Origin of the sequence: Pseudalkalibacillus sp. NRS-1564, from assembly GCF_050467905.1 — a bacterium.
GTDB lineage: Bacteria > Bacillota > Bacilli > Bacillales > Guptibacillaceae > Guptibacillus > Guptibacillus hwajinpoensis_B.
Map to the genome: position 1 here is coordinate 57,672 of NZ_JBITPM010000044.1, position 55,472 is coordinate 113,143.

General features: G+C 39.1%; 66 protein-coding genes, 2 pseudogenes and 1 other annotated feature (1 of these 69 only partly in view). Of the genes and pseudogenes, 28 read left to right on the forward strand and 40 right to left on the reverse strand.

Annotated elements, in window-relative coordinates:
• Positions 1-21 carry the 5' end (the start) of a hypothetical protein gene (locus tag ACIFPW_RS19820; protein ID WP_276511829.1) on the reverse strand. 102 nt of this gene lie to the left of the window's left edge, so 21 of the gene's 123 nt are visible here — the first part of the coding sequence; its start codon is at positions 19-21; its stop codon lies off the left edge, out of view.
• A 114-nt stretch (positions 22-135) separates the two neighbouring features.
• Positions 136-462: an ArsR/SmtB family transcription factor gene (locus ACIFPW_RS19825; RefSeq protein WP_303532963.1), complete on the reverse strand. Its 327-nt coding sequence runs from the start codon at positions 460-462 to the stop codon at positions 136-138.
• A gap of 289 nt (positions 463-751) precedes the next feature.
• Between ACIFPW_RS19825 and ctaG the strand changes: the two genes are divergently transcribed.
• The gene (gene ctaG / locus ACIFPW_RS19830) at positions 752-1,657 is read left to right on the forward strand and encodes a cytochrome c oxidase assembly factor CtaG (protein ID WP_430246754.1); all 906 of its coding nucleotides are present in this window, start codon (positions 752-754) and stop codon (positions 1,655-1,657) included.
• Positions 1,658-2,194: 537 nt separating this feature from the next.
• On the opposite strand, the gene ACIFPW_RS19835 is transcribed toward ctaG, so the two are convergent.
• Positions 2,195-2,671, reverse strand: coding sequence for a hypothetical protein (locus ACIFPW_RS19835; protein WP_283152968.1), 477 nt, complete (start codon positions 2,669-2,671; stop codon positions 2,195-2,197).
• Between the two features lie 150 nt (positions 2,672-2,821).
• Between ACIFPW_RS19835 and ACIFPW_RS19840 the strand changes: the two genes are divergently transcribed.
• A complete protein-coding gene (locus tag ACIFPW_RS19840; RefSeq protein WP_430246757.1) occupies positions 2,822-3,553 on the forward strand; it encodes a TraR/DksA C4-type zinc finger protein in 732 nt (243 codons plus the stop codon).
• Positions 3,554-3,583: 30 nt separating this feature from the next.
• Here ACIFPW_RS19840 and argS read toward each other — a convergent pair whose 3' ends face one another.
• Positions 3,584-5,269, reverse strand: a complete 1,686-nt coding sequence (argS, locus tag ACIFPW_RS19845; RefSeq protein ID WP_430246759.1) for an arginine--tRNA ligase — start codon at positions 5,267-5,269, stop codon at positions 3,584-3,586.
• Between the two features lie 54 nt (positions 5,270-5,323).
• Positions 5,324-5,538, reverse strand: a binding site (T-box leader).
• Positions 5,539-5,582: 44 nt separating this feature from the next.
• The gene (locus ACIFPW_RS19850; RefSeq protein WP_430246761.1) at positions 5,583-5,783 is read right to left on the reverse strand and encodes a hypothetical protein; all 201 of its coding nucleotides are present in this window, start codon (positions 5,781-5,783) and stop codon (positions 5,583-5,585) included.
• A gap of 278 nt (positions 5,784-6,061) precedes the next feature.
• On the opposite strand from ACIFPW_RS19850, the gene ACIFPW_RS19855 reads away from it, so the two are divergent.
• The 3 genes from ACIFPW_RS19855 to ACIFPW_RS19865 all read left to right on the forward strand — a co-directional run bounded on the left by ACIFPW_RS19855 (position 6,062) and on the right by ACIFPW_RS19865 (position 9,789).
• Positions 6,062-7,585, forward strand: coding sequence for a spore germination protein (locus tag ACIFPW_RS19855; protein ID WP_430246763.1), 1,524 nt, complete (start codon positions 6,062-6,064; stop codon positions 7,583-7,585).
• A complete protein-coding gene (locus tag ACIFPW_RS19860; protein WP_430246765.1) occupies positions 7,572-8,492 on the forward strand; it encodes a GerAB/ArcD/ProY family transporter in 921 nt (306 codons plus the stop codon). The genes ACIFPW_RS19855 and ACIFPW_RS19860 overlap by 14 nt, the downstream gene beginning before the upstream one ends.
• 163 nt (positions 8,493-8,655) lie before the next feature.
• A complete protein-coding gene (locus tag ACIFPW_RS19865) occupies positions 8,656-9,789 on the forward strand; it encodes a Ger(x)C family spore germination protein (RefSeq protein WP_430246767.1) in 1,134 nt (377 codons plus the stop codon).
• Positions 9,790-9,811: 22 nt separating this feature from the next.
• On the opposite strand, the gene ACIFPW_RS19870 is transcribed toward ACIFPW_RS19865, so the two are convergent.
• On the reverse strand, positions 9,812-10,126 hold the full coding sequence (locus tag ACIFPW_RS19870) for a hypothetical protein (protein WP_283152975.1): 315 nt from the start codon (positions 10,124-10,126) through the stop codon (positions 9,812-9,814).
• 137 nt (positions 10,127-10,263) lie between these two features.
• Between ACIFPW_RS19870 and ACIFPW_RS19875 the strand changes: the two genes are divergently transcribed.
• A complete protein-coding gene (locus ACIFPW_RS19875; RefSeq protein WP_084006653.1) occupies positions 10,264-10,431 on the forward strand; it encodes a YfhE family protein in 168 nt (55 codons plus the stop codon).
• A gap of 59 nt (positions 10,432-10,490) precedes the next feature.
• On the opposite strand, the gene ACIFPW_RS19880 is transcribed toward ACIFPW_RS19875, so the two are convergent.
• Complete coding sequence (locus ACIFPW_RS19880; protein WP_430246770.1) at positions 10,491-11,141, reverse strand: N-acetylmuramoyl-L-alanine amidase; 651 nt, start codon at positions 11,139-11,141, stop codon at positions 10,491-10,493.
• Between the two features lie 219 nt (positions 11,142-11,360).
• Here ACIFPW_RS19880 and ACIFPW_RS19885 point away from each other — a divergent pair, with 219 nt between their 5' ends.
• Both ACIFPW_RS19885 and ACIFPW_RS19890 read left to right on the forward strand, forming a co-directional pair.
• Positions 11,361-11,924: a sigma-70 family RNA polymerase sigma factor gene (locus ACIFPW_RS19885; RefSeq protein WP_430246772.1), complete on the forward strand. Its 564-nt coding sequence runs from the start codon at positions 11,361-11,363 to the stop codon at positions 11,922-11,924.
• Between the two features lie 7 nt (positions 11,925-11,931).
• Positions 11,932-12,561 carry a hypothetical protein gene (locus ACIFPW_RS19890; protein WP_430246774.1) on the forward strand — a complete coding sequence of 210 codons (630 nt, stop codon included), beginning with the start codon at positions 11,932-11,934 and terminating at the stop codon, positions 12,559-12,561.
• Positions 12,562-12,656: 95 nt separating this feature from the next.
• Here ACIFPW_RS19890 and ACIFPW_RS19895 read toward each other — a convergent pair whose 3' ends face one another.
• Both ACIFPW_RS19895 and ACIFPW_RS19900 read right to left on the reverse strand, forming a co-directional pair.
• Positions 12,657-13,703, reverse strand: coding sequence for an ABC transporter permease (locus tag ACIFPW_RS19895; protein WP_430246776.1), 1,047 nt, complete (start codon positions 13,701-13,703; stop codon positions 12,657-12,659).
• A gap of 21 nt (positions 13,704-13,724) precedes the next feature.
• Complete coding sequence (locus ACIFPW_RS19900; protein WP_430246778.1) at positions 13,725-14,582, reverse strand: ABC transporter permease subunit; 858 nt, start codon at positions 14,580-14,582, stop codon at positions 13,725-13,727.
• Between the two features lie 205 nt (positions 14,583-14,787).
• On the opposite strand from ACIFPW_RS19900, the gene ACIFPW_RS19905 reads away from it, so the two are divergent.
• From ACIFPW_RS19905 to ACIFPW_RS19915, 3 genes are all read left to right on the forward strand, one after another.
• On the forward strand, positions 14,788-15,729 hold the full coding sequence (locus tag ACIFPW_RS19905) for a hypothetical protein (protein WP_430246780.1): 942 nt from the start codon (positions 14,788-14,790) through the stop codon (positions 15,727-15,729).
• Positions 15,710-16,591 carry a protein-glutamine gamma-glutamyltransferase gene (locus tag ACIFPW_RS19910; protein WP_430246782.1) on the forward strand — a complete coding sequence of 294 codons (882 nt, stop codon included), beginning with the start codon at positions 15,710-15,712 and terminating at the stop codon, positions 16,589-16,591. The genes ACIFPW_RS19905 and ACIFPW_RS19910 overlap by 20 nt, the downstream gene beginning before the upstream one ends.
• Before the next feature lie 84 nt (positions 16,592-16,675).
• On the forward strand, positions 16,676-17,212 hold the full coding sequence (locus ACIFPW_RS19915) for a GNAT family N-acetyltransferase (protein WP_430246784.1): 537 nt from the start codon (positions 16,676-16,678) through the stop codon (positions 17,210-17,212).
• Between the two features lie 91 nt (positions 17,213-17,303).
• On the opposite strand, the gene ACIFPW_RS19920 is transcribed toward ACIFPW_RS19915, so the two are convergent.
• A complete protein-coding gene (locus ACIFPW_RS19920) occupies positions 17,304-18,584 on the reverse strand; it encodes an MFS transporter (RefSeq protein WP_430246786.1) in 1,281 nt (426 codons plus the stop codon).
• A 206-nt stretch (positions 18,585-18,790) separates the two neighbouring features.
• Between ACIFPW_RS19920 and ACIFPW_RS19925 the strand changes: the two genes are divergently transcribed.
• Entirely contained in the window at positions 18,791-19,324 is a 534-nt protein-coding gene (locus ACIFPW_RS19925) for an RNA polymerase sigma factor SigX (RefSeq protein ID WP_430246788.1), read from the forward strand.
• Positions 19,324-20,544, forward strand: coding sequence for a hypothetical protein (locus ACIFPW_RS19930; RefSeq protein ID WP_430246790.1), 1,221 nt, complete (start codon positions 19,324-19,326; stop codon positions 20,542-20,544). The genes ACIFPW_RS19925 and ACIFPW_RS19930 overlap by 1 nt, the downstream gene beginning before the upstream one ends.
• A 41-nt stretch (positions 20,545-20,585) precedes the next feature.
• Here ACIFPW_RS19930 and ACIFPW_RS19935 read toward each other — a convergent pair whose 3' ends face one another.
• The 3 genes from ACIFPW_RS19935 to ACIFPW_RS19945 all read right to left on the reverse strand — a co-directional run bounded on the left by ACIFPW_RS19935 (position 20,586) and on the right by ACIFPW_RS19945 (position 22,191).
• On the reverse strand, positions 20,586-21,068 hold the full coding sequence (locus ACIFPW_RS19935; RefSeq protein WP_430246792.1) for an endolytic transglycosylase MltG: 483 nt from the start codon (positions 21,066-21,068) through the stop codon (positions 20,586-20,588).
• Positions 21,061-21,264, reverse strand: a complete 204-nt coding sequence (locus ACIFPW_RS19940; RefSeq protein ID WP_194220200.1) for a hypothetical protein — start codon at positions 21,262-21,264, stop codon at positions 21,061-21,063. The genes ACIFPW_RS19935 and ACIFPW_RS19940 overlap by 8 nt, the downstream gene beginning before the upstream one ends.
• 300 nt (positions 21,265-21,564) lie before the next feature.
• On the reverse strand, positions 21,565-22,191 hold the full coding sequence (locus ACIFPW_RS19945; protein WP_430246794.1) for an NUDIX hydrolase: 627 nt from the start codon (positions 22,189-22,191) through the stop codon (positions 21,565-21,567).
• 237 nt (positions 22,192-22,428) lie between these two features.
• Here ACIFPW_RS19945 and ACIFPW_RS19950 point away from each other — a divergent pair, with 237 nt between their 5' ends.
• On the forward strand, positions 22,429-22,830 hold the full coding sequence (locus ACIFPW_RS19950; RefSeq protein ID WP_430246796.1) for a BsuPI-related putative proteinase inhibitor: 402 nt from the start codon (positions 22,429-22,431) through the stop codon (positions 22,828-22,830).
• A 64-nt stretch (positions 22,831-22,894) separates the two neighbouring features.
• On the opposite strand, the gene ACIFPW_RS19955 is transcribed toward ACIFPW_RS19950, so the two are convergent.
• On the reverse strand, positions 22,895-23,563 hold the full coding sequence (locus ACIFPW_RS19955) for a DUF1836 domain-containing protein (protein ID WP_430246798.1): 669 nt from the start codon (positions 23,561-23,563) through the stop codon (positions 22,895-22,897).
• A 167-nt stretch (positions 23,564-23,730) separates the two neighbouring features.
• On the opposite strand from ACIFPW_RS19955, the gene ACIFPW_RS19960 reads away from it, so the two are divergent.
• The gene (locus ACIFPW_RS19960; protein WP_198427146.1) at positions 23,731-24,219 is read left to right on the forward strand and encodes a hypothetical protein; all 489 of its coding nucleotides are present in this window, start codon (positions 23,731-23,733) and stop codon (positions 24,217-24,219) included.
• Between the two features lie 51 nt (positions 24,220-24,270).
• On the opposite strand, the gene ACIFPW_RS19965 is transcribed toward ACIFPW_RS19960, so the two are convergent.
• The 5 genes from ACIFPW_RS19965 to ACIFPW_RS19985 form a co-directional block, all read right to left on the reverse strand.
• Entirely contained in the window at positions 24,271-25,266 is a 996-nt protein-coding gene (locus ACIFPW_RS19965) for a zinc-binding dehydrogenase (RefSeq protein ID WP_430246800.1), read from the reverse strand.
• 22 nt (positions 25,267-25,288) lie between these two features.
• Entirely contained in the window at positions 25,289-25,585 is a 297-nt protein-coding gene (locus ACIFPW_RS19970; protein WP_303533015.1) for a Dabb family protein, read from the reverse strand.
• A gap of 137 nt (positions 25,586-25,722) precedes the next feature.
• Positions 25,723-27,693: a hypothetical protein gene (locus ACIFPW_RS19975; protein WP_430246802.1), complete on the reverse strand. Its 1,971-nt coding sequence runs from the start codon at positions 27,691-27,693 to the stop codon at positions 25,723-25,725.
• A gap of 32 nt (positions 27,694-27,725) precedes the next feature.
• Positions 27,726-28,994: an ATP-grasp domain-containing protein gene (locus tag ACIFPW_RS19980; RefSeq protein WP_430246804.1), complete on the reverse strand. Its 1,269-nt coding sequence runs from the start codon at positions 28,992-28,994 to the stop codon at positions 27,726-27,728.
• A 358-nt stretch (positions 28,995-29,352) separates the two neighbouring features.
• Complete coding sequence (locus ACIFPW_RS19985; RefSeq protein ID WP_430246806.1) at positions 29,353-31,485, reverse strand: AAA family ATPase; 2,133 nt, start codon at positions 31,483-31,485, stop codon at positions 29,353-29,355.
• Positions 31,486-31,832: 347 nt separating this feature from the next.
• Here ACIFPW_RS19985 and ACIFPW_RS19990 point away from each other — a divergent pair, with 347 nt between their 5' ends.
• Positions 31,833-32,297, forward strand: a complete 465-nt coding sequence (locus tag ACIFPW_RS19990; RefSeq protein WP_194220209.1) for a hypothetical protein — start codon at positions 31,833-31,835, stop codon at positions 32,295-32,297.
• Here the strand turns inward: ACIFPW_RS19990 and mnmH are convergent.
• Entirely contained in the window at positions 32,260-33,321 is a 1,062-nt protein-coding gene (mnmH, locus tag ACIFPW_RS19995; protein WP_430246808.1) for a tRNA 2-selenouridine(34) synthase MnmH, read from the reverse strand. The genes ACIFPW_RS19990 and mnmH overlap by 38 nt on opposite strands.
• A 115-nt stretch (positions 33,322-33,436) precedes the next feature.
• Here mnmH and ACIFPW_RS20000 point away from each other — a divergent pair, with 115 nt between their 5' ends.
• From ACIFPW_RS20000 to ACIFPW_RS20010, 3 genes are all read left to right on the forward strand, one after another.
• Entirely contained in the window at positions 33,437-33,784 is a 348-nt protein-coding gene (locus tag ACIFPW_RS20000) for a hypothetical protein (protein ID WP_430246810.1), read from the forward strand.
• A 107-nt stretch (positions 33,785-33,891) separates the two neighbouring features.
• Positions 33,892-34,257: a DUF4870 domain-containing protein gene (locus tag ACIFPW_RS20005; protein WP_430246812.1), complete on the forward strand. Its 366-nt coding sequence runs from the start codon at positions 33,892-33,894 to the stop codon at positions 34,255-34,257.
• 308 nt (positions 34,258-34,565) lie between these two features.
• Positions 34,566-34,763, forward strand: a complete 198-nt coding sequence (locus ACIFPW_RS20010; RefSeq protein ID WP_194220213.1) for a DUF2188 domain-containing protein — start codon at positions 34,566-34,568, stop codon at positions 34,761-34,763.
• Positions 34,764-34,870: 107 nt separating this feature from the next.
• Here ACIFPW_RS20010 and ACIFPW_RS20015 read toward each other — a convergent pair whose 3' ends face one another.
• From ACIFPW_RS20015 to ACIFPW_RS20030, 4 genes are all read right to left on the reverse strand, one after another.
• Positions 34,871-35,251: a KGG domain-containing protein gene (locus ACIFPW_RS20015; protein ID WP_430246814.1), complete on the reverse strand. Its 381-nt coding sequence runs from the start codon at positions 35,249-35,251 to the stop codon at positions 34,871-34,873.
• A 169-nt stretch (positions 35,252-35,420) separates the two neighbouring features.
• Positions 35,421-35,861: a hypothetical protein gene (locus ACIFPW_RS20020; protein WP_194220215.1), complete on the reverse strand. Its 441-nt coding sequence runs from the start codon at positions 35,859-35,861 to the stop codon at positions 35,421-35,423.
• Between the two features lie 91 nt (positions 35,862-35,952).
• Positions 35,953-36,723 carry a GNAT family N-acetyltransferase gene (locus ACIFPW_RS20025; protein ID WP_430246816.1) on the reverse strand — a complete coding sequence of 257 codons (771 nt, stop codon included), beginning with the start codon at positions 36,721-36,723 and terminating at the stop codon, positions 35,953-35,955.
• Positions 36,724-36,726: 3 nt separating this feature from the next.
• Entirely contained in the window at positions 36,727-37,425 is a 699-nt protein-coding gene (locus tag ACIFPW_RS20030) for an AIM24 family protein (protein WP_283152995.1), read from the reverse strand.
• Between the two features lie 217 nt (positions 37,426-37,642).
• On the opposite strand from ACIFPW_RS20030, the gene ACIFPW_RS20035 reads away from it, so the two are divergent.
• From ACIFPW_RS20035 to ACIFPW_RS20045, 3 genes are read left to right on the forward strand one after another with little or no spacing between them, the layout of a single operon-like run.
• Entirely contained in the window at positions 37,643-38,050 is a 408-nt protein-coding gene (locus tag ACIFPW_RS20035) for a DUF948 domain-containing protein (RefSeq protein WP_283152996.1), read from the forward strand.
• Positions 38,051-38,101: 51 nt separating this feature from the next.
• Positions 38,102-39,229, forward strand: coding sequence for a phospholipase D-like domain-containing protein (locus ACIFPW_RS20040; RefSeq protein WP_430246819.1), 1,128 nt, complete (start codon positions 38,102-38,104; stop codon positions 39,227-39,229).
• A complete protein-coding gene (locus ACIFPW_RS20045) occupies positions 39,189-39,602 on the forward strand; it encodes a phospholipase D-like domain-containing protein (RefSeq protein ID WP_430246921.1) in 414 nt (137 codons plus the stop codon). Before ACIFPW_RS20040 ends, ACIFPW_RS20045 begins: the two co-directional genes overlap by 41 nt.
• Before the next feature lie 63 nt (positions 39,603-39,665).
• On the opposite strand, the gene ACIFPW_RS20050 is transcribed toward ACIFPW_RS20045, so the two are convergent.
• Complete coding sequence (locus tag ACIFPW_RS20050) at positions 39,666-40,226, reverse strand: GNAT family N-acetyltransferase (RefSeq protein WP_430246821.1); 561 nt, start codon at positions 40,224-40,226, stop codon at positions 39,666-39,668.
• Between the two features lie 314 nt (positions 40,227-40,540).
• On the opposite strand from ACIFPW_RS20050, the pseudogene ACIFPW_RS20055 reads away from it, so the two are divergent.
• Together ACIFPW_RS20055 and ACIFPW_RS20060 are read left to right on the forward strand one after the other, a co-directional pair.
• Positions 40,541-41,032: pseudogene (locus tag ACIFPW_RS20055) on the forward strand (histidine phosphatase family protein); the annotation flags it as partial.
• A complete protein-coding gene (locus tag ACIFPW_RS20060) occupies positions 41,032-41,253 on the forward strand; it encodes a hypothetical protein (RefSeq protein WP_430246823.1) in 222 nt (73 codons plus the stop codon). The pseudogene ACIFPW_RS20055 and the gene ACIFPW_RS20060, both read left to right, overlap by 1 nt.
• A 97-nt stretch (positions 41,254-41,350) precedes the next feature.
• On the opposite strand, the gene ACIFPW_RS20065 is transcribed toward ACIFPW_RS20060, so the two are convergent.
• A complete protein-coding gene (locus ACIFPW_RS20065) occupies positions 41,351-41,524 on the reverse strand; it encodes a hypothetical protein (protein WP_430246825.1) in 174 nt (57 codons plus the stop codon).
• Positions 41,525-41,682: 158 nt separating this feature from the next.
• On the opposite strand from ACIFPW_RS20065, the gene ACIFPW_RS20070 reads away from it, so the two are divergent.
• Both ACIFPW_RS20070 and ACIFPW_RS20075 read left to right on the forward strand, forming a co-directional pair.
• Positions 41,683-42,237 carry a DUF2254 family protein gene (locus ACIFPW_RS20070; protein WP_430246827.1) on the forward strand — a complete coding sequence of 185 codons (555 nt, stop codon included), beginning with the start codon at positions 41,683-41,685 and terminating at the stop codon, positions 42,235-42,237.
• 50 nt (positions 42,238-42,287) lie between these two features.
• The gene (locus ACIFPW_RS20075) at positions 42,288-43,019 is read left to right on the forward strand and encodes a DUF2254 domain-containing protein (protein ID WP_430246829.1); all 732 of its coding nucleotides are present in this window, start codon (positions 42,288-42,290) and stop codon (positions 43,017-43,019) included.
• Positions 43,020-43,076: 57 nt separating this feature from the next.
• Here the strand turns inward: ACIFPW_RS20075 and ACIFPW_RS20080 are convergent, their stop codons facing one another.
• From ACIFPW_RS20080 to ACIFPW_RS20115, 8 genes and pseudogenes are all read right to left on the reverse strand, one after another.
• Complete coding sequence (locus ACIFPW_RS20080) at positions 43,077-43,613, reverse strand: redoxin domain-containing protein (protein WP_430246831.1); 537 nt, start codon at positions 43,611-43,613, stop codon at positions 43,077-43,079.
• Between the two features lie 3 nt (positions 43,614-43,616).
• Positions 43,617-44,039 carry a YueI family protein gene (locus tag ACIFPW_RS20085; RefSeq protein WP_404683982.1) on the reverse strand — a complete coding sequence of 141 codons (423 nt, stop codon included), beginning with the start codon at positions 44,037-44,039 and terminating at the stop codon, positions 43,617-43,619.
• A gap of 131 nt (positions 44,040-44,170) precedes the next feature.
• Positions 44,171-45,439, reverse strand: a complete 1,269-nt coding sequence (locus tag ACIFPW_RS20090; RefSeq protein ID WP_430246833.1) for a M48 family metallopeptidase — start codon at positions 45,437-45,439, stop codon at positions 44,171-44,173.
• A gap of 211 nt (positions 45,440-45,650) precedes the next feature.
• Entirely contained in the window at positions 45,651-45,902 is a 252-nt protein-coding gene (locus ACIFPW_RS20095) for a hypothetical protein (RefSeq protein WP_194220228.1), read from the reverse strand.
• 132 nt (positions 45,903-46,034) lie between these two features.
• Positions 46,035-46,907 (reverse strand): Cof-type HAD-IIB family hydrolase, encoded by an 873-nt coding sequence (locus ACIFPW_RS20100; protein ID WP_430246836.1) that lies wholly within the window; start codon positions 46,905-46,907, stop codon positions 46,035-46,037.
• A gap of 203 nt (positions 46,908-47,110) precedes the next feature.
• The gene (locus ACIFPW_RS20105; RefSeq protein ID WP_255622949.1) at positions 47,111-47,233 is read right to left on the reverse strand and encodes a hypothetical protein; all 123 of its coding nucleotides are present in this window, start codon (positions 47,231-47,233) and stop codon (positions 47,111-47,113) included.
• Between the two features lie 91 nt (positions 47,234-47,324).
• Positions 47,325-47,630: an AzlD domain-containing protein gene (locus ACIFPW_RS20110; RefSeq protein WP_194220230.1), complete on the reverse strand. Its 306-nt coding sequence runs from the start codon at positions 47,628-47,630 to the stop codon at positions 47,325-47,327.
• A pseudogene (locus ACIFPW_RS20115) lies at positions 47,623-48,327 on the reverse strand (AzlC family ABC transporter permease). The gene ACIFPW_RS20110 and the pseudogene ACIFPW_RS20115 overlap by 8 nt, the downstream one beginning before the upstream one ends.
• Before the next feature lie 111 nt (positions 48,328-48,438).
• On the opposite strand from ACIFPW_RS20115, the gene ACIFPW_RS20120 reads away from it, so the two are divergent.
• The gene (locus tag ACIFPW_RS20120; protein ID WP_430246839.1) at positions 48,439-49,008 is read left to right on the forward strand and encodes a helix-turn-helix domain-containing protein; all 570 of its coding nucleotides are present in this window, start codon (positions 48,439-48,441) and stop codon (positions 49,006-49,008) included.
• A gap of 69 nt (positions 49,009-49,077) precedes the next feature.
• On the forward strand, positions 49,078-49,251 hold the full coding sequence (locus ACIFPW_RS20125; RefSeq protein ID WP_430246841.1) for a hypothetical protein: 174 nt from the start codon (positions 49,078-49,080) through the stop codon (positions 49,249-49,251).
• A 55-nt stretch (positions 49,252-49,306) separates the two neighbouring features.
• On the opposite strand, the gene ACIFPW_RS20130 is transcribed toward ACIFPW_RS20125, so the two are convergent.
• The 6 genes from ACIFPW_RS20130 to ACIFPW_RS20155 are packed head-to-tail and all read right to left on the reverse strand — an operon-like array spanning position 49,307 to position 55,471.
• A complete protein-coding gene (locus ACIFPW_RS20130) occupies positions 49,307-50,704 on the reverse strand; it encodes a dihydrolipoyl dehydrogenase family protein (RefSeq protein WP_430246843.1) in 1,398 nt (465 codons plus the stop codon).
• Positions 50,704-51,855, reverse strand: a complete 1,152-nt coding sequence (locus ACIFPW_RS20135; protein WP_430246845.1) for a dihydrolipoamide acetyltransferase family protein — start codon at positions 51,853-51,855, stop codon at positions 50,704-50,706. The genes ACIFPW_RS20130 and ACIFPW_RS20135 overlap by 1 nt, the downstream gene beginning before the upstream one ends.
• A gap of 14 nt (positions 51,856-51,869) precedes the next feature.
• Positions 51,870-52,865, reverse strand: a complete 996-nt coding sequence (locus ACIFPW_RS20140) for an alpha-ketoacid dehydrogenase subunit beta (protein ID WP_430246847.1) — start codon at positions 52,863-52,865, stop codon at positions 51,870-51,872.
• Complete coding sequence (gene pdhA, locus ACIFPW_RS20145) at positions 52,862-53,926, reverse strand: pyruvate dehydrogenase (acetyl-transferring) E1 component subunit alpha (RefSeq protein WP_430246849.1); 1,065 nt, start codon at positions 53,924-53,926, stop codon at positions 52,862-52,864. Before pdhA ends, ACIFPW_RS20140 begins: the two co-directional genes overlap by 4 nt.
• A gap of 23 nt (positions 53,927-53,949) precedes the next feature.
• Complete coding sequence (locus ACIFPW_RS20150; RefSeq protein ID WP_194220260.1) at positions 53,950-55,056, reverse strand: Glu/Leu/Phe/Val dehydrogenase; 1,107 nt, start codon at positions 55,054-55,056, stop codon at positions 53,950-53,952.
• Between the two features lie 19 nt (positions 55,057-55,075).
• Positions 55,076-55,471 carry a thioesterase family protein gene (locus ACIFPW_RS20155; RefSeq protein WP_430246851.1) on the reverse strand — a complete coding sequence of 132 codons (396 nt, stop codon included), beginning with the start codon at positions 55,469-55,471 and terminating at the stop codon, positions 55,076-55,078.
• Position 55,472 lies beyond the last annotated feature (1 nt).

Here is a 55,472-nt window from a genome sequence, read left to right on the forward strand (position 1 = left end):
CTGTTTAATTTTAGATAACAAGAAGCCATTCTCCTTTCACTTTATCAATCACTCAAATAATAGTATAACGAAACTTCACTTCATTACCGTCCATTTTTCTTGAACGTTTCCGTACAATTCTACCATACAGAGCGATTAATCGTGACAGGCATGGTGGATCGCCTGGTGAAGCAGTGCCATCACATGCTGATCATCAGGAGAATAAAAAATACTTGTGCCGGCTCTTCTAAACTTTACTAAGCGTAAGTTCTTCAAAAAGCGAAGCTGATGAGAAACAGTCGATTGAGAAAGATGCAGGGCATCCGCTATTTCACTTACAGCACACTCCCGATCTGCCAATAAATTTAATATCCGAATCCTCGTTGGATCTCCTAGAGCTTTAAAAGTTTGCGAAACAATAAAAAGTGTTTCTTCATCTAGATCTAATTGTTCTTTTGCCACATCTTGCCCTTGATTATCCAAAACGATCCCCTCTCCCTCATTACATGAACAAATATTCATATACCATTCTGTTGCCATTGTATGAAAGACCTTTCACTATTGTCAACTTAGATGGGGAAGCCTGTCACGATTCCTTCACACAAAATGTAGAACCCGCCTTGAGTTAATGGTAAATCCTTTTTACAATAGAGTAAGAAGAAAAAGTAAAGGCTTTCTTATCGTTAGATAGGATGCAAGAAGATGATATGGTATGATGAAAACGGTCAACATTTACTGTCAGGCATTATGATCATAGATGGAGGTGTTCCTAATGTGGGAACAATTAACAAGTACATTTTCGTTTAGTGCTTTATGGAGTCCTGGAATTATGGTAGCAGCAATCGTTATTGCTGGATTCTACTTACTTCTAACAGGACCTTGGAAAAATAGCTTTAAAGACTCAGCACCGATCCCCCTTTACAAAAAGATCTTTTTCTTAATCGGGGTTTTCTTATTTTATCTCGGACTTGGCGGTCCACTATCACTTATGGGGCATTTATTACTCAGCATCCATATGACTGAGATGGCGCTCGTTTATTTAGTCGCTCCACCACTCATGATAGTAGGCACCCCAGCATGGTTGCTCCGTCCACTGCTAAATATCAAAGTGATTCGCAAAATCTTTAAATTTTTCACATTCCCTATTATTTCACTGCTTTTATTTAACGGGTTATTTTCTTTCTATCATATCCCAGAAATCTTTGATTACTTAATGGTGCACTATACGGCTCAGAATTTCTATAAAGCCGCTCTTATCCTGACTGCCTTTGCTATGTGGTGGCCACTTGTTTGTCCAATACCAGAATACGATACGTTATCAGGTGTTAAAAAACTTGGATACATCTTCGCAGATGGTGTCCTACTCACACCAGCATGTGCTCTCATTATTTTCGCAACTACTCCATTATACGCTACATATACAGATCCAACGATTTGGGCAAATGCTATGGGATATTGCGTACCAACCGGCACGACCGTTTCACCTGAACTATTTGACCAATTCAAGCCACTAGGCATCATGGAAGACCAACAGCTAGGCGGCATCATCATGAAAATCATCCAAGAACTCTCATACGGCACCGCACTAGGCTACATCTTCTTCCAATGGGCAAGAAGAGAACGAGAAAAAGACGCCGAAGAACTACAATCACCAGAATTCCGAATCAGTGAGATTTAAACGAAAAGCGGAAGTGGGCGGTTAGGGTCGACAAGCGCTGGAGGCCCATAAAAAGAACACGGTCTTTGTGTTCATTTTATGGGCTGAAGCGATCGAGAACCTGCCCACTGCAGCTAGACACCGAAAAGCGGAAGTGGGCGGTTAGACACGGCAGGCACTGGAGCCTTTTCATTTGAACACGGTCTTTGTGTTCGGATGAAAAGGTGAAGTGACCGAGTGTCTGCCCACTGCAGCTGGATCACCGAAAAGCGGAGACGAGCGTTTAGAAACGGAGATATTGGAGCTCTTGAACTAGAACACACCCTTTGTGTTCTGGTGAAAGAGTGAAATATCGCAGTTTCTGCGAGTCGTAGCTAGACATGAAAAGCGGAGACGAGCGTTTAGAAACGGAGATATTGGAGCTCTTGAACTAGAACACGCCCTTTGTGTTCTGGTGAAAGAGTGAAATATCGCAGTTTCTGCGAGTCGTAGCTAGACACCGAAAACCAAAACCGTCCCGTTCAAAAAGCCATGAAGCACTTTGCTTCATGGCTTTTGTTATTGCATACCCTTCCGTCTTAACAATTGTCGTAATCCGCCCCCAATTACTACCCCAATAACAATACCTATAATAGCAACAAAGGTCGGTGGAATAACAAAAGGCTCTGTTCTTAAATTCGATACAATCACAGCCACCGTAGAAAAATACGCTCCACATACAAAGGGTAAAGACAGGTAATCACCTGGTAGTTTCCCTGCTTTTTCAATAGCACCTAGATAGCTTTCATAAATCGCAAACATGTAAACACAAGGATAAAACATAGCCCATTCATAATTTGTAACTGAAATTGCCTGGACGGACTTACCTTGAAAACTATAGAGAATATTCATATTAAGATTTGCATTCACATTGATCAAAAACTCAAGCCCAATAAAAAAAGCACCTCTTATGTAATTCTTATTAATGATTTGTCCAAACCCGGGAAAGGCAATACTCCACAAGAGAACTTCAATTGGATTTACTTTTCTGTTCATCCCATCACCAGCTTCTTATTGTCTCAGCTACACTTTTACCTTTTCCATATTACTGGTATTTCATCCAACTCTCATGGAATTATTTTCAGAAGTAGCACCCTTCTTTTTGATCCATACTACGGATATAAGAAAAAGAAAGGAGAATTGACTATGTTAACAACGAACCAACTTCGTTCATATAAGAAAATGATTCAAGAACGCATCCTGGCTCTTAGTGATGAATTAGATGAAAACGATGAATTTGGTGTTTCTCAATCTTTTGCTCAACATTCTACAGGTGAACTATCCAATTACGATAATCACCCTGGCGATACGGCGACAGAATTATATGAACGCGAGAAAGATCTATCACTAAATGAACATGCAAAAACAGAATTAGCAGAACTGACAAAGGCCCTTGAACGAATTGGAAATGGAAAATATGGCATATGTGAAGTTTGTGGAAATGATATTTCCACAGAAAGACTCGCTGCCCTTCCAACAGCTTCAACATGTGTAGAACATAGTCCATCACAAAAAACATCAGACAGAAGACCAGCAGAAGAAGGTGTACTTGGTAATTCCTTCGAGGAACATGTAAACGACTCTAACGATGCTACCTTTTTTGACGCTGAAGATTCATGGCAACGAGCTGCGAAGTATGGAACATCCGAAACACCTTCAGACTTTAACGCTCAGGAAATGAACTATGACAAAATGTATATTGATTCCAATGAGCCTGTCGGGTATGTCGAGGAAATCGAATCATTTTTATCAGCCGATCTAGATGGCAAACCATCTGGAGTGATTCCAAATCAACGTCATGAACGTTATGAAGACTTACTGGATGATCATGACCATAAGGCAAGTCAGGGTACAATCGAAGATAGTGACCTCATCTAAATAAGACAGCCCTAAAAACAGGCTGTCTTATTACATTTCTTCTGGTGCATGTAGTCCTAACAATCGCAAGCCTTCTTGTAAAACAATGGATACGGCTGACACTAGTTGCAGTCTCGCTTGTTTACAGGATGGGTCATCTAAGATACGAATCTGTCCATAGTATTTATTAAAAGAACGTGAAAGGTCAAGGACAAACTTTGCGATTTGAGAAGGGTCGTATTCAGCTGCTGCTCTTTCAATTACATTTGGAAAACTAAGCAGCTTTGTGACAACTGACCAGGCTTCTTCATCTTCGAGACCTTTTATATGATCATTGGAATGAAAATCCCCTTTGCGTAGAATAGAACAAGCACGCGCATGAGTATATTGCACGTACGGACCAGTTTCACCCTCGACACGTAGCATGTCTTCAAGTGAAAACTCTATATCATTTCGACGATCATTCTTTAAGTCATGAAACAAAATGGCCCCTACCCCAATTTGTTCAGCAATCGCGTTTTTATTTTCTAAACTAGGATTTTTGGTTTCAATATTTACTTTTGCAAGCTCGATTGCTTCAGTCAACACTTCTTCTAGCAATACTACTTTCCCTTTTCTTGTCGACATTTTCTTTCCATCTTTTAACATCATTCCGAAGTTAATATGGTGCATTTGATCTGCCCAATCGAATCCCATTTTCTTTAGTACTTCAAATAATTGTTTGAAATGTAGACTCTGTTCATTTCCTACGACATAGAGAGCCTTACTAAATCCATATGTTTCATAGCGATAAATGGCTGCAGCGAGATCACGGGTTGCATAAAGTGTGGCGCCATCTTTCTTCTTAATTAGACATGGTGGTAAGCTCTCTCCAAGTTCTACTACCATGGCGCCACGAGATTCAACTAAGAGATTTTTTTCTTCAAGTAGATCAATGACACTCTGCATTTTATCATTATAAAATGCTTCCCCATTTGTTGAATCAAAGGTAATCCCCATAAGCTCATAAATTCGATCAAACTCTTTAAGAGATTCTTCACGGAACCATCTCCATAATGAAACGGCTTCTGGGTTACCTTCTTCTAATTCTTTAAATGCCTTACGTCCTTCATCTTCAAGACCATTATCTGATTCCGCTTTTTCATGAAATGTAATATAGAGCTTAAGGAGTTCTTTAATCGTTTGCTCACGAACCTTTTGCTCCTCCCCCCACTTTCGGTAGGCCGTTATCAATTTGCCGAACTGAGTTCCCCAGTCCCCAAGATGATTAATGCGAATGGGGCGATAGCCGACTTTTTCAACAATTAGCGCTAATGAATTTCCAATAACGGTTGAGCGTAAATGGCCCATTGAGAAGGGCTTCGCTATATTAGGTGAGGAAAGATCAATCGTCACGGCACCTCCCTTTCCTACATTAGAAGCACCGTACTCACTTCCCTCACGTACAATGCGACTTATTACTTCAGTACTAACCATTTTTTTATTAAGAAACACATTAACATAAGGCCCAACAGCTTCTACTTTTTCAAAGGCTGACTCATGAATGTCAGTAACAAGCTCCTTCGCAATTTGATGAGGAGCCATTCGTTTCACTTTGGCAAGATCAAAGCATGGGAAGGCATAGTCACCTAAAGAGTCATGCTTAGGCAGTTCAATTCGCTGCAGAATATTAAGAAAGCTCACTTCTTCTTCACATGCTTGATAAAGTTGTTGTGCAAATAATTCTTTGTAATTCATACATTCCCTCCTATTTGTATATCCATTTGCCTATAAAAAAATCTCCGTCTCTATAAAAGAGACGGAGATGAATTCCGCGGTACCACTCTGATTGCTCAATAAAACGATTTGAGCCTACTTCACTCTATAACGGGGAGTCCGACTGCTTCTACTTAATTCAAAACAGTGTCTTGAAAGTCCGGTTCATGCCTGCTAAGGTTCCTAGCTCTCACCATCCCCGGATCGCTTTATCCGTATACAAACACTACTCTCTTTCGCATTGACGATACAATATTAGTCTTATTATAGCCGACTTCCATATAAATTCAACCACTTATTTTATAAGTCCTTTTTCAGATTCAGAATATCCATTTTTTTCACCATCAGCAAAACCTTCCTGATACCCTTCTCGATAAATGGATGTTAAGTACATGGAAATCAGCTGTCTTACTTTTGGCTCTACGTTCACGACCTCTAAATGCTTCATACACCGATCAACTGCCAATTTTTCCTTTTGAACATTTTTAATCGTCATCGTTAGAACCACCTTCCGGATAAGTTATCCGTATTATACACCACCTTAACAATGTATTTGCACTCATTCGACAAGACTCGATTTGAATTATGTTAAAACCCTACAAAAGACCAGTAAACGACGAGAACAATCACGGGATAACAAAGACTATAGACCTATCACAAGGCATTTATAACTCTTTTAAATCATTCATGAATGATTCATTTCAATTCGTATACATAACTTCTCAATTATTATAACAACCTATACCTAGCTAATTTTATTGAGGAGGGTGCATTGTGAGACGAAGTAAACGAAAATCAATTCGAAATGAGTCCTACCAAATTCCAACTGCTACTGAATCACATGATGCATACTATTCTCTTGAAGAGAACAAAGAATATATAAAAGCAAAATTTCATAATACAGAAGATATCAAATTCAGAAATATTACGGTTCAGGATGTGAAATGCCTACTTGCTTATTTAGATCCTTTAGTTGATGAAGAGAAGCTACAAAGAACGATTATGAAACCATTATTTGAGACAAACCAGTTAAACATCGAGGATACAGTCACATCAAAGGAATACCGGCGATCAAAAAATTTAAATGAAGCTATTACAGGATTAACAAAAGGATTTGTCGTTCTACTAATAAACGGACAAGTACATTTTTATTTACTAGAAGCTTTCTCAGGAAATTCTAGAGCAATATCTGAGCCAATTAATGAGCAAGTCGTTCGCGGTTCACATGAAGGTTTTGTCGAAAATATTATGCAAAACCTACAAATGCTTCGTAGAAGAATTGAGAATCCTAACCTTGTGATTAGGTTCTTTAAAGTTGGTAAAACAACAGACACGAAAATAGCTGTTATTTACTTACAGCACCTTACAAACCCTGATCTTATCGCAGAAATAGAAAAAAGAATCACATCAATTAAAACGGATTCCATTCAAACGCCTGGCTATGTAGAGGAGTTTATTGAGGATGCACCATTCTCTCCATTCCCCCAAATGCTAAGTACGGAACGACCTGATAGAATGACTGCTCACCTCATGGAAGGAAGAGTCGGTCTCCTAATGGAAGGAAGCCCTGCAACTTTAATTTTTCCAGTAACTTTTTTTGCCTTTTATCAATCGCCTGAAGACTACAACAGCAGATGGTATATTGGATCTATCTTAAGACTCATAAGAGTAGCCAGCTTTATTTTTGCATTAGGGTTGCCTTCATTATACATCGCCACCGTATCTTTTCACCCAGAGGTACTACCTGCCGAGTTAATCTTAAATATTAAAAGCTCGCTTGAAAACGTTCCATTCCCACCATTACTAGAAGCTTTAATTATGCAAATTATTCTTGAATTATTGAGAGAAGCTGCTATACGACTACCAGGTCCTATTGCACAAACAATTGGTATTGTTGGGGGTTTAGTTATTGGGACTGCGATTGTAGAAGCTAACCTTGTATCGAATATGATGATTATTGTCGTCGCACTGACGGCTATATCATCCTTTGCAGTTCCATCGTATGAAATGAGTATGTCAATCAGGCTGCTTGGTTTTCCACTCATGCTCCTTTCTGCAGCATTTGGATTTATTGGGCTTGTCTTCGGATTATCCATCATTTTAATCCACTTATGTGGTTTAGAAACTTTCGGCACACCTTATTTCTCCCCGCTTGCACCATTTCGTTTCAACGAACTAAAAGATTCTGTTATTCGCCTTCCAAGATGGTTACTCGGTAGGCGACCGTCAGACGTTCGTGCACAGCATGGAACACAGGAGTGGGTCTCAAGAAGGTGGAAACAAAATGAAGACGAGTAGCAAAATTAATTCGGCGCAGCTTTTTTTCATCATATTCCAAACACAAGTTGGCGTAGGCGTACTCTCTCTTCCCTCTTCCTTATATGCAGGAGCTGGAACTGATGGCTGGATTACTCTTCTTGTTACTGGTGTTGCTATCCAACTAATTATTTTTATACTTTACTTTTTGAGCAACCGTTTCCCATCATTAACGCTTTTTGAATATGGGCCTAAAATCATTGGCAAATATGTAGCATTCGTCGTCTCACTTCTTTACACACTATTCGCTATTTCAACAGCGGTCATTGTATTGGAATTGTTTGAAACCACAATAAAAACTTGGATCTTATTTCGAACACCCATGATTGTCATCTTTTTATTGCTGACGATTAGTGGCACTTACCTTGCTATTGGCAGAATCAAAGTAATGGGGAGATTTTATCAGTTTGTTTCAGTTCTAATTATTCCTCTGATCATTATGGCCGCCTATACTTCAAAGGACGCGGATATTCGTTATATCTTGCCAATTGGTCAAAATGGCGTAGGAACAATCCTAAAAGCAACACAGCAAGGGATAGTATCCATGCTGGGTTTTGAAATCGTATTATTCATTTACCCTTACGTTCAAACAAAAGGGAAAGCAGCACTAAAAAGCTTAACACTGGCTAATATAGCAGTAACATTATTATATAGCTTTTTAACATTTGCAACGTACGTCTTTTTTAGCCCTGCTCAGCTTGAAATGATTCCTGAACCCCTCGTGTATATGTTAAAAGGTGTATCCTTTGTAATTGTGGATAGAGTGGATCTCCTTTTTCTTTCGATCTGGATCGTTTCTGTTATGACTTCCTATGTATCGTATATATATATTGCAGGAAGAGGCATTCAATATTTAACAAAAAGAAAAAAACTACTGGTCCCATTTTGACTGCCGCCTTTATTGCACTGTTTTTCTCAATGTTTTCACATGATCGATATACTGTGGAAATGATTTCTAGTTATCATGCGAAAGCAAGTTATTTTTTTGCCCTTGGCTTCCCTCTCCTGCTTTTGCTCATTAGTCTTTTATTTAAGAAGAAAGAGGAGTCACGATGAAAAAACTAAAACATCTTTCCATCATTTTTTCGCTCAGCCTGTTATTTCTGACCTCTTGCTGGGATCAGGAACTTTTAAAAGAATCGAAGCTGATTTATGGGGCTGGATTGGATTATGAGAATGAAAATGAAATTCGCACAACGTTCGCCGTTCGGAACCTTGGTATTCCAGTTAGTCAAGGGGGCGTATACTCTAATCGTATTATTTCCGTTTCAGGGTCTTCACCAAGAGATACGCGAATTAAAGTGGATCGAGTTTTATCAAAGCAAGTAACAGCTTCAAAAAATCAGCTCATTCTCTTAGGGAAAGAGATAGCCAAAAAAGACATTGACCACATTTTTGATGTCCTGTACAGAGATCCAAAAGGTCCACTAGACGCTAGAGTCGGAGTTGTCGATGGACGAGCCGAAGACATGTTAAATTTAGACCATATTGGCGATACTCTCATTACAGAATTTATGTCAGATCTTATTAAAGGTGCTGAAAATAAAACAGAAGCCCCGCGAATGACGATCGAAAAAACATTTCGTTATTCTAAAGATGTTGGACAAGATTACGCCCTTCCATATATTAGTTTCAACAAGGATGTGGGCGCACCTGAAATAAACGGAATTGCTTTATTTCATCACGCCAACTATACAGGAGTTGTTCTTCCTCCAATAGACGCAACCTTACTACTCCTTATGGCTGATAGGAAAAGTAAAAAAGCAAGTATTACAGAAAATATTGGTGAAGAACACAATGAAGGTTTTCTCACCAAAACCGTTACTATAAACGTCCGAAATGCCAAAGCATCTAATGAATATTCTTTTCAAGATCAACAATTAAATAAAGGCGTTATCAATCTTGAAATAAGAGGAAATGTAGAAGAATATCCTCAAAACCATCTGTTTAAAGAAGGAATGGTACATGATATTGCAGATGAATTATCCACACGGTTAACAAAAAGAGCGAATGATATTCTTCATAAACTTCAAGAAGCCAACTGTGACTTCCTAGGTATTGGTCGTGATTTAAATGCTTATCACCACAAAGCATGGAATGAAAAACAGTGGGATAATGACTATCCAAAACTAGATCTTCAGGCAAACGTAAAGGTAAAGATCGCTGAAACAGGAATAATTAAATAGAAAGAGAGTAAGCGCACAACGCTTACTCTCTTTCTATTTGCTTCATCTCTTCAATCGCCGGTTCTTTGGCACCATACCAGGAATAGGCGACTTCATAATATTCCCCTTCATCCACAAGGTTCCAGGCCATTTCATCTTCAACCAAAAGTTCAATGGCCTCTCCTTCTCCTTCAGGCTGAACAAAAACATAGAAATGATGATCTGTGCTTTCCTTCTTAATCACTTCACCATGTTCAATATGTTTTTCATGAACATAGGTATACTTTCCAATTAAAAAAAGGCTAACAAGTACGACGATACTCGCAATCGATATATTTAATGCTCTCTTTCTATTCATAGTGCCTCCGTATTGAACATGTTTAGTATTAAGTTACCACAAACATTAGTATTTTAACAAAGTTAGATTAGGATGTTTAATGATTTTTTCACACGGGTACCATTTATTATAAGAGACGATACAAGGAGGAATTACAAATGGCCAAGAATTCTCAATACCAACCAATTCATGAGAGTGGTTTCTCACTAAGTGATGCTCAAGAAGTAGCTTATGCGAAAGAATTTAAGAAAGCAGATATTGCAGGCGGAATTCGTAAGCCTAAAGTGAAAAGGGCAAAGAGCGAAAATCCTGATCTACTTAAATAATGACTCTAAGGAGCCATGCTGATTGCATGGCTCCTTATTTATGCAGTATTTAGACTTCATCAAACCTTTTTCACAAATGCGTCGTACCCATTCTTTTTCAATTTCTGGCATAATTGATCAGCGCTAGCCTTCTCCTTATAAGCGCCGGCCTGGACGTAATACAGTGACTGTGGAAGCGCACCTTTTAAATACCGCACGGCCGCAAGTACAGCTTCCTCAGCGAGCTGAAGGCGATAGGAACGAGCCTTTAATTTTTTTACATCCGACGAAGAATCCAAAAAGCCGTATTCAATTATTACTGTCTCTACATCTCCAGTCAATCGATGCATGTAGTAGTAATCTTTTCTATCCGCTCCTTCTCTAGAGAATACCCTTCGCAATCCCATCCCGGCTTTTTTCAAACCTTCTGCTATACTGCCTGCCAAATCACTCTTTGCGTAAATTGAATGAATAACTTCAGCCCCACTTCCTCCTCCCGCATTATAATGGTTACTCAAACAAATCGAAGCACCTGACCCTTTCACAAGTGCAGAACGCTTTTCAGAAGATAGATCAATATCTGTCGTTCTTGTGATCGCACACGGTATGCCAAGATTCTTCAAAAACTCATATTGATGAAGCGCTACTTCCATAGTCCAATCCTTCTCTTTCACGCCATTCGCCACCGCTCCTGGATCATTCCCGCCATGTCCTGCATCAATGATAATCACTTTTCATTCCCCCTCTATTCCTTTTTCGTATCGATTATTCTCGATACCAATCGCTGCCTCCTTATGCTATATATCGAATTGAAAAAGATAAAAGGGGCATTAACAGATAATTTTTACAAATTCTGCAACCTTTCTTTTGATCCTTCGTCTTAATAGGAAAGGTCTTAGTTTCAATTGCTATTCAGTGCCAACCCTAAATGACCTTCGAAGGATGATGATATGAACGATAATTCCCCTCTTAAACTTAATGCAGATTTCTCTACCTATACAACACTGCAAAAAACAGAGTTAGTCGAAGAATTAATGGATCAATACGGCGAAGCTCTGCTAAGACTGGCTTATACTTATGTAAAGGACTGGGGTAAAGCAGAAGATATCATACAGGAGGTTTTTCTGACTTGCTTTTTAAAGATAAATACCTTTCGAGGAGAAGCTTCTCTAAAGAACTGGCTTTATCGCATTGCGATTAACCGTTGTCATGACTATGTACGAAGCTGGTCTTTTAAAAACATCATTCCAAGTAACATGATCTTAAATTTCTCTAAGAATCATCAGCCTTCCCCAGAACTTATTGCGATAACAAAAGAAGAATCTTATATGTTACGCCAAACGATTTTACAACTTCCATTAAAATATCGTGAAGCATTTATTCTCTACTATCATGAAGATTTATCCATTAGGGACATTAGTTCACTCCTTGACACAAAAGAGGCAACTATAAAATCCAGATTGCACAGGGCTCGTCGCCTTCTTGAATCAAGACTGAATAATGAAAGTGAGTGAATGAAAAATGAACCAAAATAGATTAAAAGAAAAAGTGAAAGAATCTTTATTCATTAAAGAGCATTTAACAGAAAGAAAAAAAGAAAGAATTATGGAAAATATCCTTATTGCTCATTACGCTGACCATAAGAAGAAACGAAGCACCTTTCTAGAATTGGTTGGATTTGCGGTCTGTTTGGCACTACTTATGACAGTCACTCTCACAGTCATTGATATTGATTTGGATCCTCCTATAAAACATGAAGCTTCTAACAAACTACAAGAGGCCCCATACGTAAGTGCAGCTTATATGAAGCGGGCATCAGAAATTGCTCAACGTGACCTAGATATTCTCGATGTAACCTATTTCTCAATGGATAAAACGATCTATCTGGATATCATGGTGTCAGACAGTTTTTCAAATAAAAAAATGAAGGAACTAACAATACAATATTTGGAGGTGTTATCTCATTTATATCAATTGAAAAATGATCAACTGGGGGAAATATGGGATTATTATCATTTAGAAATTACGATTAAACCAAACAGCGATTACCCTTCTTTAGCCTTTATGGATGAAGAAGATAGTACCTTTTTTCTTAAAGGTTCTAAGAGGATAAAGGAAGCAAGTATGAGTTGGTCCTCTCCATCTAATTAACTAACCTGTATGAATTTTTATCCGCTACTCGTAGATCATAGTAACGTTGTAAACAATCATAAAAGAAAAAGCACAATCTTGAATTGTGCTTTTTCTTATCTACTTGCCGTTTTCCTCTCCATCATTTCGCCATGATTATGAACAAAAGAAAAGGAACTTGAATCGATCTCTGTCTTTGTTTCAGGAAGTTCAACATTCTTCATCCTTCTACTATACGACTGCTTATCTAACACTTGCTTGAAGCCTTCTAAAACAAAATTCAGTGCCAGTATGACAAGAACAAAACATAGGATGGGAATCAACGGAATCCATGTTTCATATGAAAGGAATCTAAAGGTGGATCCAATTAACCCTGACCATTCTCCAGAAACCGAGCGATATTCATCACCTAACATAGGGTCTGGATTAAAGAACGTTCCACCAAAAAACAACTTCAACAATCCAAGATGTAGCAAAAGAATCAGAACGTTAACAATTTGCTGAAGAAAAATAATCATCATTCGTGGTCCTAAGTGTGGTAGTACATGCTTTGAAAGAATATGTCTTCTAGAGCCTCCTAACGTTCGTGCTCCTTCAATAAATTCTCTACCCCGAATGGCGTTCGTTTCATTTGAAATAAGAATCGTCGTTGTAGGAATAGCGACCGCTGTCAAGATAATCACTTCAAAAACCATGCGTTCAGTGAAAGAGTATGAAAACGTTCCTTCCATCCCGTTTTCCATTAATACTCCATGGAGAATAAAGTAACATAATAACGAAATAGGGATATACTGCATCGCATCCACCACTCCAGCTGTGCTTCTAAGCGTTCGGCGAAAATAAGTCCCTCCAATTACACCTGCAACAAACGATAACGCCATTCTCATTGAAGCAACAAGAAAGGCAATTCCAATTGTATATTTCGCACCAATGATAATTTGCTCAAACAAATGGTAGCCGAACTTATCTGTACCAAATGGAAGAACTTGTACAGGTGAAAGAGGCGATCGGTCAATTAAATTTCCATCGTCGTCATAAAGCATAAACGTTTGAGGAATGTCATCATGGTAAACGAGCGAATAAAAAATACTGCTACCTAGTAAGAGAACGATAATGATCATTCCGAACATAAACATTGGATTTCGCAACGCACTTTTCAACATCCTTCTTCCCTCACTTCCGAACTATAGTAACGCTTCTTCTTTTGAAACTTGCTCCGCTACAAACTGGTAAAGTGTCAACGCCAAGAAGATAGGGATAAAAAGACATAAAGCGCCTACCGTGAAAATTTCTGGCGTAGGATGTTCATACATAAAGCGGATTAATCCGTTCAAATTGAAGACGAATTCCATAATAAATAAATTAGATAACGTAAACCAGACAATGGAGCGCGAATGGAAGTAAATCGATAAAATCGCATTCCGAAAAACATGGACAAGGAAAATGACTGTTGATTGCACGCCTTTCGTTCGCGCAAGCTCAACATAAGGCTTTTCAAATTCCTCTTCGAAAACTTGCATCATAATTCGGTAGAATAGGAAAGCTGGTAATATAGATAGCACTAATATAGGCATCGTATAAATTCGTTCATATGCTGCAATATCCATTAACAAAATATCGGTTTTTTTATAAAACCAGATGATTCCAATTTGAACAATTACGAGAATAAATACATCTGGAAAAGATTCAGTTAGAAACGCAAATCGTTTAAACCATTTTCGCATAGGAGGCGTAAATCTGTAGGTAACGTATGTAAAAACAAATCCTACAACAAACGAAAGAAATAAGGCACTGAATAAAATGACTATGGAATATGTCGCATAATCAAAGACCTCTGGGAACAATTGATAATTCGCATTCCCAGAGCGAAACATTATATCTTGATAGTGGATCAACTCCTCTAATGTCTTAACTAATCTCTTCAAATATCCAGAAAAATCAAGCTTCATGCCATTGAATAACCCCGGTAACGCCCCTAGTAACAGCACACCAATAAATGCAGTAATAAACTTAAGACTAGTTCGAACAGCCTTATTCTCCATACGGTATCCCCCTAATGAATTCAATTTTCCTTCATAGCTGATCGTGTAGGTTTCTTGATTTAACTTAGTCTATCTTAAAGACGGAGCAAATAAGTAAAAGTTTCAGATAGAGCATAAAGAATCATTTTTTATTACATGTGATGAAACTCCCCCCTGCCGAATACGCTGTTAACAGCGCACTTTCGAAAGGAGGCCTCCCTTAAACATGTCTACCTCACTTGAGATAATCCGGAAAACAGAAGGCATTAAACGTCTTGATCTGTATATAAGAGAGTTGATTCAGCATGATGCAAAATTAGCCATTTCACGCATCAATGACGAGGACCTCACTTATCCCACTCTCTATGTCTTATCAAAGGTTATTCGCGAACACAGTCTCACAAAGAACTTATCAGATCGGAATAAAGTAGCTTTGTCCATCCAAAGAGATATCCTTGCTACAGAACGTACACCAGCAACTCCTTTTCCATATTCAGTCTGCGATCTTCCACAGTTCATTCACTCTGTACTCAGATGGATGGTCGAAACTGGGAAAGAGGATAAACTGAATGCTCGTTATCGACTTGTTATTGACCGCGCTGCTGGGCTATTGACAACCATCTATCAAAACCCGGAAGACCTCTCCCTTGTTTCAGAACTATTATTCAAGAGAAACAGCGAGGGCCACTCTACACATTACTTAACATGGTCTTATTTTTCTTCACGAAACATGTCTAGTCTCCTCCCTATTGGTGAAAAACTATTATCTTCTCATGAAGAAGAAGTTGAGTTTGCAAGAGAACTGCTTCATTTCATTTCCGGTTTAGAAGAAAGCTCTGATCAGTATGCCTATTTTAGGGGTTGGTATGAAGAGAACCTCCCATACCTTCTTCATAATGAAAATAGCTATGAATTAACAGCTGAACTTTCACCTTATATTATCGATCACTACACAAAATACCGTGAACATCATTCAAACACTTCATCGGAATACCATCGAGATAAAGGATTTCATACGTTAACCGAAGATGAAAAAGAAGATCTTGCCAACTTCTCCTATCAAATGAGAAAAAGATCTCGAAACAAATGGAAGGAGTGGATCAATCGACCTCTCGATGCCCAATTGACGCTCATTGAGGAGGTTCATCATGATTACTATAGGAGGTAATAGTTTAAATAAAGACGATGCGATAAACGCTGGTATCGTACGACCTCTTGAACAAACGATACTTCATGTCATGTATGCAAGTCCCTATACGTATTCCTATCGCTCGATGGATGCCTTATTATTTGAAATTCGATTTAGAGTAGCCATCACAGACAGTTCACGTGAACTTTACTATAGCGGTGTTCAATTTGCAGACTTTTATCGATCGCGATGTAACCCTATGTTCTGGAACCTCCTCCCAGATGGCGCCTTTCAATTAAAAATGGGCGTTCCGGCATCTGAAGCAATACTCGATATTTACCGAAATGGGAGACTATATGCGTTTGAATGCGCCACCGCTATGATTATTATTCTCTATCACGCAGCAGTCAAAATGCTCCCTCCCGCACAGTTTAATCGACTTTTTTCAAACATACGGCTTTGGGGATGGAAATACGATCAAGATTTGCAAATCGTTCATAACATTCCTCCTGACTACCTTCCTGGGGATATTCGATATGTAAAAAATCCTGACGTGAATCCTCTTACGCCAGAATGGCAAGGTGAGAATGTTGTAGATTTAGGGGACGGTACTTTTTTTGGACACGGTTTAGGCTTTCGAACCGTTGAAGGTATGATTGAAGCCCTTGCATTAAGAAGACGGCCGGGTGCGACGCGGATGCCTTATTTAATGCTTCCTGCTACTAGACCTGGGTTTTCCTACTTGTATCAATTCTCATCCAATAGAAAAGAAGGAACAACGCCTATTATGTTGTTCGATGACACCTTACAGCGATCAACAATGTCAATTGATGAATATGAAGAAAAGCATGAAGAACTTCTAAAAAACTTCATAACGATACGAATTGGAAATAGCTCTTGAATAAAATCAGGCTAACTCCCGGGTCATAAGCCCTCCACCCCGTTTTCACATATGCATATGGTAAAGTAACGGGTGGTGAACGCATTGAAAGAATTCCCTGAAATTCAAACTGAACGCCTTGTTTTAACAGCACTTAAAGAAGAAGATCGTAGTTCACTTTTTTCCATATTCGCAGATCCACTTGTCACCTATTATGATGGTGGAAAAGTTATGAAAACCTCTACACAGGCCCTTCACTATATACGTGCTTTCAAAGATACCACATCGATATCTTTGACCAATACAATACGTTGGGGTGTCCGATTGAAGACCTCAAACAAATTAATTGGTACGGCAGGTTTCCAAAACTGGGATCGCACCTCTTCTAAAGCAGAAATTGGTGCCATTCTGTCTCGAAATTACTGGAGCGGTGGTTATGGAGCCGAAGCAGCAAAAGCCGTTATAGAATACGGTTTTGAACAAATGAAACTTCACAAAATTTATGCGCAAACAATAGAAGACAACCGTGCCGCTGTTAAGCGTTTAGATGAGCTTGGCTTTCATGAAGAAGGACGCTTTATAGATCACGTCTATTTAAGAAATCAGTATTATCATGTGCTCGTTTATTCTCTATTCCAATAAAATCTAATAGGTAATTTCCTTACTTCCGCTCACACTCCTTAAATGTGCAAAAAAAAACGCTTCTTCAGATAATACCTGAAGAAGCGTTTCTTTATACTTGTTTACTAGGCGGTGGAGACATAAATGCAGCAATTGTACCGAGAATTGGAAAGATAAGTATAATCAATAATATTTCTGTATACCCTCCAAAAACGTCAAAAGCAATACCAAATGGAAGTGGTCCAAAAGCAGAGCCTATGACCATCGTCGTTGTCGCAATTCCTTTAATACTCCCTAGATGTTCCCTACCAAAATAATTCGGCCATATAATGTTTAATGTAATCCGTTCAATACCTCCAATCATTCCCCAAAGAACGGCAAACACAATAGCAAGTAAATAAGTATGCACCTGAGTTAACAATAAGATAAATACCATTTGGCCAATAAACGATAAACCAAGAACAATATGAACGTTCACGCGCTCGAGAATAAATCCAGAAGCCATTGTGACAGGGAAGCCAACAATCGCCATGATACTCAATATGATGGCAGCTGTACTTCCTGGTACACCTTGCTCACCTAGAATAGAAAATAAGTGAAAAGTTAAACCGGTATTGACAAGTGCAGGAATACTAACGCAAAAAAGAATAAACCAAAATGCTCTCGTTCTCATCGCTTCTTTCACAGTCCAATTCGTTTCGAAGCCCTCTTCTTGCTCCTCTTCTTCCATTTTCTCTTCTCGACGTTGTGCAAGTCTTTTCTTCGAAATAGCATTATCAGGAAGAAGTCCGATGTCTTCAGGTTTATTTTTAACAATAAAAAACACAACAGGTAGAAAAATAACAATGAGTGCGAGTCCAAGTATTCTCCAGGCACTTTCCCATCCAAACGTTGTAATTAGCCATGTATTAAGTGGAGGAAAAGAAGCTGAGCTTAAAAAACCACCAATAGCCATAAAGCTAAGTGCTCGCCCACGCTTTACTACAAACCACTGAGGCACAAGTGTATTCGGAATTAACGTCATTGAACCTTGTCCGAATAAACGAAGCATAAAAAAACCAATAAATAGCATGACAGGTCCAATAACAAAGCTATTCCAAAAACATGCGACTGCTAGCAAAGCCCCCATTATGAGCATCATTCGCCGCTGTCCATGTTTATCTACTAATCTCCCTACAACAAATAACAATAGTCCAGCCGCCAGCGTAGCAGAAGAATAAATGCCTGATACAAGCGATCGTCCCCAGCCAAAATCTTGAATATAATAGTCAATGAACACAGATACGGCGTAAGTTTGACCTGGTCCTGAAAAAAAGACGCCAATGGCTGCTGCCATCACAATATACCATCCATAAAAAAAGGATGAGTTTTGCTGCTTCGAAAATAACTGCATCCAATAACTCCTCTCAAGCTGTCATTAAATAACATTCTATCGAAGAAAAGCTAAATACTAAAACACTTTGCTTTGTCATCCATATATCGTTATTTTGATTCATTCCTACAACCTCAAAATAGATTGTTCTATTTCTTTTTGTAATCTTGCTGTAACCTTTTAAGTAGATATATCGTTTTAATAAATAGAAGAAGGAGGGCTGAAGAATGGATAAGACATTTGAACGTTTATATGATCGCTACCACACGAACTTATTTCAATTTTTATTCTATATGGTAAAAAATAGAGCAATTGCGGAAGAGTTAGTGCAAGAGGTTTATATTAACGTGCTACATTCTTATGACAAGTATGAAGAACGCAGCAATGAGAAGACATGGTTGTTTGCCATTGCGAGAAATATAGCCATTGATTATTTACGTACACACAATCGAAGAACCTCAAGGTGGCTTAGTAAGTTCGATTTTAACAAGCAGCAGCCAACTGATGAATCTCCACTTCCGGAAGAAATCCTACTTCAAAAAGAAGAAGTGCAAGCCATTTATAAATGTTTAAGAGAATGCACACTTGATCAGCAACAGGTGCTAATTCTTCGCTACATTCAAGAGCTGTCGATAAACGAAACAGCCGAAATATTAAATTGGAGTGTTAGTAAAGTGAAAACAACTCAGCATCGGGCTATTAAAGCGCTCCGCGATCTAGTAGATGATCCATCCAAAAACCAACTAAAGGGGGTCTTATGATGAGTGATCGAACAAAATCCCTTCTTTCTCAACTACCTGAAGTCAAAGATCATAGAAGCAAAGAATCGATCTATCACAACATCGAGAAAAAAAAGAATGAACAATCACAAAGACATCGAACAAAGAAGAAAACGCCATGGATTATTCCCAGTATTGCCGCTATTGTGGTCCTATTCCTGGCCGTTCTAATTACGCCTGGTCTCTTCAATCAAAATGATAACTCTACTAATATGGCCATTACACAATCAGACTCAAACAATTCAGATACAGCAAACTCTTCAGCCTCAGGAGATGATTCAAAATCTGAAAGCACAACAATAGCACCTACAGATGAGAAATCAGATCAAACGAGTGATACTGTTAAGGAAGAGCCGCCAACACTCACAAAAGAACCGACTACTTTTGACAGCTACATTCCAGCATTTCAGCAGTCTGAAGGAGCAAACGTTGTCGTTTCTTTCCCAGATCCTGAAAACTTACTTCTCGTTCCGCTTTCATTTACTTTAGATGAAAACAAAAGCATACAAGAAAACTTAGAAGAAATTTTATCTACTTTTGATGTTTCGGAATTTGGTCTTGAACGCTCACCACTAGTTGATGCAACTCTAGATTTGATTGATACTGATGGAATTAAAACACTCATAGTTAGCTTCAAAGAGTCTGGTGATAGCCTTTCATCGACGGAATCAATTATGATAAACGATAGTGTTCAACAGTTAGCGAAAAGTCTCGGTGCCGATCAAATCAATTGGCAAACGAATGGAGAGGAAGGCTACACTCTCGGAAATTTCGGTTCAGCTGACACGACAGTGAATCAAAAACCTTCTCCATATTACCTATATGAATCAAGTTCTGAATTACGTTTTCTCGTAAAAGGACCATCCCTTTCAGGTGAAGAAGGTGCTGAACTCGATGTCGCTCTCTCGCTTATGAAAGAAGGCGATCCTAACGTGCCCTATTATATGCCAGCGATCCCTCCTAACGTAGACATCTATTCATTCGACGGAGACGGTGCTGAAGCAACAATTACCTTTACGGAAGAAAGTGAATTTCAATCAGAAGAGGAAGCGATGCAAACAATCGAAGCCATAATGCTTACTGCTTCTCAATATAACTATCAGACGATTCGTTTTGAGAACACTGGCTTTGATCAAATCGGTGGATATTCACTCGATCAATCCCTAACCATTCCTTCTTCTCCCAACGCTATTTCGAGATGAAAATAAACAAAACACCCGGCAATTTATGCCGGGTGTTTCGTTTATCTAGTAATCTCTTCCACTATATCTGCAGAAGACATATCCGTTTGAAGTTCATATTCACCTGGCTGAACTGCCATTTCTTTGTCCATGTCTCGAAGCGATTTAATAAAATCATCCGATTTCTTTACTAGCTTCTTGTCTTCTAGACTTTGAGCAACTTCCTGACTAGTCATTCCTTCCTTAATAGTAAAGGTGATTTTCTCAGGTTGATCAGAGACTTTTTCTTTCTCTGCCTTTTCTTTTGGAGCCTGATTTTCGCTCACTTGTTGATTCTGAGTCACTTCTTTTTCTTTCAAAGAATCATACTCTTCCTTTTTAACCATAACCATGCCTTTTTCTTCTAAATGCTGTTCAACGGCAGCTTCTGTTAACTTATTGCCATCCTCTGCTTTTGCTGGAGAAAACAAAAAGTAATAGGCCGTTAACAAAAGCGCAGCGAATAAAAGACCAGCCCCAATTCCTTTTGCTTCTTGCTTACTCATTAGGACCACCACTTACAGATTTTGTTTTGCTTTCTAGCATTTCAGTACGTTTCTTAACCGTTTTCAACTCTTTCATTAAGTTGATATAAACGTCATCAACCTGACCTTTCACTTCTTTAGCGTAGTCCTTAACAAAATACGAGTAAATAAAGAAACCAAGTGAAGCGGCAAGTAAAACAAAAATAATCGTTAACATTGCTTTTCCCCCTATTAAATGTTTGGCATTCTCTCTATGTATTGCACTTATTATAATCCAACTAAATTCTTTCGCGTCGATCTGTAGGTTTTTGTCGTTTTTAATTTAAACTTATCACCTATAGTAAATAAGTTAAGTTACCTAATAAATATATAACCTAGTAAACTCATCAAAGTTTCAACATTCCGAAAAAGGAAATCACAAAAAAACTAGAAAAAACCGACATAAATCGACCTTTTCTAGTTTACCTATATTTGCTTCAATTGACAATAGTCCTTTAATGGAAAAACGCTTCTTCTCTTATTCTTCATTCACCAATTGAATGAAATGATACAGTATTCTTGCCGTCATCCCCCAGATGACATAGTCACGATAATAGTAAAAGAACTCCGGCATACTTGAGGATGACCAATTATATTCTTCACCATTCGGAATAAGATGAAACGGGAATCCTTCATCTGGCTGTACATGTACACGTATATCATGTCGCTCTGGTGGGTGATTCTTAAAATGAGATAAAGGAACTGTAAACACTTCCTCTACTTCATCTGGATTAGGTGATAATTCAGAGTCTGATTGGATCATCCCCGCAAACGGGTATACGATAGATTGGAATGATGTAACTAGGAAATCAAGTTCCCCCATTACAGTAACTTCTCTTTCTAAAACACCGAGCTCTTCACAAGTTTCTCTTACTGCTGCATTTTTCGGGTTTTTGTCGTGCTGATCTACTTTACCACCCGGAAAACAAACCTCTCCCGGCTGTCTTCTTAACGACCGTGCTCGAACTTCAAATAATACATGTAGCTCTCCATTCCGTTCTATTAAAGGCAAGAGAACGGCAAATTTATAAAAGCGCTCATTTCCAAGGACTTCTGCACTTCTGCCATTTATCCTAGCTTGAATATCTACTAACGATGGCTTCATTCTATCGAACTCCTTCTGTAGAACTTATCTCACTCTATTATATGGCATTTATAACGGTATATCCTCCACTTTGTCTTTGAAGATTGAAATAAGGTTTTAAGTTCATTCCTTTGAATTGTAACTTTCTAGGATGTCACCTCGTCTAATAAACAAAGGAGTGATGGGATGCTTAAATATGTGATGATAGGAACAATGGTACTCCTTACTTTGACCGGATGTGGAGAGGAGAACGCAACTATGAATACAAACAACAATACAAGTGAGCAAGTATCTGGTTCTTCTGGCATAGTAGCTGGATCTCTTGAACCTACCCTGCAGCTTGAAACAACGGAAAGCGGAGCGGCAACTTTCTTATATCGTATTCAAAACCAAACAGAGAGAGTCCAATCTATCCACTTTCCAAGTAGTCAAAAGTATGACTATACACTTTCGAATGAGCAAGGAGAAGTAATTAAAACCTATTCCGCTACCAAAAGCTTTTTGAAAGAAGAAGAGAACGTTACATTAAAACAAGCTGAATCACTCGAGTACTCCATTATTGTAGATGAACTTACACCAGGATCCTATACACTAGAAGTTTGGCTAGCAACAGATGGAGAAGGCCAGTTCAAACAATCCATTGATTTTACAATCGATTAAAACAAAATGAGCTGGCGCCTTTTATGAGGTTCCAGCTCGTTCTTTCTTCCTCATTCATCAGTTCTTATTTCCAAACATCATCAAGGTATTGCTTCGATAACGTTTGATAGTAAGCAGCTTGAACAGAGAGTGCGGCAGAAATAAGTAGTTTCTCAATATCTTTTTTTTGATTTTCCGTTACTTCATGGAAAACATTAGACAACTCAATTGACTTCTTTTTAAACTCTTCCTTTGAAGGTTTTATTTTCGTATGAATCACTTCAAAAAGCTGCGAGTACGCAGTATAAAAGGTTAATGGATCGATTAAGTCATCATTTCGATCCGCCGGGTTATTAAAAGCAAATTTCAATAGAAGGCGGATGCTTTCGAAATCGTGCGTATTCTTCAAGTCTTCTACAATAAATAAAATTGCCGCTTGTTCTATTGCGTATTTCTTACCTAATTGTGGTGGACCAATCCACTCTTTAATATCTCTTTTCACCCAATTTTGAACAGCAGTGGATCGGAAACTTGCATACTCTAGCTGATTACCAAGCGTTACAATTTCATTAATAGATAAGCCGAAAGCACCTTCAGTCACTTTCAATAACTTATCAAAAATAGCTGGTATTTCTGTTCTTCCTTTTCCGGACCTTTTCATCGCTCTCAATAAAATTTCATCTGGCTTTTCCTCTGCGCGAATCGTCTGAAGAAAATTTCCCATTTCAGTTCTAGTTAAATAAAAGTCTCTCATCTTCCACCTCTACATTTAAGGTCATTTGAACTTATCGTATAGTTTCTTTATGGAAATTTCAAGAAGGGCACACATAAATGAGATATTTGGGCTCAAAATTGCACTTGTGTTAGTAACTGATTCATATCTAGGTGAATATCCTGTGTTGTGTAAAGGAGGAATCGCTTATGAACATGTACGGGAACCAAATGAATCAGAACGTTCAAGGTGCGATGCAGGGACATTCTCCGAATCAGGCAGTTCAAGGAGCCATGCAGGGTAATCAAATGCCTCACCAGGCAGTGCAAGGGGCCATGCAGGGGCCGAATATGCAAAACAACGCCGTTCAAGGGGCAATGTTTGGAGAAGAAAAACAGCTTATGGGTGATATGAAACAGTTATGCAAAAGGTATAACACCTATCATGCTAAAGTAAGAATGCAGGATGGGATGGAGTATGAAGGAATTATTATGGACTCAGATGATGAGCACATGGGTATGATGATCCCTCAAGAAGTAGAAGAAAGCGAAGGTCAAGATACGGATAGACAATATGGCCGCTATCGCTATCGCAGATTCGGGCGCTTTTTCTTTCCTTTAGCTGGAATTGCAGCTCTTAGTCTCGTTCCTTTCTATCGCCCCTATTACCCCTACGGCTATCCGCCATATTACTATTAAGAAAAAAGGAAGCCAAACGGCTTCCTTTTTTCTATGAATAATTCAAAAACACTACTCCATACTTAATGAAATTTTCCCAAATTGGGAACTATCACTCAAATGAGCAAAAGCCTTTTGAATATCGTCAAAAGAATAGACTTCATCCATAATTGGCTTGATAGAATGTTCATTTACGAAAGATACCATCTCTAGAAATTCCTCAGCGCTTCCCATCGTTGAGCCAAGCAAGTTATATTGGCCGTAAAAAAATGAGCGCAAGTCAAATTCAATTGTATCCCCTGTTGAAGAGCCGAAAATAACAATGGTTCCACCCTTTTTCAGTACTCCGAGAGATCGATTGAACGTAGCTGCACCAACACTTTCAATAACCAAATCAACGTTTTCATCCTCAGCTGCTTCAGTCCAATCCTCTTCATCGGCAAGAGCTCGATCTGCACCAAGTCGAAGAGCGGCCTTTCGCTTAGATTCACTTCTGGAACTAACAATCACTCTCGCACCAGCCGCTTTCGCAAACTTAAGCAAGAACGTTGCTACGCCTCCACCAATTCCAGGAATAAAAACAGTTTGTCCTCTTCGAAGTTGCCCTCTTGTAAATAATGAACGATACGCCGTTAATCCGGCCAAACCTATGACAGATGCTTCTTCAAAGGTAAGGTTTTCTGGCTTTTTCACAGCATTTTCAGCTGGAACAACGATCGTTTCAGCAAATGTACCATCACCCGGAAAGCCTACAATTTGAAATCCAGCTGGAGGAACAGGAGAATTCTTTTCCCAACCAAGACCGGAGTTAATGATCACTTCATCACCTTCATGAATCTCATCAACGCCTTCACCAACTGCAACAACAACACCAGCACCGTCTGAACCAAGAATAACGTCTGGATCTTTCGGATCGTGACGATCTGGTATAAATAGATCTCTGTGATTTAACCCCGCTGCCTTTAGTTTAATCTTCACTTCACCTTTGCGAGGCTCCGACTCGACAATATGATCTTTAAGCGATAGCCCTTTATGACCTGCTTCATTGCCGTGAACAAATCCTTTCATATGTAAAAGCTCCTTTCCAAATTTATAGACATTCGAAATCTAGTGCAAGGACATCTCTCATTCCAACTTCTTTCAAGTATGCGACTACTTCTTGGTGCGCCGGGTGTGGACCGTATGCTTCTAGCGCTTCTTTTGATTCAAACCGAACCGTTAGAGCACTTTCGAAGCCCTGACTACGATCAGTGAAGTTATTTCCTGCTTGAATATCAATAATTCCAGGAATTTTCTCCTTAACTTGAATTAATCTTCTCATGCCCTCTTCTTTCTGATCCATGGTCGTTTCTTCACTGAATTTAAATAAAACAACGTGTTCAATCACTCTATTTCCTCCTTCTTATATCAAGCCTGTCAATTCAATATGACAAGTTAAGTTAATCAAAAAAAGCGCCAGGAAACAAATGATATCCCTGGCACCTCTGCTTATATATTTCCCCAAAAACCGTTATTTATAACCTCTTATTTACTTAGCCAGGTATACTCGTGTCCCCAGCTATCTATTGCGAGTGATTTCACAATTGAGATGTGCTCGGCTTCAACCGCATACGCATCTCCTTGTTCATAAGGATTATAATGAAACGCATATAAACGCGATGTAAATTCTTCAAATGGTAGCGAGCTTTCTCCTGAAAGCTCCCCTTTTCCCATAACAGTGGATTCAATTCCCTGACCCCAATTCTGGGAACCATCATTATTAGGATTATAAAAATAAACACGATACTCTCCATCAGGACTCTTTGCAATTCTTTGGATGGAAACAGCATGGAACCCAAGCATTTTTCCATGAACATTCGTAATGAAGATCCCAACTGGATTCGGATAAATTAATTCGTATTCATCGTTGTATTCAGGATGATGCGTCGCATAAAACAATCTGACGAAACCAGGATAGTCTGTTACGCTGCCAGTAATCGGCTCGATAACGGTACTAAAGCCTTTTTGAACCCAATTTCCATAAAAAGCAGGGTTGACCCAGCGATGTCCATCTTCTCCTCTTAGCGCTACTCTGCTCATCATCTCACTGTATATTCGATCGAGATGTGGAACGAGTACAAGCGACACCGGGTCAAGCTCTGGGTGAAGATCAGGAGCGAGACCACCTTGAAGATCTTTCGAATGAATTTGAACACCTTCAAACACCATATCAATGTCACCATCTCTTGCAGCTCTTGGAATAATCTCAAGTAGATAGCCAGGAGCATGCTGAGCCCATAGGCTTATTCCTCTCGCCGCTTGACATGTTGGATTAAGTCCTTGACCAACACCGAGCGGCTGTCCAAGGACGCTAATGACACCTGCAAGCAAAATGCTATTAGCCGTTAACCCTTCACCTTCTCCAACTGTATTGAATAATGCGCTTCGAACTTCTGGACGTATATCTAGCTCAATCATACGTCTTAATCCAGGCATAACTGGAGAAGCCGAAAGCACCCCTCTCTCTAATAACAATGCTAATCCATAGACGGATTGGCAAGTAGACGGAAAAAGCGCAACTTTAATGAGCTGATAAATAAGCTCCCCATGTTCTTCAAGATTCGCCTTCCCCTTCCCAGTTAATTGAAGTAATACAGGTAGAAGGTGAGGTGATTTTCGACTTAAGAAGCGAGCAAGCACACTATGGTGTGGAGAACAAAGACCGGTTTTTCTCATAGAAAGACCGAGTAACTCACTTTCTCTTCGAAGCTCTTCTGTTGATAGTCCCATCAGTTGTTTACGGTATTCATTCGGCAACTGATAAGTGTGACTTAATTCAGAAGGGCCTTCAATCGAAGCCACGTATCCTTCAAGAGTAGACCGCTGCTCTTCACTGGTTTCTGACCTCAACATTTCCTTAGCCATTTTAATCATGGACACTGTTCTTTTAACCGTAATTGGTCGTTGAGCTGTTAAACGTTCAATCTCATAGATCAGTGTTTCTGATAAAGCACTTGAAGAGAGATACTGTGATATAAATTGAAACAGCCTCTGTGTTTCAATCGTATTCTCCTTCTCCTCGATTCGGGACGCTTCTGAAGCATTTGGGAAAAGGATATCTAGATTTAACGCCATAACTTCATTTAAAAAGTCCATCGCCATTTCTTGAGAGACCTTTGGATGACTTCCCTTTCCTTCCGCAATCGCAAGCATACGCAGATCGCTAAGCATTTCGATCACGTAAGGAAGACCCTTTGCTTGAAGCGATCCTGCAACAAGAGGCGGCTGGAGCTTTGAGGGATCTTCCCATGGACCATCCTGGAATACGCCCGCTTCATCAAAACGTTGAGCGTATTGATATAGAAACTCAAGACCTTCATCGGTTTCCAAAAGCCGATTCGCTTCCTGAAAAACGTCTGTCTGATAGCGAGATTTCGCATAGGATGGTGCTTCTTCAAGACGAGTGAGTGATCTGGAAAACCTTGCAATCTTTCCTTCTGTTACTTCAGATGGCATGCTAAATTCTCCTTTATGGTAAAAATAATTATCTACAGATAGAAATCATATTTTTCGTAGTCTACAAGTAACCGCGTCATCTCCGCACTGTCATCTCTGAAGAAGAAAATGGTCCCATAATGATTACCGAAACCGACCCGCTCAGCTACTTTCCCCTGCGGAGGAGTAAACATATCATGCTTCTCAAAGAATTGATGTTCCTCAAGCTCTTCAGGAATATTTAATTCCTCAATGTAATTCACATGTGGATGTACCATTAAACAACCCGCATATCCCATAGCTTCATCTTCGCCAGGAAAGAACTTTCTTAACTCTTCTTCAGTCGTATTTGGATCACTACATAGAATTTGAGCTTCATAAGCACTAAAACCGTAAGCGCGTTCAATTAGATCAAAAATATGGCCACCTGGTACTCTAGCAGCTACTTCTCCGAAGTGAAGTGTGCCATCAGGCATAATGAAATACTCAGGATGAATCACGCCGTTCTCCACTTCGAACGCTTCGATTAATTGTTCAATCGCTTTCCGGATAACGGGACGCTTCTCTTCAAGAGAAGGAGAAGGTGGAACAAAGTTTGAGTACCCAAGTTTTACGTATTCTGTTATATTAAGAAATTGAATTTTCCCATCATGTACAAAAACCTCACATGAGAATTCCTGCCCATCCAAATGACTTTCCATTAATAAAGGAAAATCACTATCTGTTAATGCATCAATATCTGCAGGATCATCGATGGCTCGATGTCCTACTGAACCAGCCTTATCTAAAGGCTTACAATGAATCGGCTCGTATTTATCTCCATCCACTTTCAAAAGAGCATCGTTGACCCTTTTAAGAAAGCGCTTTACATCTTCCTTGTCTCTTGCTTCTTCGAAAACACCTACTTTAATACCAGCCATCTGTGCCTTTCGTTTCATCATTCCTTTATCTCTTAACAATAGAGAACGGTTAAATAATCTAGGCTCTTCTCTAAAGCGAGAATTCAGAGCTCCTGCCCATTCCACACACTCTTCATAAAGGGGGACAGCAACCTCTGCGCCTAAAGCTTTAAGTTGCTTATAGAGTTTGTCTGATCCTTCATTCAATCTATCAAACTCCCAACCTACGAAAGTGATGTCATGCTTCTCGGCATAATCCTTAAAATCAGGAGGACCAACCACTACAAAAGGCCGATTCAACTTGTCACAGGCCTCAATTGTGGGAAGACTCCATCCAATCAATGCTGTTAAATATGGAATTGTCTTTCCTTCTGGCTGACTTTCTTGTAACGTCTGGTTCATTTCTAGTTGATCCAGTTCCATTTTGTTCTCGCTCCTTTATGAAATAGTAGAGAAGTCTTTCCTGACCTTCCTTATCTAACGTAGCAGATTTGAAGACTAATTTTAACTAATATTCTGACTTTTCGACCTATAAATACAAAACAAGTCACAATACTTTACCATTCGACAACGCTATAGAAAAAGTACAGTCAGGATACCATAATTATACCTTCCCTCTTTTTGTAAAAAAGTAACAAAAAAATCCATAGAAACAAAGTTTTTTCTTTTCTTTTTTGAATTCACTCGCGAATGAGCCAAAAATCGAGATATCAACAATATAAGCTACTATAGCTAATAAAAAAGAAAGCCGCTCCATTGGAACGACTTTCAAGAATGTGACTTATTTTTCTTTTGATACGACGAGTTTATCTTCTACAACTTCAACTGTAACTGACTGAAGGTCTCCCTCATCCACTAGTATATCGGCAATACCATCTTCAACATGTTCTTCGATCACTCTGCGAAGTGGTCGCGCACCAAACTGCGGATTATAGCCAAGTGAAGCTAACTTCTCTTTCGCTTCATCGCTAATTGTAAGAGAAATATTCTGTTCCTCGAGACTCTCATCCAAATCTTCAATCATTAAATCAACGATTGTAACGAGGCTGGATTGTTCGAGTGATTTAAATGGAATAATTCCATCAAATCGATTCAAGAACTCGGGTCTAAAGTAACCACCAAGACTCTCCATCACATCCGTGTAGCTTTCAGCTGATTCAAAACCAACTGTAATTCTGCGCTCTGATGTTCCAGCATTACTTGTCATAATAATAACCGTATCTTTAAAGCTAACAGTTCTACCTTGACTATCAGTTAAACGTCCATCATCAAGAATTTGTAAGAACATATTTTGAACATCAGGATGAGCTTTTTCAACTTCATCAATTAATATGATGCTATATGGCTTACGTCTTACTCGCTCGGTTAATTGCCCAGCTTCTTCATGACCAACATAACCAGGAGGCGAGCCGATTAACTTAGATACAGAGTGTTTCTCCATATACTCACTCATATCAAGACGGATCATGGCTTCACGATCACCAAACATTTCTTCTGCAAGTGATCGGGATAGCTCTGTTTTACCGACTCCTGTTGGTCCAACGAATAAGAAGGAACCTATTGGGCGGTTTTGACGTTTCAATCCGGCACGACTTCTGCGAATCGCTTTAGCGACTCTATTTACGGCATCTTCCTGACCAATTACTTTCGCATTAAGTCGATCCGCAAGATTTTTCATTTTCGTTTGTTCATCTTCGCGAAGTTTCCGTACTGGAATACCTGTTTTTCCTTCTATAATGTGTTGAATCTCTTCAAGAGACACTAAATGATTCACACTTGATTTATTTTTCAGCGATTGCTCAAGCTGCTCCTCAAGCTGTAATTCTTCAGTTCTTAACTTGGCAGCACGCTCATAATCTTCTGCTTCGGCTGCTTTATTTTTTTCAGCAGCTATTTCTGTTAGACGTTGCTGAATTTCATCGTGGCTAGACTCTGCAAACGTTAAGTTCAATTTCGCCCCAGCTTCATCCATTAAATCGATCGCTTTATCTGGCAAGAAGCGGTCTTGAATGAAACGATTAGACAATGTTACACATGCTTTAATGGCTTCATCTGTGTACTTGACTTCATGATAGTCTTCATACTTAGACTGCAAACCTTTCAATATTTCAATGGCTTCATCTACCGTTGGCTCATTAACCATAACTGGTTGGAAGCGACGCTCAAGCGCTGCGTCTTTCTCAATCTGGCGATACTCTTTGAGAGTGGTTGCCCCAATTAACTGAAGTTCACCTCTAGCTAACGCTGGTTTCAAAATGTTACCTGCATCCATTGAGCCTTCAGCAGATCCAGCTCCAACGATTTGATGTAGTTCATCCACGAACAAAATAACATTCTTTCTACTTTGAAGCTCAGAAATTAACTGTTTCATCCGCTCTTCAAATTGACCACGAACACCTGTGTTTGAAACGAGTGAAGCTACATCAAGTAAATAAATTTCTTTGTTTTTTAGCTTAGAAGGGACATTGCCCTCTGTTATCCGAAGAGCAAGACCTTCCGCTATGGCTGTCTTCCCAACACCAGCTTCCCCAATCAAGACAGGGTTGTTTTTATTTCGGCGGTTTAACGTCTCAATCACTCTTGATACTTCATTCTCTCTCCCGATAACCGGATCAATTAATCCAGCTTTTGCGGCGTCAGAAAGATTTCGTCCCAAGTCATCAAGTAAGCCACCTTTTCCATTTCCAAACTCGGTTTGTTGCCCCTCCTGTTGTGCGTTAAATCCATGTTGACCTGATTGGTTCATAAAGGATTGAAAGAACTCATCCATTTGACCTTTTGGTGATGATGCAGTTTGACCATTCATCACTTTTGCGTAACACGTACTACAAAGGTGTACTTGTTTCTTATTCTGATTCATCTGGACATTAAGTTGAACCGATGCTTGATTTTGTTGACAATGATCACAAAGCATATGATGGCCTCCTTATAATATATATAACGTACATTTTATGAAATTAAGATAAAAGGTGAAAGATACTCGCTTTGACTTTGACTATCTTTGACCTTGTAACCATATTATAATTTGACTATCTTTGACTTTCAAGTCTTTTGCTCATCCAAATTTTATTTTTTTCTAACTGATTAACGACTCAGGAAAATATCATTCATATATGGTTCTTAAAAAATTTGTAATATTTGAAATAGAGGAATTTTTTCAGAGGTTGGATAATAGATTGTAATAACTACTTTTCGACAAAGGGGTATACAAGTTTACTAGTACGGTAACAATGATGATAGATTACAAAGGGAGGATATCTTATGAATGATTCAGTCTATCAATTGATTGTTGAAACAACCGTCAAACGAGTGCCTAGCTGTCACGAGACGCCTGAGGATTTCTTCATTGCCCTTGATGATCGGGAATATCCATATTTAATCTTACCCACGCCTAAGGAAATGTTTGATAATGATGATGTGTTCACAATTCGTTTAATTCCGGATGCCCTCAACAAATTTCGATTTGAATTGGACAACTCATTCACCAAATTATCCTTCAGACGCTTTTCTACCTTCTTTGATGATAAAACATACTACTTTGGCCCCGACGACAATATGTTGATTCATTTTCTAAAGTCGCCCGTTTACAGAAGCTATGTCGCATGGGTAAGTCACTTGTATTTTAAACGCATTGATGACCTTATTGAACGGTATAACAATGAACAGCTTCCTGAAGAAAGAAAATCCATTAAAGCGAAACTTTCTCGCCTTCTGATCGAAGCTTAATCTCGAAGCGATCTACTCCATTCTGGACAAGTTTAGTTCCTTCCTCAAGTGAATCATACGTTAGGTTAATAATGTTACCTTCGTTCTCATATGCTTTGTATTCATAACGAGGATCATAATAATAAATCAGGAGCCGTTCAACAATCAAGGCATAGTCATTCTCAGCAAGAGCATCGGCAATTACTTCTTTATCTTCATTCGAAAATCGCTTCTCAATTTTGTTAATAGCTCCTGTGATTTCTTCGTGATGATGTTCAGGATGATACGTATTTAAGATCGTACGAATTCGATAAGAAAGCGGGGCGTGGACTTGTATACGCGTCCCTTTTTGTTTGCCTTCTAAAATAAACTCTGGAATGATAATATTTCCAAGTCGCTTACTTTCAGATTCAATGATGTAATAAGACGTTTCTCCAATTTCTCCTAGTCTATGGTATAGCATGGCTTCAAATTCTTTTTGACTTCTTTCAGGCAAATCAACTCTTCCAAATACAGAACCTCGATGAGCTGCAAGTCCCTCAAGATCAAGAACAGGATAGCCCTTCTCTTCTAAATCATTCAGTATTTCAGTTTTAGATGTACCGGTTAGTCCTTCCAAAACAAGATAGGGTGTCGTCTGATTCGCTAAGTATTCTAAACCAGCCGTCACTTTTTGTCTGTAGGAACGAATACCTCCTTCTAGCTGTCGGCATGGCAGTCCCATCATGTCAAAAATAACTGTCAAACTTTTACTTCTCATTCCGCCTCGCCAGCAGTAAATAGCAAATTCTTTACCTTTTGTTATTTCCTTCGCTCGTTTATAAAACTCAGGAAGTAAGGGCGAAACAAGAGAAATCCCTAATTCCTTCGCTGCTTCAGTTCCTTTTTTCTTATATGTTGTTCCGACAATTTCTCTTTCTTCATTAGAGAAAATAGGTAGGTTCACAGCACCTGGGATATGAAACTTTTCATATTCTGCCGGTGTACGAACATCCAATAAGAGCATCTTGCTTTCCAAAACTTCATCGATTGTTATTGTTTTCATGACATTCATCCTTTATATATTTACATAGCACAAGTATATCATCATCTCTTTGCCAAGTTCATTTGTACTGTTTATCCAATGTATAAATGGGGAAATTTGATAGTGAGGTGATAAAATGAATGCGTCAACTATGCTAACAGAAGTTCGTAACACGCTTACTGAATGGGTAGGCGGACATCTTATCATTGAGAAAAAAGAACAAGACGATCTCGATAAAACCATCATGAAACTCGAAGATTTTGTATTTCAACACAGAGGGGAGACCGTCGATGATTACACGGCTTCGACACTCCTTCAACTTAAAGGCGAGGGCAAAGTCATTTCAGACGAAGCTACAGCCCCTCTTCCACACTCCACTTTTGAAATTCCTTTAGAAGATATAAACAATGTTAAAAAGCATTCAGACGAGCTGATCGTACTTACAGAACGCGCGTCTTATCACATCAACTACAATTCCAATTAAAGGAACCAAAGGTGGTTCCTTTTTTTATTGCCTACTTTATTAAAGGCATATCTTAAAATAATGAGTAATATGCTGATCATAGATGAGCTATATAGGGAGGTATTGAGATGGATAATAAAGACGTAACAACGGTTCCTGATCAAACAATAAGACAATGGGCTATGTATGTTCATCTCTCTGCATTGAGTGGTTATTTAATTCCTCTGGGACATATTATTGGTCCAATCATCCTCTGGTCAATTAAAAGAGAAGATGAACCGTTTATCGATGAGCAAGGAAAAGAATCCATTAACTTCCAAATAAGCATGACACTCTATCTAGTCATTGCTGGGATCTTAAGTCTAGTCCTTATAGGGCTTATCCTTCTCCCTATTCTACTTGTCATGCACCTTATCTTTATTGTGATTGCATCGGTCAAGTCGAATCAGGGCACTTTATATCGCTACCCCTTAACCATTCGATTTGTATCTTGAATTTTCAAGAATTTCAAGCGTTTACACATAATTTAGGTATGTCCATGTTATAATGAAACTAAACTTATGATGTGGAGGGTCTGCTCTTGGCTGTTAAGGAAAAAGAATGGAACCGTTTTACTGTATGGGCACTTGCCTTTATGGTTTGGATCGTTCCTATTGCTTTTGTTATTGGTTTCTACATAATTTCACGTCCACAGTAAAACCAGCGTCAATGCGCTGGTTTTTTTAATTCTCTTAAAAGCAGGTTTCATCACTACATATGATGGGAATTGTTCCTTATACACAGCTTAAAGGAGGATTTATTCATGAAGGAATTTACAGTAGCACCAAATAAAGATGTAACAGGTTGGTATGTTAAAATTGAGGACGTCGCTCCAACTGACCTCTACGATATGCGCTCAACAGCTATTGAAAAAGCAGAGGAAATGGCTAAAGGAGATTCTCCAAGTCGCCTATTGATTTTAAATGAACAGCATGAAGTTGAAGAAGAACGCTCATTTTAATCTACATAAAGAAGCCCTCCGTAGCTTACGGAGGGCTTCTTTATTTTTATTTCAAATAGGATTTCATTAAAAAGAACGAAGGGAAATCCCTTCGCTCTTTACTGTTTCTATTTGTTTCCGCCGCTCTTTTTTCCACCCTTTTTCCCAATTTCCTCATAGAATTCTTTATCTTGATTTTTGGATGTTTGGTTTCCACCTTTTTCTCCAATTTCTTGATAAAACTCTTTATCGTGTTCTCGAGCGGTTTTCTTACCACCCTTTTCTCCAATTTCCTCGAAGAATTCTTTATCATGCTCTTGAGCCGTTTTATTACCGCCCTTTTCTCCTATCTCTTGATAGAACTCTTGATCATGCTCTTTTGCTGTTTTTTCTCCACCTTTTTCTCCAGTATCCTGATAAAACTCTTTGTTATGTTCTCTTGATGTTTTTTTGCCACCTTTACGTCCTGCTTCTTCTCTGCTCATTTTGTCATTACTATTGTTAGCCATTTAAAAAACCTCCTCTAGTAATTTTTTTACATCTTGCGCTACACTTGTTGTATTCCACCTTACTCAATTGATAAACGGGAAAATGGTTTCTTTTTACATTTTTGATTCTATCTTACTAATACTAGTTCTTATCCGACAAAAAACGCTCCCAACATTGGGAGCGTTTAAATTAAGAATAGTAAACATGGATTGGTTTCTCATATTTCTTAGAAAGTTTCTCAAGAGACTTTTTGACATTGATCAAATCGTCTTTATCAATGCCACAGCCGATTTTGATTTTAAACCCTTTTTCCTCGAACGGTTTCAGTTCCTTTATCATATGTTCAAATGATTTCAACCAGGCGGGATAATTGGTTTGAAGTCCAGCTGGCTTATACTGTCCATACAGATTAGCAATAATACGCTTATTATCTCGACTTAAAGCAAACGAGCATTTACCTAACTTCTTCTTCGGAGAAAACGGAAAGTCTTCATCGGCTTTAGCGGCTTCAGGGTACGTTTCTTTTACTGATTTCGCAATGCCAACATCCATTGCATTAAAACAGTCGCATTGATGTGCAATTACAGTACAGTCACTTTTAAGAAGGTTGCCTTTTTCAAAACGAATCATACATGCACTCTCCTTCGTAAAGAACCCTTTTGTATGATTATAATGAAAATTCTATTAATTTCAATAGGAATATTTTACTTCCTTCAGCATATTATGATAAGTTTCGCACTTCTGAACTCGCTTTTGTATACGTAACTGCATGAAAAACTGGATGACAGTCATTATATTGAAATATTTGCTGCATTGGTTTGTTTTCTATACCTGTACTACCTATATAATAAGTGGCGCCTTTTTCTTGCAAAAGAAACAAACCTAGCTGATGTAATAGCTTTCCGAATCCTTTTCCACGCTGCTGGGGCAATACACCCATGTAAAATAGTCTACCTTCTTCTTCCGTGCCCGGTTCGATAATTGGAATAACTACGCCTAAGAGGTATTTATTCCAATAAACAGAGTAGCAGCTAGATTTGTACTGCTCACCTATTTCTTGCTTCATCGCTTCATACTGCATTTCGATAGGGTGAGCGGAAGGAGCATTAAGTGTTCCCTCTGAACATGCTTGCCACAATTCAAGAAAGAGTTTGATATCCCTCTCATCAACTAGCTTATAAGTAATACTACTATTGTGATTAAAATGCATTTTTTCCATTTGAAAACTTTTATAATAGTCGATGGACTCAGACTTTAAAGCAAAAAAATTATTTTCTAGCACCTGTATTTTTAATTCGGAGGATGCTTCTACCGTTACCGTACAGTGAAGAACCTCTTTTGATTCTAGAGCAACATTCAACCGATCAAGTAACAAATCAAATTCAGGACTATGCTTGAGTTTATCTACACCTTCGATTGAAAGGTAGTAAGGTCTTCCATCAAGTAATTTGACACCTAGCTGTTTTTCATGTTCATTCAATGAGAAAACCATACGTTACCCCTGATTATTTTGCATATATACTTCTTCAAATGGTTGAACGACAACAAACCCTTCTCCTTCAAATCTCATTTGAACCGATTCACCACTGCCTCTTCCAAAGAAGGACTTCAGCGACACATCTGTTTGAAAATTCGGCTGCAATTGACCTGACCAGGCAACCGTTGCATTAGGATCTGTAATGACTGGTTTTCCCGGAGTTACTCGAATTGTTAGTGGTTCATAGTGGCTTGTAATGGCAACCATTCCCGGACCCTGACAAGTGACATTAAATAATCCACCTGCCATCATTCCAGTAATCCGTTTCATCATTTTGATATCCCACTGGATGCCATCTTCAAATGCGAGTAGATCGTTTCCATTTACGCTAATTGATTCACCATGTTGCAAATGTAGGATGGAAATCTTCTTCCCAGAATCCGCCAGATATAACTTTCCATTCCCCTCAGCTTTCATTAACGAAGCTCCCTCACCTGTAAGGGCTTTTTTAAACATCTTTCCGAGGCCGTGTTCAAGAATTCCTTCCCTCTCGAATTTAATCTGACCGTTGTAAGTAATCATAGCGCCAGATTTCGCCCACACACGCCCAGCGAGATTAACTTCTAACATTCTTGGCGTTTCTAACTCGAAAAATCCTTCTCCTTTATCTTTTTGTTCTGTTGACTGAATAAATTCTTCTATTGAGTATCGATTCATTTTCATCTCTCCTTCTAATTAACTATTACGAATAGCTACTGCAATACGTTTCAATTTTCTACGTAATTTTCAGTAAAATTCGAACTCTTACTACTCATTTTTTTGTATTTAATAAGTAAATTCTGCTTATACTCATCTCTTTTTCATCAAATTGTTTGCACATATCATGTTAAGGGTAAGGTAACATTAACTATAATCGCGAGTAGGAGGTTATCATATGGTTATCGTTTACATTAGTATTGCAATCGTAGTTCTTTCACTTATTTACCTGGGATACATAGCCCTTCAAAATTTCAAAGAAACCAAAAAATCTTTAAATGATTTATCTGAGACCGCAGCGAGGTTTCAAGAAAAAGTAGATAAAATCACTGAGGAAACAAATCAATTAACAGCGACCACTACAACCATTTCTGAAGGCATCCAATCGAAAAAAGAAACCGTTCAAGGCGTAATTCAAGTTGCTAAAGGCACACCTGAACCCTTTAAAAACCTTGTTTCATCAATTAAAAACACGCCAAATCCGCAGCGTGAAGCTAGAGATTCACAGTTAACTGAAATTGGTGATCAACTTGTTGACTTATGGGGAAGATATCGTCTAAAACGGAAATCAAAACATGCGGAGTAAGGGCTATGCCCTTACTTTTTTTGGTCAAATTCAAATGAGGTGGGCTATATTATGAAACAAGCAAGACAAATCATTTTCTTTCTTCTAATGACAACTTCACTTTCGATCATCTTGTTCACATCACTATCACCATCATGGAAATGGGCTGCAGGTATTCTTTATGTAGCCATTCTAGTTTCTATTTTATTCGTACTTTTACTAGAAGGTAGATCTCCATACAAATCGCTTTTATGGATATACGTATTAATCTTCTTTCCCATTGTAGGTTATGTTTTCTTTTTATTTTCTGGTCAACTAGAAGTAAAGGGACATTTATTTAAAGAGAAACGTACGAACGGCCTTGAATTTTTCAAGAAGTACGTAAACTTTCCAGCTTCTGAAAAATGGCATGACCTAAGTGAGCGAAACCAAAATTTCTCAAACCTTATTGCCACGATGGTTGCAAGTCCTATTAGTATGAGATCCACAACGGACCTCTTGCTAAACGGTAGAGAGACGTTTACGGCGATTAAAAATGAAATTCAAAAAGCTGAAACGTACATACATATGGAATATTATACGTTTCGTTCGGATGAACTCGGACTCTCGATCATTGACCTACTCGTTAATAAAGCCAAAGAAGGTGTGGAGGTAAGGGTTCTTTATGATTCAATCGGAAGCCATAACCTTTCAAGAGCTTCTAAAACAGCCCTAAGGGAAGCTGGTGCAAGTGTACAGCAATTTCTCCCAATTAAATATGGATTCGTCAATCAAACCATAAATTTTCGAAATCATCGTAAGATCATTGTCATTGATGGTAAAGTCGGTTTTGTAGGTGGCTTAAATATCGGTGACGAGTATGCTGGAGATATGAATCAAATGGGGTTCTGGCGTGATTCTCACCTACTTGTTAAAGGAGAGGTGCTTTCTGCCCTCCATGGCGTTTTCTTAATGGATTGGTCCTATATGTGTGGTGAGGAACTCCTAAATGGCAAGTACCTCGAAACATATGATGTCGAAGGTGATGGTGGTTCTCAGCTTGTGGCTAGTGGGCCAGATACAAAACGAGGAGCTATGTCCGATCTATATTTCAGTTTGATAACTTCTGCAAAAAAAAAGAGTTTGGATTGCTACTCCTTACTTTGTTCCAAACAAAGCCATCCGTACCGCTCTAGCCATGGCTTCTATGAGAGGTATTGAAGTGAGACTCATTGTTCCTGAAGTAAGTGACGGCTTTCTTACCCAATACGGAACAAGATCCTACTTCTCAGAGCTTCTTGATTATGGGGTAGAAATTTATATGTATCGAAAAGGATTTCTCCATCAAAAAATTATGATTGTTGATGATGATCTGGCCACAATCGGCACAGCAAATATGGATATGCGTTCATTGAATTTAAATTTCGAAGTAAATATGTTTCTTTTTCAATCCAAAACGGTTCATGACCTTGTAGCAGCTTATCAAAATGATTTGAATGATTCAGTAAGCGTGACAAAAGACTCTTATAGTAAGCGTGGACTTAAGCACCGCACAAAAGAATCTTTCGCCCGACTGTTTTCACCGGTATTATAACGAGAAGGTACTATCAACGTGAGGTATTTGATTACTATGAAGCTGCATGATTTTAATCAGATATTATGGACGAGAAGATTCCCATTCACTTTTTAATAAAGAATACATGATTAGATTCATATACTCTCCACCAGCGAGAACATAATCACGCAATAGTCCTTCTTGTTGGAATTCCAGTTTGGTTATAAGTTTCCTCGAAGATGCATTGTTTGGATGAATCAATGCACCAATACGATTCATATCTAACTGCTGAAAGGCAAAGGGAATGATGGCTGATAAAGCTTCCGTCATATACCCCTTTCCTTCTTCAGTTTGTTTTAATTCATATCCTATTTCAATGCGATTGACTCGCTTGGCCCAATTATGAAAGCCACAAGTACCAATCAATTCTCCCCTCTCTCTAACCTCTATTCCAAATCGCATCGCCTGCCGTTGCTCAAACCCTTTCTTAAAGCTCATTAACATTCCTTCTACTTCTTCAAGACCGCTCATTTGCTCACTTCCGTAATATTTCATCGTGTGAGGATTCGAAAATATCGACAATAACACAGGAGCATCATCTTCTCTTAATTCTCTTAATCTTAATCGATTTGTAGTTAGTTCTGGAAAACTCTCCATCTCCATGCCATCCACTCCTATATCTCATTTGAATTATTTACACCCAATAACACTTCATATAAAAAAATGCTTAAAGAATGGCTGGCATTCTTTAAGCAAACAAGGGGTAAAACATCTCTTAAAAAAGGGGTCTATCTTATAACGAATAAGCGCTATTAAAAGTTTCAATATTCTATGAATAATTTTCTTCACTCTACCTGAATGGTAAAATAGATTATAAGCACGCTCAAACGATTCTAGGAGTGATCACATTGAAGAAAAAAATATACTTGGTCAGACATTGTAGCGCCTCAGGATAAGAATCTACTGCTTCCTTAACGGCAGAAGGACGCAATCAAGCGACTCAATTAGCACAATCTCTTGGACATATTCCATTTGATAAATTATATAGTTCACCTTTTAGACGTGCCCTTCAATCGATTGAGCCACTCGCTCTTCAATTAGATAAACCAATTACTATTGATGATCGGCTAGAAGAGAGAAAGTTATCTGCTGTTCCTATTGAAAACTGGTTAGAAGAACTTGAGCAAACATTTGTGGATCTGTCTTACACCATTGAAGGCGGAGAATCAAGCCAGCAAGCCATTTCTAGGAGTATTGCGGTTTTAAATGACGCCCTTCTCTATACGAAAGAATATTGTCTTGTCATGACACATGGGAATTTATTAACCTTAATACTGCATCATTTTAATACAGATTATCAGTTCAACACATGGAAGAAACTTCGGAATCCAGACGTCTTCTGCCTTACTTTTCATAATAATACGATCGAATCCATTCAAAACGTTAAGTTATCGGGGGAACCATTGTAATGTCTCAACTCTATTCTCGTTTCCACTGTTGCGCTACTTGCATTCATTTTGAAGTGGTGAAAGCAGAAACAACAAGCTATCGATGCGCAAGACTCGGCTTTGAAACGAAGCCTACCTACCAGTTTAACTGTTGGGAACCAAAAGAAGTTGTTAAGAAAAAAATGGAGAAAGAGAAATCACTAGAAAAGGTGGATGATCCTTCTTCTAAGAAAACTGAGTGAAGTTATCAAAAAACATAAAAAGATGCCTCCCCTAAGAGGAGGTTTCTAGACCGCATTAACTAACGAGTCACTATTCTCATCAGTGTGAGTCATTCGTTCAAGAAGAGGTACCTGATAGCTGCATCTCTTCCATCCATTTATTTATTTGTTCTTGAGGAAGGCTCCAGCTAATCCATGAAGCCATTACCTTCACTTCTTTATTCTCAACTACCCAGTACTCATATCTCTTTTCGGAGAAATTTTCAACGATGCCCGTCCGATCAATCTTCATCTGCTTTTCCTCCTTAGTATCCTTTCTATGACTATACCCTAATTAAATAATGCCTAATTACCTATTTTACTTTTATCACGTTTAGAATGATAATGCATGAAACACTGCCCCTTCTTCACATACTATCCAAAATCATTCTTTTTTGGAGGAAAAGGGGTATGGAGCACAATAAATTCAAGCGAATCCGATCAAGCTTCTGGTTTATTCCAACTTTTTATGGTGTTGGCGCTTTTCTCGCAGCTATTATCACGCTCATTATAGACCGAACGATCATCCAAGGTAGCGCGATGGTTCTTCCTTATTTTTTCTTTGCTTCCTATGAAACAAGCGTCACTATTTTAAGCACGCTCGTATCTTCCATGTTAACAATGACTACCATTACGTTTTCGACGATTATGGTTGTCTTAACAACGTATTTATCGAACTTCTCACCACGAACATTGCAGAATTTCATTACCGATCGTATTACGAAAAGAGTGCTTGGAATTTTTGTTGGAGGAATTATTTACTTTATTATTCTTCTTCTCCTAATTGAACAAAGCAGTCAAGAAGATGTTGTCTATCTTGCACCTGTTTTCGCTGTGATCTATGCCATTGTCTGTGTCGCCTATTTCGTTTTCTTTATCCATCACGTATCGAATTGGATTCTCGTTGGCAATTTGATACAACATATCACTACTAATACGTTAACAACAATCGACCGTACTTTTTAGATTTTGAAGAAGCCAATCATGGTGATATCGCCTCATGGGATTCTTGGGAATTGGATGAAATTAAGATGAAAAAACCTATTGCCATTCGATCCACTAAATCAGGGTACCTACAAAATATTGATTTACCTGATTTGATTTCGGTTGCTACAAACAAAGATTTTATCATTCGCCTCGAGAGAGATATCGGAGAATATATTGATGAAGGTACGGTGATTTTTTCTTATTGGGCATCAATGGATTCTTCTCCTGATTCTCATATCCTTCTTAATACGTTATCTCTTGGAACAGAACGAACAACTGATCAAGACATAGAATATGGCATCCAAAAATTAGTTGAAATTGCATTAAGAGCGATCTCACCTGGGATTAATGATCCCAATACAGCCATTAATTGCATCAACCGTCTTGGGAGAGTTTTATCACGTCTTGGCCAAAAACACATCCCACACCCCCTGTATCATGATGAAAAGAAAAACTTACGGGTGATCACAAAACCTATTACGTATGATACGTACCTCTATAAAAGTTTCTATCAAATTAGGCATTATGCCAAAGAGGATGTATCCGTTCTTGGCTCGATTCTTCATTCTTTAGAATTAGCAGCAGACGGAAATAAACATGATACGCACGAAACTATATGGGAGTTTGGTCAGTTTGTAATTAGAGGTTTTGATCCAAAAGTGCTCGATAAGTTCGATCATCGCTATATAAATGAAAAGCTTGAACGACTCGCGAACGCAACTGGTTTTCAAGATGCTTTTCATCCGATCTCACATGAATAGCCCCGTTAGAAATCTCCATAAGAAAAACGGTCTCACCAGAGAGACCGTTTTTTGCTATTATTTTACTTGATCAAGCCATGTTTCCATATCTTTCAGCGTAAGAGGCCCCACTCGTTTCTCACGAATAATTCCTTCTTCATCAATCATAAACGAAGTTGGCATAGAAATAACCTGGTAGAGATTCTCACCTACGTTACCTTCTCGATCCATAAGAACTGGGAAGCGAAGCTCATGTGATTCAACAAATTTTGGAATCGCTTCTTTCTTTGGCTCGTATTTAGTGAAATTAACGGATAGAACTGTTACTTCCTCACCATGAACATCAGCAAATTTTTGGATATCCGGCATTTCTTCTTCACAGGGTGGACACCATGTCGCCCAGAAATTAAGAAAAACGGGTTCCCCTTCATAATCTGAAAGACTCACTTCTTCTCCATCTAGGGTTTCTAAGTTAAAATCTGCTGCCTTATCGCCAACTTCCGTTCCTACACTTCGATCGGCGATAACTGTATTATAAATCCCCCATAGAAGAGCAATCGCGAGAACGATTAGCACAAACTTCTTAATCATTTTCATTCGATCTTTTTTATTCATACTCTAGTCCAACGAAAAGCGATCATCACGAACAAAGATCTCTTCTCGTTCAATCGCATCCTGCTTTGAGGCTAGGACAAGTCCAAGTGGAGTATCTGTTTCTTTATCATTCACAATCGTGAATGATAGGGAAGCTTTGCTCGCTTCTTTAATATATTTTGAAAGCATAGAGTAAGATAAATCCCCATTTAAATATAGAATACCATTCCGAATACGCTTCATTTCATTAATCACTTCTTGATATACGTTGTTTTGTGCAACCTGCCTTTTTGTAAGAGCAACATATACACGCTCTCTAAAAGTTGATAAGAACAACGCTTTTTCTGCCGGTTTTAATTCTGGCGCACCATAGATTCCAGCATCAAGTACTCTCTTAATATCTTCGTTCACGTTTGCCACCTCATCATGTAAATTGCTTTGTTTCATTGACTTCTACCTTCATCCTATACTATCTCCACTCATTCTTAAAGTGAAGGTTCTGTTAAAAATGAAGGCATGTATCTTGAAACAGGATTCCCTCTCAAACTAAAGATGATTCAATGCAAAAAGATGCCCCATCATTCCGTGGGGGCATCTTCTTCATAGTCATTCAACATAATCAACCGTTCCATCATCGTTGGATGACCATATTTAAAATATTTCACAATGAAAGGCGGATTTACTTCATTTAAACTATTAACCGTCAGCGTTTGAAAGGAACCAATCGCTGCATCCACATCACTGGTCATTTCAATGGCATATTCATCTGCCTCCATCTCAGCATGCCGAGAAACCGCAAGTTCTACCGGACTCGCAATAAAAGACATGATCGAGAAAAGAAGCAATAATGCTGGTAAAGATGCAAGATCTGATTCTGAGTGAATCCCCCATGAGTCGCCCCATTTTCGAATCATCTTCCCGAGAAGCCGATATGCCAGGTATAACCCTATAAAACTCGTTGCTAGAGCGCCAACTAAATTTCCATATAGATGATCCATAACATAATGACCCATTTCGTGTGCCATAATAAAAAGCACTTCGTCATCATCAAGCTTATTTAAGGTCGTGTCCCAAAGAACAATTCGTAAATTGTCGCCAATACCAGATACATAAGCATTCATTGCATTCGTTTTTTCTGACATATTCACTTCAAAAACACGGTCTGCAGGAATATGAGCCTTATCAGCCATACTGAGTATTTCTTCTTCTAATTCTTTGTCTGTTAATGATGTAAAGTCGTTGTATAAAGGATCAATTACGACCGGCTGAATATACATCATAAAAGCAAGGTACGGAACCATTAATCCCCACGCAATGAGCCACCACTTTTTCTTAAAACGATTCATTAGTGCATAAAGGACACCGATAATAAGGGAGGTAAGCAAAATATCAATCCAGAATGAGATCATTTCATCCTTCATCCAACCCGAAAAGGATTGCGTGTTAATCCCATATTTAACGGATAAAGACCTCGCCCAATAGTGCAGTGGAAATGTTAGTAACCATGTAAAAGCCGTTAATAAAATGATATACAACGGAACAACGACTATCCGTTTCTTTGAAATACCTTCACCGAATTGTTTAAAGAGCTTTGATAATCCAAACCAGAGAACGCCAAGATAGATGAGCCACTCATATGGAATCGCAATAAACGAGAGAAAGCTTCTGTAGCGTGAATATTCCTCCGATAATTCTAACTGCCTGTCTGTCATAAATGTTGCTGGATCTGCCGCTGTTCCCTTGTATGCTTCAGGTACCCCGAAGTCCGCCCAATTAAATAAATAGAGTCCCAGGATCAGGGCGTAAATGGAGAATCCCAGAATGAGCCAGGTTATGCGTTTCTTCATCTTCATTCTCCTCCCGATACGATCTCATTATCAATAGTACGAGCAAAACAACTTTTTAGAACCTTTCCCCTTAACGATTGCGAATACTAACTACTCTTCTATGTAGTTTCTACAAAACATGCCATTCTCTTTCAAGCCTAACCAAATCTTTCTTTCACTCTTTCCATATAGAAAGCCGACAGAGTGACCTGTCGGCTTTCTAAATCTTTTATTAACTTTCCGCGTACGCGTTCGTTCTATCATAGCTGTGATCAAATCGATTGAGAATCCCACAAACGGGACACTCTGCAAGAACTTGCAGTTCAACAATTGGCGCCTGACTACTTTTCGTCGTAATTCCAGTTGCCTCAACCCGTTCTTCCATAGATACATGTTCTTTTGCAATTGGAATAAACCACGTATACTCAGTCTCACACATTCGACACGTTGCTTTTTCTTCAATTTCGGTTGGCTTTAATGTCATTTTTTCCAGCTCCTTTAGCAGAGTAATTCAAAGACTGCAGAAACAAGGCCCGGAAAACCTCCAATAAAACTGGGAATCCCTTCCTGTAAAGAGGGTTCCCGTTGTGAAAAAAATCAAACATCTTTCACAAGGTTAATTAGACAGTAAATCTTCGTCCATTAATTTATATATGGCATGAGCAACGCCATCATGCTCATTGGTTTTTGTAACAAATAAAGCCTGTTTTTTTATTTGCTCGTCCGCATTTCCCATTGCAATAGGATAGAAGGCTTTATTGAACATCGAAACGTCATTATAGTTATCGCCAATTGCGGCGGTTTGCTTCATATCCAGCTCCATTTGCGCTACAAATGTTTCAAGCGCAAGTCCCTTCTGAGCATCTTCATGATTAATTTCCAAGTTTTCTTTACCTGAAGAAGTAACCACAGTTTTTTGTACATTTTCAGCTGCAGATGCCGCTCGCCCTAATCGACTTTCATCAAAACAGAAACTAAGGAATTTATACACATGTAGGCTTTCATCTTCTAGTAGTTCATCAAAATCATTAATGGCTTTAAGTGATAAGCTTTCGAACTGACGCTTTGCTCCAATCTTCAATTCTTCTGGAGTTAAGGCGGGATTCGAACTCTTCATCATATCCATGATTAAATCAATCGTTCCTTCATAATCGTGCGTGAAAACACCTTTATTTGTAAATAGCTGATAATAAATCTCTTCACTATCAAGTATTTGTTTAATCGATTGGACTTGTTGACGATCAAGGTAAATGGCGTGCAAGATCTCTCCTTCAACAGAGCGAATCTCTGCGCCGTTATAGCAAATAACAGGAACTTCCAATCCACTTCCTTCAAGTGGCTTCATCGCACCATCATAGGCCCGACCAGTGTTAAGAACAACTGTTATCCCCTGACTCTGTGCCTCTCTAATCGCATTAACATTCTCAAAGCTGACTGTTTGTTCATTCGTTAAAAGTGTTCCATCCATATCAATTGAGATACATCTCATTAGGGCAACATCCTTTTCTATTTGGTCCAATCCTTCTTTCAAACTTCTTAAATAGTATAGCAAACGTAATGCTTGTATAAAAAAATAAACGATGTTGATATTTGGCTCATTTAACCCCTGTGACGAACGATCGAATGAACCGAAAATCGAATATAGCTCTAAACAAATAAAAAAGAGCTTTCAAGAAAGCTCTTAACAAAACGTTACTTTTTATTTTGAAAGAAAAAGTCAATGAATGAGGATATTACTTCGACAGATTGGAACCAGACGAGTGACACAGCGGTCATTGAGAAAAACCCAACCATCAAAATACGAAACAAATGCATGTTTCATTCCTCCTCTTTAACTCTCGATATTAGGTTTGATTTATTTATATCACAAAAATCAAAAAATTCAAATCAATTAATTTCACATTTGCTAAATAAAATAGGCATACGTACTGAGCACTGCAACAGCAAACATAACAACAACAATTAAATTCGCCCCAAGGTATGCTGCAACGATTGCTGCCACTGCCCCAATAACACCAAACATCATATCATCATTGATTGTTAAAATACCCGGAAAGATGAGCGCACCCAAAATCGCGAAGGGAACGTTCTTTAGTACATTTTGAATAACAGGCGGTATTTTATCAGAATTAAAGAATACGAGTGGAATCATTCTTGGAATATAAGTGACAACTGCAAGTCCGACAATAAGCCAGATCATAGAATTACTCATTCGTTCCCCTCCCTATAAACCATTCAACAATTATGGATGACAGCAGAGTGGCAATCACGATAGCCCAACCTGTTGGAAACTGAGCCAACGTAAGAATGCTATTAAATATTGCAGCTAACCCTGCAAGAAAAAGCACCTTCCGACTTTTTTTAGCAGACGGAATAAGTAACCCTACAAACATGGCATAAAGCGCAACACTCATACCCTGCTGAATCACTTCAGGTAGATTTGCCCCAGCAATGTATCCTCCCCCTGTAAAGATGACCCAACTAGAGTAGGAAATCAGACATAATCAAAACATATAACCTGTCGTGAGAGCACCTTTTTTTGTTGCGGAAACGGTAAACGTTTCATCAGTAATTCCGAAGGCGTAAACGGCTTTTTTCCATGGAGTATCTGCCTCTACTTTTTCATTTATAGAGGCACTCATCAATAGGTGGCGAATATTAACAATAAAGATTGTAAAAATAATTTCAAAGGCACCTGTCCCAATGGCAATTAAGCTAAGCGTAATGTATTGAGCAGCCCCTGCAAAGACGAGAATACTCATAAGGACCGCTTCATAAAGCGTTAGTCCTGTTGTTCTTGCAAGTAAGCCAAATGTGAGAGCAACCGGCATATATCCGACCGCTATGCTTACACCTGCTTTTAATCCATCTACAAAATCAGAATGACTCTTTGTTACGATAGCCTCCACTTTATCCCTCCTATTGCTACAAATTATTCAATATATTAAACTTATTGTATGTTATATTAAACAAATTTTCAATATAAGGATAAATATGTAACACTAAAAGAGGAGTATTCAATGGAAAACCAATCCCTAACAAAACAAATTGGCGAAAAACTAAAAAAGCTTCGTCTTGAAAATAAATTAAGTCTCGATCAACTATCCGCTCGATGCTCAGTAAGCAAGCCAATGCTTGCTCAAATCGAACGAGGTGCTTCAAACCCAACCGTTAATACACTATGGAAAATTGCAAATGGACTTGGCGTTTCTTTCACGGCATTCATCGATGAAGAACAGCCTGTTATCAAGAAAGTCAATCGATCTGAAATCGAACCATTAATTGAAGAAAGCGGAAAAATGAAGGTGGTCCCGCTCTTTCCGATGGAACCAGGAAAATCGTTTGAAACGTTTTATATTGAACTTGAACCAGGATGTGACTATCATTCTAATCCACATCCTGATGGTGTTGAAGAATATTTATTTATTGAAGAAGGCAGTATGACCCTTGAGGTTGATACGCAGTCATACATCATTTCTAGTGGAGAAAGTTTAAGATTCACTGCAAATTATCCACATTATTATCGAAATCCTTACAGTGAATCATGTAAAGCTATGATGATCATTCACTATCCGAGTTCTATACGTTAAGACAGAGAGTTATACGGAAGATATAGTTCTCCCCATTTAGTTCAGAAAGTTCTTTAGGAGGTCTTTGTGATGAGGAAAGCTTTATTTATAGTGACTCTACTGATTGTAGTAGCTTCTTTCTCCATCAACCTTTTTATCGAAAACAGTTCCCTACAAACAATCATCAACATGACAGGATTAGTTGCTATACTCTTACTAGCTATTTTTACAAGGAACCGAACGACTAGTATTAAAAAACATTGAATTACCCCATGTAAAAGACCAGGCGAGCAAATATTTTCGCTCGCCTGGTCTTTTATCATCTAACTTTTGTTTTCACTACTGATTCAACAGTCATTTCAACCGCTTCTGTCCAGGCTTCACCATATCCTGGATGCGGGGAATAAGGATAGATAAAATCTTCGTCTCTTGCCCCCATCTCAAGAGCTAGCGTTGCTTTTTCGATCAGTTCAACAGCACCAGCACCCACAGCATGAAATCCTAGAAGCACATGACTCTGTCGATCTCGAATGACTTTGATCCGACCTTCTTTATGGCCCATGACTGTTGCATAACCATTTGCTTGCATAGAAGAACTTGCCGTCATAAACTCATACCCTGCTTCTTTCGCTTCTTTGTCCGTTAAACCTACAGATGCTACCGGAATTTGAGTTTGGATGACTTGCGGAAGACAATCGAGCGTAAATGCGGCTTTTATACCGCAGCAACGATCCGCCGCCGTCTTCGCCTGCTTAATTCCCTTCGCAGCAAGCGAGGGTCCCACAGTTACATCACCACAGGCATAGATCATTGGTATTGACGTTTCACATCCCTCAGAAATGTGAATATATCCATCATCTTGTAAGTCTATTCCCGCTTGATCCAATCCAAGCGAATCACTATTATGAATCCTTCCAATCGAATAGGCAATTATTTCTGTTTCTAATTCAACGTTTTCTCCGTTTTGGTTACGGAATATCAATCCAAGACCATCGTCCTTTACACTGCAATCAGATACTCCTCTGAACACCTGAACCTTTTGCTTTTTAAATTGCCTTTTGCATTCACGTTGAATGCTTTCATCCCATTCAGAAAGAATCGCTTCTTGGTCTGTCACAATCGTTACGTCTACACCTAGCGAGCGAAACGTACTCGCCGCCTCTACCGTAAGATAATCTGCTCCAAAAATAACAAGTCGATTAGGCAGGGAGGATAACGCATAGAGCTGTTCTACAGGAAAAATGTTTTCTTTTCCGATTGAAATGAAGGATGGGGTTTTGGGTCGACTCCCTGTTGCAATAATCGCATCGTTAAATGACCAAACTTCAAATTTCTCCCCTTGTTCTACACCAATTCGCTCAGAAGATAAAAACGCTGCATGTCCCTTTACACAGTCAATGTTATTTGACTTAAAGCGCATCTCAAGACCTTTTTCCATGGAATCGATCATGCGATTTTTCTCGCTATGCCATTTTTCCATAGAAAACGATGAAGCTATCGTTACCCCTGGAGCCGTTTCCTTCATTTTTCTCGCTGAAGATGCCAGTAGTTTTGATGGTATACATCCTCTATGAAGACATTCCCCACCTGATCGAGATCGATCTACCATAGTAACGTCTCTTCCATGCTTCGCAAGTCGAAGAGCGGCTTCATAACCAGCTGGCCCTGCGCCAATCACGACAACATCTTTTTCATGAATGATCTCACCTACAACCATTAGACAAGCTCCGTTATAAATAGAGAAGGTTGTTCGATCAATTCAATAAAGCGATTCGTAAAGCGCATAGATGTCCCTCCATCTGCGATACGATGATCAAACGTCATTGATATCGACATTATTGAGCGAATAATGATTTCGTCTTTTTCCGTAACAACTGGCATTTTTTTTGTTTTATGAAAAGCAAGTAAAGCCGCTTCTGGATAATTAATAATCGGCGTAGCCCCAGTGCTACCAAGCGGTCCTGCGTTACTAATCGTAAATGTACCAGATGAAAGGTCTTTGCTCTTGAGCTGATTACTCATAGCAGATTGATGGAGGTTTTTCATCTTAGTGTGAATGCCTTTAATTGAAAGTTTGTCACAGTCGTGAATAACAGGCACAATGAGCCCTTCCTCCGTATCCGTTGCTAAACCAATATGGATATCAGGGTTTAAATAAATGAGACCTTCCTCTTCTTTTAATTCCGAATTGAAAATGGGATATTCCTTAAGTGCAAGGCATACTGCTTTAATATAAAAGGCAGCAACAGAAATAGATACGCCACTTTTTTCTTGAAGAGTCTTTTTCATCTCTAATACATTCGTCACATCTACTTCGTCAAAATGTGTAACATGAGGAATTGTGAGAGTGGATTTTTTCATTTTTGCTGCGATTTGTTTCCGTCTCGCTGAAAATGGAATGGTATCAGTTTGTAATAGATTCGTTTCGTTTGCTTTTTCTTGCTCTTGAGGCTCTCGAGGACTTTGTAACGTGGCAATATGTCTTAAAACATCTTCGTCTGTAATGCGTCCCCCTGGCCCGGTACCTGTTACCCTCTCGATATCAACGTCATTTTCTCGCGCTATTTTCCTCGTGAATGGGGCAGCTAAAATTCGTTTCGTTCGGTTTGGAATAAGCGTTTGCTCCACGTGTTGAGAGATTGGAGAGATGGTTAATAACGTACCCCCCACTTCAACTACTTCACCTGCCGCTACATGAATTCTTTCTACTTTCCCCGCCAGCGGAGATGGAAGCTCAGCGGTTACTTTATCAGTCTGCACTTCGACCAACGGCTGATCAATTATGACTTGATCACCTGGTTTAACAAGCAGCTGTACAATTTCACCTTCTGACATCCCTTCTCCAATGTCATGCAATTTCACGTCCATATACGATCCCTCCTTTAGAAGCGAACTGTTTCTTCAATCGCCTGCAGAACTTTACTAGCATCAGGTAGATAATCATCTTCAAGCGTAAATAACGGCACTGGCGCATCGTAGCCCGTTACTTTTTTTATCGGTGACTTCATATAGAGAAACGAAGTATCGTTAATGATTGAGATAACTTCACTTCCTACTCCTCCAGACGAGGCAGCTTCATGAATGATAACCGCTCTCCCAGTCTTTTGGACTGATTCAGAGATCAATTCTTTATCAAGAGGATAGAGACACCTGAGGTCAATTACATCACATTCAATTCCATTGGAAGCTGCTTTTTCAGCAGCTTCCTCAGCCACTTTCATCATAGCTCCCCAAGCAAAAAGAGAAACATTACTACCATTACGCCGTCTGTACCCTTTGCCTAGTGGTATCGTATAACTTCCCGTTGGTACATCACCTTTGCCTGTGCGATACATCCTCATAGGCTCAAGAAACAAGACTGGATCAGGATCTTTTATACTGCTAATAAGGAGCCCTTTTGCGTCATGTGGCGTTGATGGCACGACAACTTTCAACCCTGGTATGTGAGCAAATAGCGCTTCTGTACTATCGCTATGAATTTCTGGTGCTCTTACACCGGCTCCATAAGGCACTCGAATCGTCAGTGGTACTGTATAACGACTTTGTGTTCTCGTTCGAATTCTCGTCGCATGTGTCATAATTTGATTAAATCCTGGATAAATAAAGCCAAGAAACTGAATCTCCACAACTGGTATAAAACCATTCATCGCAAGTCCTATCGAAGTTCCTATTAAGCCTGACTCTGCAAGCGGCGTGTCTATGATTCTGTCATCACCAAAAAGTTCATAAAGCCCATCTGTGGCTCTGAAAACACCGCCATTTCTCCCAACATCTTCCCCTAGCACAAGAACGGACTCATCTTCTTCAAGCATCACCTTTAAAGCTTCCGTAATGGCCTGCACCATCGTTAGCTTTTTCATATTCACCGCTATACTCATTTTTCACTCTCCTTGTGAAAAAAGCGCTCTTTTTGTTCCTGCACTGGCCAAACGCTAGTGCCGAACACATGATCAAACATAAGAGCTTCATCTGATTTCTTTGTCTTTTCCATTTCCGAGACAGCAGTATTTAATCGATCTTCTGCTTCGTTCTTGATCTGTCCCACCCAATCAGATTCCCAAGCATTTCGAGCTTTAAGATATTCCTCCACTCTCTTAATTGGATCTTCCACCTGTCTTCTCCGTTCACTTTCCCCCTGATCGCGATATTTCGAAGGCTCATCTGTCGTCGTGTGTGCCCCATAGCGCCACGTAACGGCCTCAATTAACGTTGGCCCTTCGCCCTTCCTCGCTCGCTCTACGGCTTTCAATGTTTCACTATAAACAGCAAAGACATCATTGCCGTCCACTCGTACGCCTGGCATATCATAACCAAGTGATTTCTGAGCTATCGTCTTAGAGTTCATTTGTCTTTCAAGAGGAACGCTGATCGCATACCCGTTGTTTTGGTTAAAGAATACAACTGGGATTTGAAACACACTTGCAAAGTTTAGCCCTTCATGAAAATCCCCTTCAGATGTTGCCCCGTCACCGAAATACACTATAGAAACTCGATCGCTTCCTTTTTTCATCTCCGCCCACGCTGTACCTGTAGCATGAAGAATTTGCGATGCGATAGGTACAGATGGCGGAAAAATATGTTTACCCTTTGGTGGGACACACCCCTCAATACACCCTTTCCAATATAGAAAAATATTAACGAGGGAATGTCCGAAAGCAGCTGTTGCAGCATGATCGCGATACGTTGGGAACATCCAGTCTCCATCTTCTAAAGCAAGCGCACTTCCGATTTGAGAAGCTTCCTGACCTTCGAATGGAGCATACGTACCAATTCGTCCCTGACGCTGAAGATTGACTGCTTTTCGGTCAAACATGCGTGAGAACGTCATTTGCTCATAAAAGCGCCTGGCGTTCTCTACTGTGACATATTCACTTTCTTCCAATTGCCTACCTTCCCCATTAACGAGTTGTCTCAACGGAAACTGCTCAGCTAGATCCATTGACATCCACCTTTCATTCTATTTTAAGAGCGAACTGTCCATTTTCCAGGTTTCTTATGTGCAAAAAAACTATTTCTTCGTTTTCTACTTTCCAAACGCTTTTCGCAAAAAAGATTCGCTGCTTTTATCGTAGAAAAAGAATGCGTCTCTGCTTGCTCAAAAATAGATAGCAAGGTGTCATAAATGGCTTTGGTTTTTTGCAATACTCGTTTTGGATTTGGCGTATAAAGCTCATCAGATACTTGAATCAAACCGCCGCTATTTACTATATAATCAGGAGCATAAAGTATGCCGCGTTCATTTAACAAATCACCATGCTCATTTGTTAAAAGCTGATTGTTAGCAGATCCAACAACTGCCCGTACTTTAAGCTTATGAATCGTTTGGTCATTAATTATTCCTCCAAGGGCGCAAGGAACAAATACATCAGCATTCGCTTCATAGATTTCGTCTCCAGAAACAACCTTCACCCCACGGTTTAGGTCAATAGCTCTTTGAATCAAACGGTCAATCGCATGCTGATTAATATCTGAAACAATTAAATCTGCACCTTGCTCTAGAAGCAGTTCAGCTACTTTATACCCAACTTTCCCAAGCCCTTGAATAGCGTAAGTGCGCCCTCCTAGCTCTTCTGAACCAAACACAGTTTTGTTTGTAGCCTGTATTCCATAGACCACACCGTTAGCGGTTGGGACAGACGAATCTCCACTTCCGCCATACTCTTCCGGAACGCCGACAATGCAGCTGCTTTCTCTTAATGAATGAACGAAATTATCAGGAGTCGTTCCCATATCTGTACCAGTGTAAAACCGCCCGTTCAACGATTCGACAAACTGACCAAATGCGCGAAATAGCTCTGGAGTTCGATCTCTTAGCGGATCCCCGATGATGACTGCTTTTCCACCACCAAAGTCAACATCTGCTGCAGCGCATTTATATGTCATCCCTTTTGACAGCCTTAACACATCTTCTATCGCATCATCGACCGTTTCATAAGGTCTCATTCTACAGCCTCCAAGCGCCGGACCAAGTGTTGTGTTATGTATGGCAATGATGGCTTTTAGACCTGTATCGACATCATTACAAAAAAGTAACTGTTCATGCTCTATGATTCGATCAAACACGATTATCACCCCTTTATGAAATCGCTTACATTTTAGTGCTTGCTAATTTTTCATCGATAACGTTCTTAGGAAGAATGAACTGAATCACTTTCCCTGTCCCGATAAGTTCTGATCCTCTTTTCACGTCTACTCGACTAATAACAGATTTGTGTGTTAGCGAAATGATAACGGCAAAGATCTCGACCATTTGTCCTTCGCAAGCTGGCCCTAGATGTTTTACTTCAATCCCCCCACCAATGCCTTCCTCTTCTTCTTCAAGAAAAGGAAGAATAAGCTGTCTTGCTGCCCATTCCATATGGTAAACCATCGAAACAGTTGAATATGCCTTGTGGACTACTTTTCCTTCAAATTTTGCATACATGTCAGGGGTTACCTCTATTTGAATAACAGCACTTTGGCCGATCGTAATACCACTCTTCACC

Excerpts from the sequence above, each read along its gene's own strand:
- ACIFPW_RS20085 (WP_404683982.1), bottom strand. The coding sequence starts at position 44,039 with ATGAAACAAAGCAATTTACATGATGAGGTGGCAAACGTGAACGAAGAT.
- ACIFPW_RS19920 (WP_430246786.1), bottom strand. The coding sequence starts at position 18,584 with ATGCAGTTATTTTCGAAGCAGCAAAACTCATCCTTTTTTTATGGATGG.
- ACIFPW_RS20140 (WP_430246847.1), bottom strand. The coding sequence starts at position 52,865 with ATGAGTATAGCGGTGAATATGAAAAAGCTAACGATGGTGCAGGCCATT.
- ACIFPW_RS20000 (WP_430246810.1), top strand. The coding sequence starts at position 33,437 with ATGAATGCGTCAACTATGCTAACAGAAGTTCGTAACACGCTTACTGAA.
- ACIFPW_RS19885 (WP_430246772.1), top strand. The coding sequence starts at position 11,361 with ATGAACGATAATTCCCCTCTTAAACTTAATGCAGATTTCTCTACCTAT.
- ACIFPW_RS20120 (WP_430246839.1), top strand. The coding sequence starts at position 48,439 with ATGGAAAACCAATCCCTAACAAAACAAATTGGCGAAAAACTAAAAAAG.
- ACIFPW_RS20010 (WP_194220213.1), top strand. The coding sequence starts at position 34,566 with ATGAAGGAATTTACAGTAGCACCAAATAAAGATGTAACAGGTTGGTAT.
- ACIFPW_RS19840 (WP_430246757.1), top strand. The coding sequence starts at position 2,822 with ATGTTAACAACGAACCAACTTCGTTCATATAAGAAAATGATTCAAGAA.
- ACIFPW_RS19890 (WP_430246774.1), top strand. The coding sequence starts at position 11,932 with ATGAACCAAAATAGATTAAAAGAAAAAGTGAAAGAATCTTTATTCATT.
- ACIFPW_RS19925 (WP_430246788.1), top strand. The coding sequence starts at position 18,791 with ATGGATAAGACATTTGAACGTTTATATGATCGCTACCACACGAACTTA.
- ACIFPW_RS19900 (WP_430246778.1), bottom strand. The coding sequence starts at position 14,582 with ATGGAGAATAAGGCTGTTCGAACTAGTCTTAAGTTTATTACTGCATTT.
- ACIFPW_RS19850 (WP_430246761.1), bottom strand. The coding sequence starts at position 5,783 with ATGACGATTAAAAATGTTCAAAAGGAAAAATTGGCAGTTGATCGGTGT.
- argS (WP_430246759.1), bottom strand. The coding sequence starts at position 5,269 with ATGAATTACAAAGAATTATTTGCACAACAACTTTATCAAGCATGTGAA.
- ACIFPW_RS20025 (WP_430246816.1), bottom strand. The coding sequence starts at position 36,723 with ATGGTTTTCTCATTGAATGAACATGAAAAACAGCTAGGTGTCAAATTA.
- ACIFPW_RS19935 (WP_430246792.1), bottom strand. The coding sequence starts at position 21,068 with ATGAGTAAGCAAGAAGCAAAAGGAATTGGGGCTGGTCTTTTATTCGCT.
- mnmH (WP_430246808.1), bottom strand. The coding sequence starts at position 33,321 with ATGAAAACAATAACAATCGATGAAGTTTTGGAAAGCAAGATGCTCTTA.
- ACIFPW_RS19980 (WP_430246804.1), bottom strand. The coding sequence starts at position 28,994 with ATGGAACTGGATCAACTAGAAATGAACCAGACGTTACAAGAAAGTCAG.
- ACIFPW_RS20030 (WP_283152995.1), bottom strand. The coding sequence starts at position 37,425 with ATGAATCGATACTCAATAGAAGAATTTATTCAGTCAACAGAACAAAAA.
- ACIFPW_RS20050 (WP_430246821.1), bottom strand. The coding sequence starts at position 40,226 with ATGGAGATGGAGAGTTTTCCAGAACTAACTACAAATCGATTAAGATTA.
- ACIFPW_RS19860 (WP_430246765.1), top strand. The coding sequence starts at position 7,572 with ATGAAGACGAGTAGCAAAATTAATTCGGCGCAGCTTTTTTTCATCATA.
- ACIFPW_RS19965 (WP_430246800.1), bottom strand. The coding sequence starts at position 25,266 with ATGAAAGGATTTGTTCACGGCAATGAAGCAGGTCATAAAGGGCTATCG.
- ACIFPW_RS19940 (WP_194220200.1), bottom strand. The coding sequence starts at position 21,264 with ATGTTAACGATTATTTTTGTTTTACTTGCCGCTTCACTTGGTTTCTTT.
- ACIFPW_RS19975 (WP_430246802.1), bottom strand. The coding sequence starts at position 27,693 with ATGCCATCTGAAGTAACAGAAGGAAAGATTGCAAGGTTTTCCAGATCA.
- ACIFPW_RS19865 (WP_430246767.1), top strand. The coding sequence starts at position 8,656 with ATGAAAAAACTAAAACATCTTTCCATCATTTTTTCGCTCAGCCTGTTA.
- ACIFPW_RS19960 (WP_198427146.1), top strand. The coding sequence starts at position 23,731 with ATGAACATGTACGGGAACCAAATGAATCAGAACGTTCAAGGTGCGATG.
- pdhA (WP_430246849.1), bottom strand. The coding sequence starts at position 53,926 with ATGGATCTAGCTGAGCAGTTTCCGTTGAGACAACTCGTTAATGGGGAA.
- ACIFPW_RS20065 (WP_430246825.1), bottom strand. The coding sequence starts at position 41,524 with ATGAAGATTGATCGGACGGGCATCGTTGAAAATTTCTCCGAAAAGAGA.
- ACIFPW_RS19985 (WP_430246806.1), bottom strand. The coding sequence starts at position 31,485 with ATGCTTTGTGATCATTGTCAACAAAATCAAGCATCGGTTCAACTTAAT.
- ACIFPW_RS20090 (WP_430246833.1), bottom strand. The coding sequence starts at position 45,439 with ATGAAGAAACGCATAACCTGGCTCATTCTGGGATTCTCCATTTACGCC.
- ACIFPW_RS20015 (WP_430246814.1), bottom strand. The coding sequence starts at position 35,251 with ATGGCTAACAATAGTAATGACAAAATGAGCAGAGAAGAAGCAGGACGT.
- ACIFPW_RS20135 (WP_430246845.1), bottom strand. The coding sequence starts at position 51,855 with ATGGACGTGAAATTGCATGACATTGGAGAAGGGATGTCAGAAGGTGAA.
- ACIFPW_RS20005 (WP_430246812.1), top strand. The coding sequence starts at position 33,892 with ATGGATAATAAAGACGTAACAACGGTTCCTGATCAAACAATAAGACAA.
- ACIFPW_RS20060 (WP_430246823.1), top strand. The coding sequence starts at position 41,032 with ATGTCTCAACTCTATTCTCGTTTCCACTGTTGCGCTACTTGCATTCAT.
- ACIFPW_RS19945 (WP_430246794.1), bottom strand. The coding sequence starts at position 22,191 with ATGAAGCCATCGTTAGTAGATATTCAAGCTAGGATAAATGGCAGAAGT.
- ACIFPW_RS19905 (WP_430246780.1), top strand. The coding sequence starts at position 14,788 with ATGTCTACCTCACTTGAGATAATCCGGAAAACAGAAGGCATTAAACGT.
- ACIFPW_RS19835 (WP_283152968.1), bottom strand. The coding sequence starts at position 2,671 with ATGAACAGAAAAGTAAATCCAATTGAAGTTCTCTTGTGGAGTATTGCC.
- ACIFPW_RS19955 (WP_430246798.1), bottom strand. The coding sequence starts at position 23,563 with ATGAGAGACTTTTATTTAACTAGAACTGAAATGGGAAATTTTCTTCAG.
- ACIFPW_RS20100 (WP_430246836.1), bottom strand. The coding sequence starts at position 46,907 with ATGAGATGTATCTCAATTGATATGGATGGAACACTTTTAACGAATGAA.
- ACIFPW_RS19895 (WP_430246776.1), bottom strand. The coding sequence starts at position 13,703 with ATGTTGAAAAGTGCGTTGCGAAATCCAATGTTTATGTTCGGAATGATC.
- ACIFPW_RS20080 (WP_430246831.1), bottom strand. The coding sequence starts at position 43,613 with ATGAATAAAAAAGATCGAATGAAAATGATTAAGAAGTTTGTGCTAATC.
- ACIFPW_RS20125 (WP_430246841.1), top strand. The coding sequence starts at position 49,078 with ATGAGGAAAGCTTTATTTATAGTGACTCTACTGATTGTAGTAGCTTCT.
- ACIFPW_RS20110 (WP_194220230.1), bottom strand. The coding sequence starts at position 47,630 with ATGAGTAATTCTATGATCTGGCTTATTGTCGGACTTGCAGTTGTCACT.
- ACIFPW_RS19875 (WP_084006653.1), top strand. The coding sequence starts at position 10,264 with ATGGCCAAGAATTCTCAATACCAACCAATTCATGAGAGTGGTTTCTCA.
- ACIFPW_RS20105 (WP_255622949.1), bottom strand. The coding sequence starts at position 47,233 with ATGCATTTGTTTCGTATTTTGATGGTTGGGTTTTTCTCAATGACCGCT.
- ACIFPW_RS20035 (WP_283152996.1), top strand. The coding sequence starts at position 37,643 with ATGGTTATCGTTTACATTAGTATTGCAATCGTAGTTCTTTCACTTATT.
- ACIFPW_RS20040 (WP_430246819.1), top strand. The coding sequence starts at position 38,102 with ATGAAACAAGCAAGACAAATCATTTTCTTTCTTCTAATGACAACTTCA.
- ACIFPW_RS19930 (WP_430246790.1), top strand. The coding sequence starts at position 19,324 with ATGAGTGATCGAACAAAATCCCTTCTTTCTCAACTACCTGAAGTCAAA.
- ctaG (WP_430246754.1), top strand. The coding sequence starts at position 752 with ATGTGGGAACAATTAACAAGTACATTTTCGTTTAGTGCTTTATGGAGT.
- ACIFPW_RS19950 (WP_430246796.1), top strand. The coding sequence starts at position 22,429 with ATGAATACAAACAACAATACAAGTGAGCAAGTATCTGGTTCTTCTGGC.
- ACIFPW_RS20070 (WP_430246827.1), top strand. The coding sequence starts at position 41,683 with ATGGAGCACAATAAATTCAAGCGAATCCGATCAAGCTTCTGGTTTATT.
- ACIFPW_RS20020 (WP_194220215.1), bottom strand. The coding sequence starts at position 35,861 with ATGATTCGTTTTGAAAAAGGCAACCTTCTTAAAAGTGACTGTACTGTA.
- ACIFPW_RS19910 (WP_430246782.1), top strand. The coding sequence starts at position 15,710 with ATGATTACTATAGGAGGTAATAGTTTAAATAAAGACGATGCGATAAAC.
- ACIFPW_RS19870 (WP_283152975.1), bottom strand. The coding sequence starts at position 10,126 with ATGAATAGAAAGAGAGCATTAAATATATCGATTGCGAGTATCGTCGTA.
- ACIFPW_RS19990 (WP_194220209.1), top strand. The coding sequence starts at position 31,833 with ATGAATGATTCAGTCTATCAATTGATTGTTGAAACAACCGTCAAACGA.
- ACIFPW_RS20095 (WP_194220228.1), bottom strand. The coding sequence starts at position 45,902 with ATGACATTAAAGCCAACCGAAATTGAAGAAAAAGCAACGTGTCGAATG.
- ACIFPW_RS20130 (WP_430246843.1), bottom strand. The coding sequence starts at position 50,704 with ATGGTTGTAGGTGAGATCATTCATGAAAAAGATGTTGTCGTGATTGGC.